46 protein-coding genes (1 of these 46 running past the window's edge) are annotated in these 57,671 nt (G+C 47.8%); 14 read left to right on the plus strand and 32 right to left on the minus strand.

What is annotated here, in order from left to right:
- The first annotated feature begins 610 nt into the window (after positions 1-610).
- A complete protein-coding gene (locus HG547_RS16280) occupies positions 611-1,075 on the plus strand; it encodes an RNA-binding protein (protein ID WP_037430549.1) in 465 nt (154 codons plus the stop codon).
- An 11-nt stretch (positions 1,076-1,086) separates the two neighbouring features.
- Here the strand turns inward: HG547_RS16280 and murI are convergent, their stop codons facing one another.
- Complete coding sequence (gene murI / locus HG547_RS16285; protein ID WP_169548413.1) at positions 1,087-1,902, minus strand: glutamate racemase; 816 nt, start codon at positions 1,900-1,902, stop codon at positions 1,087-1,089.
- A gap of 144 nt (positions 1,903-2,046) precedes the next feature.
- Here murI and trmA point away from each other — a divergent pair, with 144 nt between their 5' ends.
- Complete coding sequence (gene trmA, locus HG547_RS16290; RefSeq protein WP_169548414.1) at positions 2,047-3,144, plus strand: tRNA (uridine(54)-C5)-methyltransferase TrmA; 1,098 nt, start codon at positions 2,047-2,049, stop codon at positions 3,142-3,144.
- Between the two features lie 66 nt (positions 3,145-3,210).
- On the opposite strand, the gene fabR is transcribed toward trmA, so the two are convergent.
- The gene (fabR, locus tag HG547_RS16295; RefSeq protein WP_011070594.1) at positions 3,211-3,825 is read right to left on the minus strand and encodes an HTH-type transcriptional repressor FabR; all 615 of its coding nucleotides are present in this window, start codon (positions 3,823-3,825) and stop codon (positions 3,211-3,213) included.
- 143 nt (positions 3,826-3,968) lie between these two features.
- On the opposite strand from fabR, the gene HG547_RS16300 reads away from it, so the two are divergent.
- From HG547_RS16300 to mnmH, 3 genes are all read left to right on the plus strand, one after another.
- Complete coding sequence (locus HG547_RS16300) at positions 3,969-5,075, plus strand: fatty acid desaturase (RefSeq protein ID WP_037416479.1); 1,107 nt, start codon at positions 3,969-3,971, stop codon at positions 5,073-5,075.
- 96 nt (positions 5,076-5,171) lie between these two features.
- Entirely contained in the window at positions 5,172-6,230 is a 1,059-nt protein-coding gene (selD, locus tag HG547_RS16305; protein ID WP_037416476.1) for a selenide, water dikinase SelD, read from the plus strand.
- On the plus strand, positions 6,230-7,345 hold the full coding sequence (gene mnmH, locus HG547_RS16310; RefSeq protein ID WP_169548415.1) for a tRNA 2-selenouridine(34) synthase MnmH: 1,116 nt from the start codon (positions 6,230-6,232) through the stop codon (positions 7,343-7,345). Before selD ends, mnmH begins: the two co-directional genes overlap by 1 nt.
- A gap of 76 nt (positions 7,346-7,421) precedes the next feature.
- Here mnmH and HG547_RS16315 read toward each other — a convergent pair whose 3' ends face one another.
- From HG547_RS16315 to HG547_RS16365, 11 genes are all read right to left on the minus strand, one after another.
- On the minus strand, positions 7,422-9,284 hold the full coding sequence (locus HG547_RS16315) for an MFS transporter (protein WP_169548416.1): 1,863 nt from the start codon (positions 9,282-9,284) through the stop codon (positions 7,422-7,424).
- Entirely contained in the window at positions 9,275-9,886 is a 612-nt protein-coding gene (locus HG547_RS16320) for a TetR/AcrR family transcriptional regulator (RefSeq protein ID WP_047535771.1), read from the minus strand. Before HG547_RS16320 ends, HG547_RS16315 begins: the two co-directional genes overlap by 10 nt.
- A 228-nt stretch (positions 9,887-10,114) precedes the next feature.
- The gene (locus HG547_RS16325) at positions 10,115-10,558 is read right to left on the minus strand and encodes an N-acetyltransferase (RefSeq protein WP_055647579.1); all 444 of its coding nucleotides are present in this window, start codon (positions 10,556-10,558) and stop codon (positions 10,115-10,117) included.
- A 6-nt stretch (positions 10,559-10,564) separates the two neighbouring features.
- Positions 10,565-11,377: a 3'(2'),5'-bisphosphate nucleotidase CysQ gene (gene cysQ / locus HG547_RS16330; protein WP_055647611.1), complete on the minus strand. Its 813-nt coding sequence runs from the start codon at positions 11,375-11,377 to the stop codon at positions 10,565-10,567.
- A gap of 70 nt (positions 11,378-11,447) precedes the next feature.
- On the minus strand, positions 11,448-11,999 hold the full coding sequence (nudE, locus tag HG547_RS16335) for an ADP compounds hydrolase NudE (RefSeq protein ID WP_037430523.1): 552 nt from the start codon (positions 11,997-11,999) through the stop codon (positions 11,448-11,450).
- A 238-nt stretch (positions 12,000-12,237) separates the two neighbouring features.
- The gene (locus tag HG547_RS16340) at positions 12,238-22,344 is read right to left on the minus strand and encodes a putative Ig domain-containing protein (protein WP_248278757.1); all 10,107 of its coding nucleotides are present in this window, start codon (positions 22,342-22,344) and stop codon (positions 12,238-12,240) included.
- Between the two features lie 144 nt (positions 22,345-22,488).
- Entirely contained in the window at positions 22,489-23,124 is a 636-nt protein-coding gene (locus HG547_RS16345) for a tail fiber protein (protein ID WP_169548417.1), read from the minus strand.
- Positions 23,125-23,357: 233 nt separating this feature from the next.
- Entirely contained in the window at positions 23,358-23,846 is a 489-nt protein-coding gene (locus HG547_RS16350) for an N-acetyltransferase (RefSeq protein ID WP_169548418.1), read from the minus strand.
- Positions 23,833-24,999, minus strand: coding sequence for a hypothetical protein (locus HG547_RS16355; protein WP_169548419.1), 1,167 nt, complete (start codon positions 24,997-24,999; stop codon positions 23,833-23,835). The genes HG547_RS16350 and HG547_RS16355 overlap by 14 nt, the downstream gene beginning before the upstream one ends.
- Positions 24,999-27,008, minus strand: coding sequence for a phytanoyl-CoA dioxygenase family protein (locus tag HG547_RS16360; RefSeq protein WP_169548420.1), 2,010 nt, complete (start codon positions 27,006-27,008; stop codon positions 24,999-25,001). The genes HG547_RS16355 and HG547_RS16360 overlap by 1 nt, the downstream gene beginning before the upstream one ends.
- Positions 26,986-27,585 (minus strand): aspartyl/asparaginyl beta-hydroxylase domain-containing protein, encoded by a 600-nt coding sequence (locus HG547_RS16365; protein ID WP_169548421.1) that lies wholly within the window; start codon positions 27,583-27,585, stop codon positions 26,986-26,988. The genes HG547_RS16360 and HG547_RS16365 overlap by 23 nt, the downstream gene beginning before the upstream one ends.
- Positions 27,586-27,705: 120 nt before the next feature.
- On the opposite strand from HG547_RS16365, the gene yrfG reads away from it, so the two are divergent.
- The gene (gene yrfG / locus HG547_RS16370; protein ID WP_037427521.1) at positions 27,706-28,368 is read left to right on the plus strand and encodes a GMP/IMP nucleotidase; all 663 of its coding nucleotides are present in this window, start codon (positions 27,706-27,708) and stop codon (positions 28,366-28,368) included.
- Positions 28,369-28,438: 70 nt separating this feature from the next.
- On the opposite strand, the gene HG547_RS16375 is transcribed toward yrfG, so the two are convergent.
- The 12 genes from HG547_RS16375 to gspC all read right to left on the minus strand — a co-directional run bounded on the left by HG547_RS16375 (position 28,439) and on the right by gspC (position 39,964).
- The gene (locus HG547_RS16375) at positions 28,439-29,200 is read right to left on the minus strand and encodes a type II secretion system protein N (RefSeq protein WP_169548422.1); all 762 of its coding nucleotides are present in this window, start codon (positions 29,198-29,200) and stop codon (positions 28,439-28,441) included.
- Between the two features lie 14 nt (positions 29,201-29,214).
- Positions 29,215-29,691: a type II secretion system protein M gene (locus tag HG547_RS16380; protein ID WP_037416438.1), complete on the minus strand. Its 477-nt coding sequence runs from the start codon at positions 29,689-29,691 to the stop codon at positions 29,215-29,217.
- A 1-nt stretch (position 29,692) separates the two neighbouring features.
- Entirely contained in the window at positions 29,693-30,880 is a 1,188-nt protein-coding gene (gene gspL, locus HG547_RS16385) for a type II secretion system protein GspL (RefSeq protein WP_169548423.1), read from the minus strand.
- 48 nt (positions 30,881-30,928) lie between these two features.
- On the minus strand, positions 30,929-31,927 hold the full coding sequence (gene gspK / locus HG547_RS16390; RefSeq protein ID WP_037416434.1) for a type II secretion system minor pseudopilin GspK: 999 nt from the start codon (positions 31,925-31,927) through the stop codon (positions 30,929-30,931).
- On the minus strand, positions 31,924-32,691 hold the full coding sequence (gene gspJ / locus HG547_RS16395; protein WP_037416432.1) for a type II secretion system minor pseudopilin GspJ: 768 nt from the start codon (positions 32,689-32,691) through the stop codon (positions 31,924-31,926). The genes gspK and gspJ overlap by 4 nt, the downstream gene beginning before the upstream one ends.
- Positions 32,672-33,040, minus strand: a complete 369-nt coding sequence (gene gspI / locus HG547_RS16400) for a type II secretion system minor pseudopilin GspI (RefSeq protein WP_037416429.1) — start codon at positions 33,038-33,040, stop codon at positions 32,672-32,674. Before gspI ends, gspJ begins: the two co-directional genes overlap by 20 nt.
- Entirely contained in the window at positions 33,027-33,599 is a 573-nt protein-coding gene (gene gspH, locus HG547_RS16405) for a type II secretion system minor pseudopilin GspH (RefSeq protein WP_169548489.1), read from the minus strand. The genes gspI and gspH overlap by 14 nt, the downstream gene beginning before the upstream one ends.
- Before the next feature lies 1 nt (position 33,600).
- Positions 33,601-34,035 (minus strand): type II secretion system major pseudopilin GspG, encoded by a 435-nt coding sequence (gene gspG, locus HG547_RS16410; protein WP_011715426.1) that lies wholly within the window; start codon positions 34,033-34,035, stop codon positions 33,601-33,603.
- Positions 34,036-34,109: 74 nt separating this feature from the next.
- Positions 34,110-35,333 carry a type II secretion system inner membrane protein GspF gene (gene gspF, locus HG547_RS16415; RefSeq protein ID WP_037427529.1) on the minus strand — a complete coding sequence of 408 codons (1,224 nt, stop codon included), beginning with the start codon at positions 35,331-35,333 and terminating at the stop codon, positions 34,110-34,112.
- A gap of 3 nt (positions 35,334-35,336) precedes the next feature.
- Positions 35,337-36,902: a type II secretion system ATPase GspE gene (gene gspE / locus HG547_RS16420; protein WP_099457139.1), complete on the minus strand. Its 1,566-nt coding sequence runs from the start codon at positions 36,900-36,902 to the stop codon at positions 35,337-35,339.
- The gene (gspD, locus tag HG547_RS16425) at positions 36,899-39,013 is read right to left on the minus strand and encodes a type II secretion system secretin GspD (RefSeq protein ID WP_037416417.1); all 2,115 of its coding nucleotides are present in this window, start codon (positions 39,011-39,013) and stop codon (positions 36,899-36,901) included. Before gspD ends, gspE begins: the two co-directional genes overlap by 4 nt.
- Before the next feature lie 24 nt (positions 39,014-39,037).
- A complete protein-coding gene (gene gspC / locus HG547_RS16430) occupies positions 39,038-39,964 on the minus strand; it encodes a type II secretion system protein GspC (protein ID WP_037427535.1) in 927 nt (308 codons plus the stop codon).
- A gap of 251 nt (positions 39,965-40,215) precedes the next feature.
- Between gspC and hslR the strand changes: the two genes are divergently transcribed.
- From hslR to HG547_RS16450, 4 genes are all read left to right on the plus strand, one after another.
- Positions 40,216-40,614, plus strand: coding sequence for a ribosome-associated heat shock protein Hsp15 (gene hslR / locus HG547_RS16435; RefSeq protein WP_037416410.1), 399 nt, complete (start codon positions 40,216-40,218; stop codon positions 40,612-40,614).
- Positions 40,615-40,650: 36 nt separating this feature from the next.
- Positions 40,651-41,511 carry an Hsp33 family molecular chaperone HslO gene (gene hslO, locus HG547_RS16440; protein ID WP_169548424.1) on the plus strand — a complete coding sequence of 287 codons (861 nt, stop codon included), beginning with the start codon at positions 40,651-40,653 and terminating at the stop codon, positions 41,509-41,511.
- Between the two features lie 199 nt (positions 41,512-41,710).
- Positions 41,711-43,252, plus strand: a complete 1,542-nt coding sequence (locus tag HG547_RS16445; RefSeq protein WP_037416403.1) for a phosphoenolpyruvate carboxykinase — start codon at positions 41,711-41,713, stop codon at positions 43,250-43,252.
- Between the two features lie 246 nt (positions 43,253-43,498).
- Entirely contained in the window at positions 43,499-45,058 is a 1,560-nt protein-coding gene (locus HG547_RS16450) for an AbgT family transporter (RefSeq protein WP_169548425.1), read from the plus strand.
- A 166-nt stretch (positions 45,059-45,224) separates the two neighbouring features.
- Here HG547_RS16450 and HG547_RS16455 read toward each other — a convergent pair whose 3' ends face one another.
- Positions 45,225-45,581 (minus strand): hypothetical protein, encoded by a 357-nt coding sequence (locus HG547_RS16455; protein ID WP_169548426.1) that lies wholly within the window; start codon positions 45,579-45,581, stop codon positions 45,225-45,227.
- A gap of 461 nt (positions 45,582-46,042) precedes the next feature.
- On the opposite strand from HG547_RS16455, the gene HG547_RS16460 reads away from it, so the two are divergent.
- From HG547_RS16460 to HG547_RS16470, 3 genes are all read left to right on the plus strand, one after another.
- On the plus strand, positions 46,043-47,272 hold the full coding sequence (locus tag HG547_RS16460) for a dicarboxylate/amino acid:cation symporter (protein ID WP_169548427.1): 1,230 nt from the start codon (positions 46,043-46,045) through the stop codon (positions 47,270-47,272).
- A gap of 263 nt (positions 47,273-47,535) precedes the next feature.
- Positions 47,536-48,654 carry an FUSC family protein gene (locus HG547_RS16465; protein WP_169548428.1) on the plus strand — a complete coding sequence of 373 codons (1,119 nt, stop codon included), beginning with the start codon at positions 47,536-47,538 and terminating at the stop codon, positions 48,652-48,654.
- 131 nt (positions 48,655-48,785) lie between these two features.
- A complete protein-coding gene (locus HG547_RS16470; protein WP_169548429.1) occupies positions 48,786-50,765 on the plus strand; it encodes a M14 family metallopeptidase in 1,980 nt (659 codons plus the stop codon).
- 25 nt (positions 50,766-50,790) lie between these two features.
- On the opposite strand, the gene HG547_RS16475 is transcribed toward HG547_RS16470, so the two are convergent.
- Entirely contained in the window at positions 50,791-51,558 is a 768-nt protein-coding gene (locus HG547_RS16475; RefSeq protein ID WP_169548430.1) for a class I SAM-dependent methyltransferase, read from the minus strand.
- Positions 51,559-51,826: 268 nt separating this feature from the next.
- Between HG547_RS16475 and HG547_RS16480 the strand changes: the two genes are divergently transcribed.
- Positions 51,827-52,603, plus strand: coding sequence for a hypothetical protein (locus tag HG547_RS16480; RefSeq protein WP_169548431.1), 777 nt, complete (start codon positions 51,827-51,829; stop codon positions 52,601-52,603).
- A gap of 490 nt (positions 52,604-53,093) precedes the next feature.
- Here HG547_RS16480 and ptuB read toward each other — a convergent pair whose 3' ends face one another.
- The 5 genes from ptuB to HG547_RS16510 form a co-directional block, all read right to left on the minus strand.
- Positions 53,094-53,867: a retron Ec78 anti-phage system effector HNH endonuclease PtuB gene (gene ptuB / locus HG547_RS16485; protein WP_169548432.1), complete on the minus strand. Its 774-nt coding sequence runs from the start codon at positions 53,865-53,867 to the stop codon at positions 53,094-53,096.
- Positions 53,851-55,476 carry a retron Ec78 anti-phage system effector ATPase PtuA gene (ptuA, locus tag HG547_RS16490; protein ID WP_169548433.1) on the minus strand — a complete coding sequence of 542 codons (1,626 nt, stop codon included), beginning with the start codon at positions 55,474-55,476 and terminating at the stop codon, positions 53,851-53,853. The genes ptuB and ptuA overlap by 17 nt, the downstream gene beginning before the upstream one ends.
- Complete coding sequence (locus tag HG547_RS16495; RefSeq protein WP_169548434.1) at positions 55,466-56,416, minus strand: retron St85 family RNA-directed DNA polymerase; 951 nt, start codon at positions 56,414-56,416, stop codon at positions 55,466-55,468. Before HG547_RS16495 ends, ptuA begins: the two co-directional genes overlap by 11 nt.
- 712 nt (positions 56,417-57,128) lie before the next feature.
- The gene (locus HG547_RS16505; RefSeq protein WP_348981367.1) at positions 57,129-57,560 is read right to left on the minus strand and encodes a GIY-YIG nuclease family protein; all 432 of its coding nucleotides are present in this window, start codon (positions 57,558-57,560) and stop codon (positions 57,129-57,131) included.
- A gap of 10 nt (positions 57,561-57,570) precedes the next feature.
- Positions 57,571-57,671: the 3' end of a S9 family peptidase gene (locus tag HG547_RS16510; protein ID WP_169548435.1), read on the minus strand. 2,035 nt of this gene lie beyond the right edge of the window; 101 of the gene's 2,136 nt are visible here — the last part of the coding sequence; its start codon lies off the right edge, out of view; it ends in the stop codon at positions 57,571-57,573.

Below are 57,671 nucleotides of genomic sequence, written 5' to 3' on the forward strand. Positions count from 1 at the left end.
CTCACTAAGAAGCATCGCGTTTCAATTCATACATTACTGTATGTACATATTGCTATGAACACTCATTCATTGATTTAATTCTTTGATTACTCGCCAAACAGCAGAGTAATTTCGATTAACTCAACACCCGTGAGTGTCCACACAGATTTGCTTGATAAATTGTTAAAGAGCGTTGACCATCGCATTATCACAAGTGATTTCAGCGGGTCAGGGCTGCGTATTCTACGCATTCCCGTTTTTGCGTCAAGTAGTTTTTTAAACTTTCTTTTCGCCCATCAAGGACTGAATCACTTGATGAACTGGCACTTGTAACTGCCAACTGCGTATCGCTGTCTGCCGTGTCAGTGGATGCGCATTATAGGCAGCGGAACTTTTTGTGCAAGCGCTTTTTTAGCCCCCAAAGACTGTACGCCGACATTTTAAGCATTATGTTTATTTTTTATCTATTTTGGCTTGGTTATTCAATTTTGATGTAAGTTTTTATCTGATAAATGATAATTCGCGCTCAATTTTTCGGCAGCAGTCTAGTGTAAAAGTAAATAATTCATTACCATATGACTTGCTGTTAACAGTTATTTATCATTTTCTATTTCATTCAGAGAGCATTTATATGCAAAAGTCATTTCTTATTGTTTTGGTTATTGCCATTCTTGGCGCAATTGCGCTATCTCAATTTGCAACAACATTACCCGCTTACATCGCCTTTGTTGCTGGCGTGATTATTACTACGCTTATCTTTAAATTTGTCCCTGATTTAGGTACCACTCAAGCAGCTGATGAACAATATGTCGGCCCGACAATGACACTCTATGTAGGCAACTTGCCTTATCGTGTGCATGAGGGAGAAGTGAAAGTATTGTTTGGTGAATTCGGCCCAGTCAATTCAGTCCGTTTAGTTCGAGATCGTAAAACAGGTCGCCGTAAAGGCTTCGGTTTTGTTGAAATGTCCGAAGCAGGTGCTCAAAAAGCAATGGTTAAGCTAAATGACTTTAACTTCCAAGAAAGAACCTTAAAAGTTAGAGAAGCTAAGACTCAAGATTCGGAAGCCGCTGATCGTACAGGTACTGATGAATAATCTGCGTTAGCTTATCCGTTCTGGTTGATTGTGGTGATTCGCTCTAGGGCCGAAAAGCCACAATCGACTAACATAGTCATCAATCCCTCACTGATTTCCGCTTTAGTATAAAACGCCTGCATAACCGAATCTTGGTGCGCGTCTTTTAGACCTTGCTGTTCGCTCTTAGTAGCTAACAGTGTTTTGACTCGTTTAGCTATTGCCTCACCTGAATCAAGCAGAGTCACACCTTGACCCAATACCTGCTGCAATTCATCACGCATCATTGGGAAATGAGTACATCCAAGTACCAATACATCTAACTCCGCCTCGACAATCGGCGACAATATCTGCGTTAATCGCACCATATTCAGCTGACCAGTGGCAATCTTCTGCTCGGCCATCAGCACTAATTCCGAACATCCGAACAGTTCTACATGGCAGTCATCGGCAAATTGGCTAATGAGTTCGTGAGTATAGTGGCGCTTTACCGTACCTGGGGTAGCAAGCAACCCTATACGTTTACTTTTAGATAACTGCGCCGCAGGTTTAATGGCGGGGACAACACCGACAACAGGAACAGTTAAAGTGGCACGCAGCGCGGGCAGCACAACCGTACTCGCGGTATTGCAGGCAACGACAACTATAGCTGCATGGGTACGCTCTACGACTTGGTCGATTAGCGCGACACAACCCGAGACAAGTTCCTGCTCTTCCAACTCGCCATAGGGCAATCTGGCATTATCGAATAAATAGCAGTAATCATGATGAGGAAGCAGTTTGCGAATTTCTGCTAATACGGATAGACCGCCGATGCCAGAATCGAATACTAATATTGGTTGCGACAAGCCCATCTCCAGTTAATTCTTCTTCGCCCCATGCGCGGGCGGATTTTCCCACAGCTTTGCTCAAACCGCAAAACCAAGATGCTGGACATTCGTGTAACCTAGTATAAAATTTGCGCCCCAATTTACAGCCACGGTGAATCAACAATGAATTTAGCAGCAATGGATCCCACGACCTATGATGCGCAACTGACTGCAAAGCGTATCAAGCTAGAGCAGGCCTTTGCCCAATTTGAGACGCCGAGTGTTGAAGTGTTTGCCTCTGAGCCTGCCAACTACCGTATGCGCGCTGAGTTTCGTGTATGGCATGAGGGCGACGATTTATACTATTACATGTTTGATAAAGTATTGAACGACAAAGTACGTTGTGATCAATACTTACCTGCGAGTGCGTTAATCAATCAAATGATGGCGGCACTGATCGCCGAGTTAAAACCTAACCACAGCCTACGCCACAAACTCTTCCAGGTTGATTTTTTATCAACGCTCAGTGGTGAGATTCTAGTATCACTGCTGTATCACAGACAGCTTGATGACCAATGGCGCAGCGAAGCCACCGCGCTCAAAGCCAGATTGAGCAGCCAATTTAAGGTCAATATAATTGGCCGTGCGCGCAAACAGAAAATCGATTTAGATAAAGACTTTGTAGTTGAGTCACTGCAAGTGAATGACAAAGTTTTCCATTACAAACAAATCGAAAACAGCTTTACCCAGCCAAATGCCAAGGTGGCAATCAAGATGCTGGAATGGGCTATCGACGTGACTCAACACAGCCAAGGCGATTTGCTGGAGCTTTACTGTGGTAATGGCAACTTCTCTATCGCGCTGGCACAAAACTTTAATCGCGTGCTCGCGACCGAGTTGGCCAAACCTTCAGTGGATGCAGCCCAATACAATATCGAAGTCAACAATATCGATAATCTGCAAATTATCCGCATGTCGGCGGAAGAGTTTAGCGATGCGATGGCCAAAAAACGCAGCTTCAGGCGCTTAGAAGGCATTGATCTGGATAGCTATGTGTGCAACACCATTTTTGTTGACCCACCACGAGCAGGTATTGACCCAGCTACGTTGGACTTAGTGCAAGGTTATGAGCGGATTTTGTATATCTCGTGCAATCCCGACACCTTAAAAGACAATTTGCAGCAATTAAATCAGACTCACAAGGTGACACGTTTTGCGCTATTCGATCAGTTCCCTTACACCGACCATATGGAAACAGGTGTGCTGTTAGAACGTCGTTAGGCGACTCTATATACCTAAAAACAAAGGAGCCTGTGGCTCCTTTGTTTTTAGTCAAACCGTACCCAACTAACGATGTTCTACTTTATGTTGTAATGCTTCAGCGCCCTTGGCGACCATGCGCAGCTGCATTACTAATTGATCGGCAAGCACTTTACGATCGGCGCGCTTCATATCCAGTGCCGACGCTCCGGCGTTAAACACTAAGGTCACTAGCGCTTCTGCCTGCGCTCTGGCTAGCATAGGTGTACGGCCCGCCGTCGCTTCGGTGTAATGGGCCAATTCAGAAATAAAATGTTCAATCTCGCGAGCCACCGCAGCGCGGAATGCCGCCGAGGTACCTGAACGCTCATGCAGTAAAATTCTGAAAACGTTTGGATTAGAATCAAGAACTTCCATAAAGGTATCCACTGATATACGGATCACGCTACCACCCGCTTCAGCACGTTGACGCCCCTTGCGCATCATTTGCCTTAGGGTAAGCCCGCCCTCGTCGACCATAGTCAACCCGAGTTCATTCATATCCTTAAAATGACGATAAAAGGATGTGGGCGCAATGTTGGCTTCCCTCGCCACTTCTCGCAAACTTAAGCTAGAGAAGCTCCGCTCAGCACTGAGCTGATTAAAGGCCGCATCGACTAGAGCCCGCCGAGTTTTCTCTTTTTGCTGTGCACGAATACCCATTCTTGAATCCGCTAACTGAATGTAATGACGCGATAATACCGCTTTTGCGATTGAAACACAGCCCTATCCACCTTGACCAAACAAGATTGCTGGGCTAAATTAGCTTACAGTTGTACGCTCAAATGCGGATATTGGAAACTATAATGAATAAACCCCCTATCATCTGGCTTAATGTCACCCTATTTAGCCTAACCTTTCTCAGTGCGGTAATCCTTGTTCCTTGGTATGGCCTAGCCCACGGTTACGGTGCCAGCGAATGGATTGCTTTTGTGGTTTTAGCCTTTGCCAGTGGCCTGTCGATCACTGCGGGTTACCATAGACTCTGGTCACATAAAGCCTACAAGGCACACCCTGTAATACGTTTCATATATGCACTTGGTGGTGCATTAGCATTACAAAACAGCGCGTTACATTGGGCATCCGATCATCGTGTGCACCATAAGCATGTCGATGACAATGACAAAGATCCTTACTCCGCCAACATGGGTTTCTGGTACAGCCATATCGGTTGGATGCTGCGCGAATACCAAGCCCAGCGTTACCATGACTACCAAAACGTGCGTGATTTACAGAACGACCGTATCGTGATGTGGCAACACAAGCACTATCTTGCACTTGTGCTACTTATGAATATTGGTCTGCCTGCTTTATTAGGCTGGTTCACTGGCAATATCGCGGGTATGTTACTGATGGCGGGACTTCTGCGCTTAGTGGTCGTGCATCACTGCACCTTCTTCATTAACTCCCTCGCCCACGTGTGGGGTAGCCAACCTTATACCGATAAAAATACGGCCCGCGATAACGGTTTTCTGGCTGTACTGACCTACGGTGAGGGTTACCATAATTTCCACCATATCTTCGAAAACGATTATCGTAACGGGATTAAATGGTGGCATTACGATCCGACTAAGTGGTTGATTAAGGCGTTATCTTGGGTGGGTTTAGCCAAAGACTTACGCACGAGTCCGCAGGAGCGAATCGAGAGTGCCCGCTTACAAATGCAACTGCTGCATGCTAAAAGCAAAGTGCTCAATTTGCCAAATGCCGATGAAATTATTGAAAAAATTCAACAAGAGTATGAGTTGATGAAACAACACTTACTCGAATATTATCAAGCCCAAAAGGCACTGTTAGAGGCCAAACGTAAGCAACTGGTCGATCAGCAATTATTGCAGCAAGTCGAAGAGCTAAAAACCCGACTCCTGAATCAGCAAAAAAGCTGGAAGAGCCTGACTGCAACTTATAGCTAGGCCACAATTATCGGTAAAAATCATACGGCCGCCTTGCATGGTGGCCGTATCCTATTATTATGATGCCTCATTCACTTTTTACAGGATGTTAGGCTCATGTCGAATTGTGCAGTATCTCCAACCGATAGCATTAAACTCACCGAATATAGTCATGGTGCCGGTTGCGGCTGTAAAATTTCCCCTAAAGTACTGACCACCATTCTTGCCTCGCAGCTGCCTGTATTTACCGATCCTAATCTGCTGGTCGGCAATCAGAGTCGCGATGATGCGGCCGTGTATAAGCTCAATGATGAGATTGGCATTATCAGTACCACTGATTTTTTTATGCCCATTGTTGATGACCCCTTTACCTTTGGCCGCATTGCTGCCACCAATGCGATTAGTGATATTTACGCCATGGGCGGCACGCCGATGATGGCGATTGCTATTTTAGGCTGGCCAATCAACAAATTGCCTGCCGAAATCGCGCAACAAGTGGTTGATGGCGGTCGTCAAGCCTGTATGGAAGCAGGCATTATGCTGGCTGGCGGTCATAGCATCGATGCACCTGAACCTATCTTTGGCCTTGCAGTAACAGGACAAATCGCCTTAACCGATTTAAAACAAAACGACACTGCTAAAACTGGCGATCGTTTGTATCTCACAAAACCTATTGGCATTGGCATCCTGACCACGGCACAAAAGCAGAAGAAGCTAAAAGACGAAGATAGCCACATTGCGGTGAATGCCATGTGCCAGCTCAATAGCGTAGGCGCTAAGATCGCTAAGATCAAAGGCGTAAACGCCCTGACAGATGTCACAGGCTTTGGCCTTGCAGGCCATCTGCTCGAAATGTGCCAAGGCGCTAAACTCACCGCCAAATTAACACTCGATGCAGTGCCGCTCTTACCTCGCGCCCTCGACTATCTTGCGCAGGGTTGTGTTCCCGGCGGAACCCACCGTAACTACGACAGTTATGGCGAGCACTTACCCACTCTAACCGATTATCAGAAAGCCATTTTGTGTGACCCACAAACCAGTGGCGGCTTGTTAGTGGCGGTATCGAATGAGGCCGAAGCAGAACTGGTGGCACTGCTTAATGCCCATCAAATTGAGCCTATCTGCATTGGTTCGTTAGAAACGCCCACCTCCACCGCCAATGTGGTGCTGTGTTAATGACAACAACGATTATCCAGGCCCAGCAATACCACGATATCTTTGTCGCTGGGCAGCCATTAATCGACTTAAGGGCGCCGATTGAATTTGATCGCGGCGCGTTTCCCTCCTCAGAAAATCTACCGTTAATGGTTGATAAAGAAAGGGAAAAGGTCGGAACTTGCTACAAAGAGCAAGGACAGCAAGCCGCGATTACCTTAGGCCATTCACTCGTACATGGCGCAGTAAAACAACAAAGAATTGATGCTTGGTTACACTTTTTATCGGCCCACCCCGAAGCTTATCTTTACTGCTTTCGCGGCGGGCTACGCTCACAGCTAACTCAGCAATGGCTAAAAGAAGCGGGCGTAGTCGTACCTTATGTACAGGGTGGCTACAAAGGCATGCGCCAATATTTAATTGGTGTGATTGATGCAGTCCCTAGCGAACAACGCTTGTTAAGCCTAAGTGGTATGACGGGCTGCGGTAAAACGGATTTTTTAAGACAGCGCAAAGAGGCAGTGGATCTTGAGGGTATCGCCAATCACAGAGGATCGAGTTTTGGCAAAAATATCGACCCACAACCGACGCAAATAAACTTTGAAAATCAGCTCGCGATTACACTACTCCGCCACCAACAGGGCAATCATTCCTGCTTGCTACTTGAGGATGAAAGCTTTCTGATTGGCCGCTCAGCACTGCCGCAAAACTTTTATAGCGCCATGCAGGCAGCCGATATTGTAGTACTCGAAGAAGATGACGACATTAGGCTAAGTCGCTTACTCGATGAATATGTTCATAAAATGCATCACGGTTTTGTTGAACGCTTAGGTATTGAGGCAGGCTTTGATGCCTTTAGCCAATATCTTTTGCAGAGCCTTACCAGTATTCGTAAACGTCTCGGTGGTAAACAATTTCAAGAATTACAAGACATCATGCAACTGGCTCTGATGCAGCAACTCAATCAAAACCAAACCTCACAGCATTTAACTTGGATAAGCCTGCTACTGCACAAGTATTACGACCCTATGTATGAATACCAATTAGCAAAAAAAGCACATAGAGTGCTTTTTAGGGGAAATCACCAAGACATGCATCAGTGGTTAGATAACTTATCGCAAGATAATCTTGGCTAAACAAGTACAGCTCAGCATGTTAAAAACAAGAAAACCGTGTGCTAACGCCACGGCTTTCTTTATCTATCTCGTCAAGTTAGGACTTATTGAGTAGATTCGCGACACTATCCCTGAGCGAGTGCCGATCAGCATTTTGTCCATCCACCACATCCGTTAAGCTCACCGATACCTTGGACCAAAAGCGTTTCGGCATTGTGGTCAATGCATGGCCATCTTTATGACTGAAGTAAGAGCCCCACAGACCATTGAGCGCCATAGGGATTACGGGTACGGGATCGCGGGCCAAGATTTTATCGATACCAGGGCGAAACTCGCCGAGTTCACCATCCTGCGTTAAACGACCTTCGGGGAAGATACACACCAACTCGCCATTCGCTAACGCTTCATGAATTGATTCAAAAGCTTGATTGTAAGTGACCTCACTCTGGCGCGGCGAACAAATCGGAATCACTCCTGCATGGCGGAACAGATATTTCAGCACAGGAATTTCACTGATCGATTTATCCATCACAAAACGAATCGGCCGGGTCGACGCGCCCATAATGATCAACGCATCCACATAGCTCACATGGTTACAGACTATGATACCCGCGCCTTCTTTGGGGATCTTTTCCCGCCCAGTCACAGTCACTCGATACATCACATGGCTGAGTAAGTAACTGATAAATCGTTGGGTAAACTCAGGCACTTGTGAATACACATAGAGAGCAACAACGAAATTCATCACGGCTAGCAGTAAGAACAACTGTGGAATACTCCAGCCAGCCACACCGAGTAACAGCATAGACAACAACGCTGACGCCACCATAAAGAGCGAGTTCATAATGTTATTCGCGGCAATCGCTTGCGCACATTCTCCCTTCGCAGAACGCGCTTGAATAAAGGCGTACAGAGGCACGATAAACAGACCACCGCTGACCCCAATCATAAAGAAGTCCAACATCACTCGATAATGCTTCTGCTCGGCAATAAAGCTTTGTAAGCCATAAACAAAACTAGCATCCGCAGGTGCAGGCGGAATCGCCCACAGCAAGTCCACACCAAACACGGTTAACCCGAGCACCCCAAAGGGCAACAAGCCTAACTCCACATGGCCAAAGGAAAAACGCTCACAGACAAAGGAGCCAACCGCAATCCCAATAGAGAACATTCCCAGTAGCAGCGACACCACTGTCGCGCCAGAGTGCAAATGCAGCTTGGCAAAGTTAGGGAATTGGGTCAGATATGTCGCCCCCAAAAACCAGAACCAGCTAATGGCGAGGATGGCCATCCAAATAGAAGGCGTTTGGCGTGCCTTCTTAATGGTGCGCCAAGTGCCAGATAATGGCCGAAATTGGATTTTCTGAACTGTGCCCTGTGGCGGTAAAGCAGGGATCGCACGGCTAGACAAATACCCCGCCAAGGCAAGGGCTGCGACCGTGATGGCCGACCACAAGGTGGCGTTGTTTTCAGACACTAAAATCCCGGCACTCAAGGTACCGATCAAGATAGACAAAAACGTCCCCATCTCAACCCAGGCATTGCCCGTCACTAACTCATCCTCTTTTAAGGCTTGAGGCAAGAGGGAATATTTGACCGGTCCAAAATAGGCTGACTGGCTACCGGTTAAAAACAGCAGTAATAACATCATCATATAATTCTCACTCACAATGGCGAGTGCGGCGCTGAACATAATGATGACTTCGAGCAGTTTTAAGCGACGGATAAGTTTGGCTTTATCCATATTGTCGGCCACGACGCCAGCATGGGCAGAGAACAGGAAAAACGGCAGGATAAAGACCCCTGCAGCCAAATTAACAAACATGTCGACGCTAATGGGTAACTCATTGACTTGACTGAAGGTGACGAGCAACAGCAACACATTTTTATAGATATTGTCGTTAAGTGCGCCCAGACATTGGGTTGCGAAATACGGTAAAAAACGTTTTGTTAGCAGCATGATGCTTCTCTCTGATAACCCATTCCCTGTAAATACCCAGTCACATGACTTTCTAGTAAAGCGGGTAAAGATGCCGTATCGGCAAACAATTTATTATCCAGTGACAATGCCGTGAGGCCGTGGATGCCGCCCCAGAGTACTCGACTCATTTGGAGTTGCTGCTCAGCAGTCTTATGGGGGAACAACAGGGCTAACTCACGTTCAATTAAACTGAATAAACTCGCGATAAGATGGCCTTGAGATTCGGGCAAAGGTTCGGAGTCGAGTAGCTGCAGTTCAAATACCAACTTAAAACATTGGCGCTGTGCATGGGCAAACTCAGCGTATTTTTGCGCCATGTTGATGATTTTATTGCGACTATTATCTGCATTTACCTCGGAGAGCTCATGCATCAGCGCCTGCAGCGTTGCCTCAGAAACGGCTAACAAAAGGTAGTTATAGCTACCAAAGATATTAATTAAGGTACTCGGCACATAGCCAATCTGGCTAGCAATCTTGCGTAAACTCAGTTCTTGTGTCCCTTGCTGTTGCAGCAGTGCCATTGCCGCTTCTACTGCCATAGTACGAATTTCATCATGACTATGTTCTTTGCGTCTCGCCATAGGTCTCACTCCCTGTTGAATGGTGTGAGATTAACAGCCTGAAAAATAAAAAACAACGTTCAAAATAAGTTTATTTTGCGTACAGCATGAAGTAAAAGGCATAAAAATGAGGGAAGAAAGTCTAACTCTGGGCAATCGCTCGATGCGAACCTTGGAGGGAATTTAACTTTTAACGCATAAAAAATGACGCCCTCAATTGAGGGCACCATTTCGAGATTGAACTTTTACCTAGCGGCAGTGATAACTCATCACGACTCTGTCGGCCCCAGCGCCAAAATAGTCCGCTTCGAAGGCAGTATCGACAAACCCTAAACGCTGATATAAACCATGGGCAGGATTATGGGGATCGACAGTTAAATCCACCCGCTTAACCAGAGGTGGTATTTGGCTTAAACATTGTTGTATTAATTGTTTACCAATGCCTCGTCCGCGGGCTTGCTCACTCACCGCCACGGACAGGATCCACATACAGGTAGGGTCGCCACTTTGAGCGCAGAGCACATAACCTAACAGCTTACCGCCATCATCTATGGCAACAAGAAAATGCTCAGGCCAACAATCAAACCCTTGGCGGAAGAAAAAATCGGGATAACAATGATCGCCAAAGATAGCCTGTTCAAGTTGAAAAACGTCGGCTAACTCTGACTTTAATACTGGACGAATCGACTGCATGTAAACCTATTCACCAATTAAAATTTTATCCCACTCTAAATTGGGCGCACCAACAACAATAAAGTTAGGATTTTCAAGCGTCTCACGCTCGTTATAAGTCAAAGGTTGCAGCTCGGTATCCATGAGCTGACCACCCGCTTCCTCAATAATGATCTGCGCGGCGCCGGTATCCCATTCACCTGTCGGCCCGACTCGCACATAACAATCGGCGCGTCCTTCAGCGACCAGACAACTCTTCAAGGCCGCACCGCCCATGACCACCAGTTCACAATGCTTAGGATGATTGAAGAGGGTCAACACGGATTGAGGATCCTGACGACGACTCACCGCTAACCTTAGGGAAACTTGCTCACGGTGCTGAATTTGCCGACTACTGATACGCACTTCTTGCTTATCGGTGCGTTTATAGGCACCTAATCCCGCGATGGCGTAGTAACACACCTGCGTCATCGGTACATAGACCACGCCCATTACTGGACGATTGTGCTCCACCAACGCAATGATCACCGAAAAATCACCACTACCGGCAATAAACTCTCCCGTGCCATCGAGAGGGTCGACTAACCAATAACGTTTCCAGCCTTCACGCTCACTCAGGGGAATATCGGCAGCCTCTTCGGACAAGATAGGAATCTCAGGCGTCAACGCGGCTAAGCGTTCACAGATGAGCTTATTCGCCGCTAAGTCCGCCGAGGTGACAGGGGTATTATCAGACTTAGTCTCTCGCTCAAAATTACCCTTAAGGTAAATCTCACGAATAGTGCGACCCGCATCCGTTGCTATCGCAATCACCTCGTCGATTAACTCTTCTGGCTTCATAACCACTCCAATCGCTAACATCGCGAATGATCCACAAGCACTCAATTGCTGAATGCTATAACAAAAAAGATTATTTAAGTTGTAAATGTTTCTGCGCTAAAAACAATGCGCTCACACTACGGGATTCCGAAAAATCGCTATTTTCGAGTAACGCTTCCCACTCGGCCAACGCCCAAGGCACCACATCTATGGGTTCTGGCTCATCGCCTTCGAGGCGGCTTTCATATAAATCTTCTGCTATGAAAATTTGCATCTTGCTAGAGAAATAACCCGGCGCAAGGCTAAGTTCTTTCAACAGGGTCAGCTTACGGGCCCCAAAACCGATTTCTTCCTGCAATTCTCGATTGGCCGCTTCGATAGCTTGCTCACCAGGGTCTATTAATCCCTTAGGAAAACCTAGCTCGTAATTGTCGGTGCCAGCGGCATATTCACGGGCTAACAGCATGTTACCTTGATGAATGGGCACCACCATCACAGCGCCACGGCTACCACCCTTCATCCGCTCATACTGGCGCTCGACACCGTTAGAGAATTTAAGATGGACCTGTTCAATTTGAAACAAACGGCTCTTAGCGACAACTTCAGTATGCAAGATTTCCGGCTTATGGTGCCGCTGTGACATAACTGCCCCTGGATAAAAATAGCAACAAACTAACTAGGATAAGTGACAATCTTACTATCCTGTCTTTAATCTACAACCTGAATTTAGTGCGGCTATTCCAAAGACCACCACTCAAGTAATGGGATTTAAGTCACGCACTAAGCAATAACAAAGGAGAAGCGGCTAAAACTTTCCCGCTTTTTATCGCGAAAATTCACCCACAAAAAAGGGGCTAAGCCCCTTTTGATGTCAATATCATCTAAAACTGATAACGCAGATTGAGTTGATAGCTCAATAGGTCATTCGGCTCTATAGCAAGGTATTGATAACCTAAACCCACAGACCACGCATCACTAAATTGGTAACTAAAACGCACTCCCGCATACCAATCTGTGCCATCTAAATCAGTCGTTATCGTGGTATTGCCCATGGTACTACTAATATCCGCTTGCCAATGCAACAAGCCTACAGGCACTTCAAAGCGCCAACCTTGATGCTGCAGCAAGGTAAATCTCAAGCCCAACATAACCCCATCGGCAAGCACTGGGGTGACAGTTTTCACCAACTCATGGTATTGCGCTGGCATTAACGTCGAGCCCTTAATCCTTGCACTTCCTTCACCAAAATCGGCATAGCCCAGTTCTAACGCTACGGTCGGCGTCCATTGATAACCTAGACTCACCCCAAATGCGGTATCCGAGTCATCGACGCTGAGGAGTTGTCCCTCTCCGACTTGGGCGTTTAACTCAGGCAGTGTTTTATCGGCCTGCGCTTGTCCGATAAAACCCTCAACATACCAGTCGGTTGCCTGTGCCTGTTGCGTTACACTGAGCAATAACAGGCAGCCTAAGGCCAATCGCTGTAATTCTCGGCGACGCAATATCGCGCATGCCAAGATAAATGCCAACGCCCATAAGGTCATACTGCCTCCTCCTGACTTATTATCGATAATGACCTCTTGATAGGCTTTCACTGTGATAAGCACCTGCCCCGTCGCTTCACCACCTTGGCCATCGCTAATCCTATAGGTCACGGTATCCACACCATCAAACCCTGTTTTAGGGATATAGCGCAGTTTATTGGCTTCGATAGTCACAGTGCCCTGTTGGGCCGTCGCACTTAACAAGGTCAACGTATTACCATCCACATCGGTGTCATTACTCAGCACATCGATAAGCAAGCTGGTACGGTCATCGGTAGCGGCGCTGTCATCGACAGTCACAGGTGCAGTGTTGCCATTTACCACGATCGTCAGCTCAGTACTTGCCGTACCACCTTTGCCATCGGTAATGCTATACACCAACACATCGGTGCCGATAAAGTCAGCCGCCGGCATGTAACTGATCCGTTGATCAGCTAACACTGTGACAGTGCCAAACTCACTAATCACTTGAGTGACGCTCAAACTATCCCCATCGCTATCCGTATCGTTGGCAAGCACGTTCACCTCGATACTTTGGTTCCAAGCAATTGCTGCCGAGTCGGGATTGGCGACAGGCAAGTGGTTACCATTGAGCATCACAGCAACGCCACTTGGGTCGACAATAGTACGGTTAGCCACACCATCATCATCGTTAGGGCCGCCATCTTCGATGGTCAACTGCACACACCAATGGCCTTCAGTTAATCCCGGCGTCCAACGGCTATCCCCAGGTGGCGGGCAGAAACCACGTTCACCCTCCGTACTGGCAACAGTGTTGTTTGCATCAATCACAAAGTCTCGCCAGCCCGCTTGAGCATTAAACTTGCGATAGACAGCATTCGCTGGAACGGGCGAGCGTTGTGGCAATACCAAGCTATAGCTTTGGCCCTGTTGTGGCAGACCCGTCGCGATAAAGTCGAAAATACCGCCCACATTTGCGGCTAAAGCATCTTCAGCCACAGCTTCAGGCTGTAGTTGCACGCCGCTCTGTCCAAGGCTTAGGGCAATATTTCCCAAACGTAAACAGACGCCCGCTTGCCCTTCGGCCAAGAAGTACACTGGCTGCAATTCCCCTTCAGGCATCACATTACAGTCATTGTTCGCATCCAAATAATCTGGGATGCCATCACTATCGCTATCGCTATAGCCTTCTTGAACATCAGGGATTAAATCGCCATCCGTATCAGCACTCGTCAATGCGGCTAAACTTGGACGCACTACGATGTACACCGTTTCGGTACTCGACAGCGCAGGCGAACCATCATCGGTCGCTGTTAAGCTCACGGGATAAATCCCCGGCGTTACCGCGGCTGGAGAGAACATCATCCCTGTCGCATCCGCTTGCAAGCTTAACGCACCGCTTGCCCACGTCAGCGTTAATGTATCTTGCTCATTGGCATCGGAGGCGGTAGCACGAATATGCACATCGCCGCCATTTTGCGCGACAATGACTTGTTGCTGGCCAGCTTGAGTCACCGCTAAACTAACCTGTGGTGCAATATTGGCTTCGGTAATCACCACTTGGGTCTGCTGCTTACTACCAAGATTCAGGCTTGGGTCAAGGCTGATTAGCACCTCTTCATTCCCTTCACTCACACCATCGTTCAAGGTAGTAAAGTGGATTTCTGCCATTTGTCCTGAGGCTATCTCCACTACGCCATCAACCAAATCATGGTCGCTGCTGTCTGCCGTTCCTGACACTGTGTAAGGAATACTCAGCGGATAGCTTGGTGCCTCTCCGTTGAGGTGAACACTCACGGTCACTTGATTCCCTTCTGCAATAACTTGATCTTTGCTCAGCGAAATCAATGGATTGACTTTGACTTTCTGCGCTTTAATCGCCTTGTTGCCCTCGCTGTCTACAGCCTGCCAATAGGCTAAGTAGTTGCCAGGAGCGAAGAACAAGCTCTTATTCACCAGCGACACGGGTAATGGATGGCCATTACGGTCAACCGCCTTAGCAAAACCGAGTTTCACCCGCGTAAACAGGCCTGTCGCATTCACTTCCACATCATCAGGGAGGGTGATCACGGGTTGATTCGCTGAGTCAGCGCCTTCAATCAGCAGATTCACTTTGGCGGTTGCTCGGCCTTTGTTGCCATCGCTAATGGTATAACGTAGTGCAACTGGCCCCACATAAGCCTCGGGCGCGGTAAAGCTGAGTCCATCAGCAGTGATTTGTACACTGCCAATATCCGCAGCAGCACCATCAATGCTTAAGGTGTCGCCATCGACATCCACATCGTTTGCCAACACAGCTAACGAATAGGTGTCATTTGCAGTACTGGTTAAGGTATAGCTGTCATCGATAGCTTGAGGATCGTCGTTCACTGGCGTAACCGTAACGGTGACTGTGGCAGGCTCTGAGCTCAGCTCTGCATCTTTAGCGATAAAGCCAATAGAGTCAGTACCATTAAAATCCTTCTCAGGCGTATAGAGCCAGACACTACCGTGCTGCTCTAAGGTACCGGAGGCAGGTTGGGCACTGATCTCATAGGTCAGAGGATCATTATCGGCATCCTCACCCGCAAGCGTGATCATCACCGAACTGTCTTCCTCTAGCGTCACTGTCTGATTGGTAGCGACAGGTGCATCATTAACGTTTGCCACCACAATGCTGAAGCTTTGCTCTGCGGTTAAGCCATCCACATCCGTAGCTCTTAGTACCACCGCATGACTGCCGACATTAGCATTAGTTGGGGTACCACTTAACACGCCAGTGGCTGCATTAAAGCTCAGCCAGCTTGGCAGTGTAACCGCGCTTAAGGTGACACTGTCGCCCACATCGCTATCCGTTGCTACCAAGGTGTAGCTATAGGCTGCATCTTGGGTGGCACTGGTTAACGCCGTTGAACTGATAGTCGGTGCATCATTAACGTTTGCCACCACAATGCTGAAGCTTTGCTCTGCGGTTAAGCCATCCACATCGGTGGCGCGTAGCACTACCGCATGGCTGCCGACATTGGCATTAGTTGGGGTACCACTCAGCACGCCCGTGGCTGCATTAAAGCTCAGCCAGCTTGGCAGTGTCGCGGCGCTTAAGGTGACACTGTCGCCCACGTCGCTGTCGGTCGCCACCACGGTGTAGCTATAGGCTGCATCTTGGGTGGCACTGGTTAACGCGGTTGAACTGATGGTCGGCGCATCGTTGACGTTTGCCACCACAATGCTGAAGCTCTGCTCTGCGGTTAAGCCATCGACATCGGTGGCGCGAAGCACCACGGCATGACTGCCGACATTAGCATTAGTTGGGGTACCACTTAACACGCCAGTGGCTGCATTAAAGCTCAGCCAGCTTGGCAATGTCACGGCGCTTAAGGTGACACTGTCACCCACATCGCTATCCGTTGCTATCAAGGTGTAGCTATAGGCTGCATCTTGGGTAGCGCTAGTCTGTGCACTAGAGGTGATGGTCGGTGCATCATTGACGTTTGCCACCACAATCGTAAAGCTCTGCTCTGCGGTTAAGCCATCCACATCGGTGGCGCGTAGCACCACGGCATGGCTGCCGACATTAGCATTAGTTGGGATACCACTTAACACGCCAGTCGCGGCATTAAAGCTCAGCCAGCTTGGCAGTGTCACCGCGCTTAAGGTGACACTGTCGCCCACATCGCTGTCGGTCGCCACCAAGGTGTAGCTATAGGCTGCATCTTGGGTAGCGCTAGTTAACGCCGTTGAACTGATGGTCGGTACATCGTTAACGTTCGCGACCACAATAGTAAAGCTCTGGTCAATCGTCAGACCATCCACATCGGTAGCGCGTAGTTCCACGGCATGACTGCCAACATTGGCGTTAGTTGGGGTACCGCTTAACACGCCAGTGGCTGCATTAAAGCTCAGCCAGCTTGGCAATGTCACCGCGCTTAAGGTGACACTGTCGCCGACATCGCTGTCGGTCGCCACCAAGGTGTAGCTATAGGCTGCATCTTGGGTAGCACTAGTCTGTGCACTAGAGATGATGGTTGGTGCATCGTTGACGTTTGCCACCACAATCGTAAAGCTCTGGTCAATCGTCAGACCATCCACATCCGTAGCGCGTAGCACCACGGCATGGCTGCCGACATTAGCATTAGTTGGGGTACCACTTAACACGCCAGTCGCGGCATTAAAGCTCAGCCAGCTTGGCAGTGTCACCGCGCTTAAGGTGACACTGTCGCCCACATCGCTGTCGGTCGCCACCAAGGTGTAGCTATAGGCTGCATCTTGGGTAGCGCTAGTTAACGCCGTTGAACTGATGGTCGGTACATCGTTAACGTTCGCGACCACAATAGTAAAGCTCTGGTCAATCGTCAGACCATCCACATCGGTAGCACGTAGTTCCACGGCATGACTGCCAACATTGGCGTTAGTTGGGGTACCGCTTAACACGCCAGTGGCTGCATTAAAGCTCAGCCAGCTTGGCAGTGTCACCGCGCTTAAGGTGACACTGTCGCCGACATCGCTGTCGGTCGCCACCAAGGTGTAGCTATAGGCTGCATCTTGGGTAGCACTAGTCTGTGCACTAGAGATAATGGTTGGTGCATCGTTGACGTTTGCCACCACAATCGTAAAGCTCTGGTCAATCGTCAGACCATCCACATCCGTAGCGCGTAGCACCACGGCATGACTGCCAACGTTAGCATTAGTTGGGGTACCGCTTAACACGCCAGTGGCTGCATTAAAGCTCAGCCAGCTTGGCAATGTCACGGCGCTTAAGGTGACACTGTCACCCACATCGCTATCCGTTGCTATCAAGGTGTAGCTATAGGCTGCATCTTGGGTAGCGCTAGTCTGTGCACTAGAGGTGATGGTCGGTGCATCATTGACGTTTGCCACCACAATCGTAAAGCTCTGCTCTGCGGTTAAGCCATCCACATCCGTGGCGCGTAGCACCACGGCATGGCTGCCGACATTAGCATTAGTTGGGGTACCACTTAACACGCCAGTCGCGGCATTAAAGCTCAGCCAGCTTGGCAGTGTCACGGTGCTTAAGGTGAGACTGTCGCCGACATCGCTATCCGTCGCTATCAAGGTGTAGCTATAGGCTGCATCTTGGGTAGCGCTAGTCTGTGCACTAGAGGTGATGGTCGGTGCATCATTGACGTTTGCCACCACAATCGTAAAGCTCTGCTCTGCGGTTAAGCCATCCACATCCGTGGCGCGTAGTTCCACGGCATGACTGCCAACATTGGCGTTAGTTGGGGTACCGCTTAACACGCCAGTGGCTGCATTAAAGCTCAGCCAACTTGGCAGTGTCACGGCACTTAAGGTGACACTGTCGCCGACATCGCTGTCGGTCGCCACCAAGGTGTAGCTATAGGCTGCATCTTGAGTGGCACTGGTTAACGCCGTTGAACTGATAGTCGGTGCATCATTAACGTTTGCGACCACAATGGTAAAGCTCTGGTCAATCGTCAGACCATCCACATCCGTAGCGCGTAGCACCACGGCATGACTGCCCACGTTAGCATTAGTTGGGGTACCACTCAGCACACCCGTCGCCGGATTAAAGCTCAGCCAACTTGGCAGTGTGACGGCGCTTAAGGTGACACTGTCGCCCACGTCGCTGTCGGTCGCCACCACGGTGTAGCTATAGGCTGCATCTTGGGTAGCACTAGTCTGTGCACTAGAGGTGATGGTTGGTGCATCGTTGACGTTTGCCACAACAATCGTAAAGCTCTGGTCAATCGTCAGACCATCCACATCGGTAGCGCGTAGCACCACGGCATGACTGCCGACATTAGCATTAGTTGGGGTACCACTCAGCACACCCGTGGCTGCATTAAAGCTCAGCCAGCTTGGCAGTGTCACGGCGCTTAAGGTGAGACTGTCGCCCACATCGCTGTCGGTCGCCACCAAGGTGTAGCTATAGGCTGCATCTTGGGTAGCACTCGTGAGTGCGGTTGAACTGATAACGGGGGCGCCATTAGGCTTCACTGCGTTACTCGCCGTGGAGGGGCTACCGGTTCCGGCTGAGTTTATAGCTGCAACCGTAAATGAATAGGAAGTCCCATTGGTTAATCCCATTATCGTGATGGGTGAAGAAGTGCCCGATGCCGTAATACCGCCTGGAGTCGATACTAAGGAATAGCCCGTAATGGCATCACCACCAGTGAATGCCGGAGCACTAAAACTCACCGTTGCTTGAGCATTCCCCGCAGTGGCAGTGCCGATTGTTGGCGCGCCGGGTACAACGGCATTGACACTGAATGAACGACTAACTTGGGTCGCCGCCAAATAACTCGCATTGCCCACCTGGTCTGCGTTGATGGTACAAGTGCCTACAGTGACAAAGCTCAATAAGCCCCCACTGGTGATGGTACAGACACTCGGAGTGGATGAGGTAAAGGTTGGCGCCAAACCTGAATCGGACGTTGCAGTCAAAGTCGGTGAAGTACCAAAATTCTGATCGCCCGGATTGAGGAAGGTAAGCGTTTGGATCGCTTTGGGCGTAATAGGGTTAGATGCACTGGAGGCAGGGCTGAAACCCACGGCATTCTCAGCTTCCACCGTAAAGGTATAGGTCACCCCATTAGTTAGACCACTCACCACAATCGGTGAGCCTGCTCCACTGACAGGTAAAACGTCATTTGGCGTCACCGATACAACATAGCCGAGGATATTCGAACCCCCGTTATTGGCAGGAGGTGCAAACGCCACGCTCGCCTGGGTATCGCCTGCCGTCGCAACAATAGTGGTGGGCGCGCCGGGAACAATCGCACTTACCGCAAACGAGCGGCTGACTTGGGGAGCGGCCAAGTAGGATGAGTCGCCCGCTTGATTCGCATTAATAGTACAGGTGCCAGCGGTCACGAATGTTAGCGTAGTGCCGCTCACCGTACAGACACCAGGGGTGGATGAGGTGAAAGTGACAACATAACCACCGCCTGCAGACGAACTGGCTGTCAGCGTTGGTGTAGTCCCAAAGGTCTGTGCTCCAGGGTTGTTAAAGGTGATGGTTTGTGGTGATGCCGGGGTAATGGAATTCGATGCTGCCGAAGCCGCCCCCGTGCCCGCCGAGTTAGTCGCTGTCACCGTGAAGGTGTAGGAAACACCATTGGTCAAGCCGGTCACTGTAACCGGCGAACCGGAGCCAGTACCAGTTGCACCACCTGGGCTAGCAGTGACGGTGTAACCACCAGCAAGGATCGATGCACCACCGGTACTGGCAGGTGCAGTAAATGTTACCGTTGCCTCGGCATCGCCTGCGGTTGCCGTACCGATGGTTGGCGCATCAGGAACTACCGCATTCACCGTAAAGCTTTGGGTTACTGTAGTCGCCGCATTGGTTGCGCTATTACCAGCCTGATCGGCATCAATCGTACAGGTACCTGCGCTTACAAAGGTCAGAGCAACGCCACTCACCGTACATACACCAGTGGTAGACGACGAGAAGGTGACTGTGAGACCGGAGTCCGAAGTTGCAGACAAGTTCGGTGTGGTACCAAAGTTATAGTTGCTCGGCTGGGCAAAGGTAATTGTCTGGTCGGCTTTGGGGGTTGCCGAGTTGGATGCGGCCGAGGCTGTGCCTGTACCTATCCCGTTGGTCGCCGTCACAGTAAAGGTATAGGCAGTGCCGTTGGTGAGACCGGTGATGAGAATCGGTGAACTGGCACCCGTATTTGTAAAACCTCCGGGGTTAGAGGTCACGGTATAACCAGTGATAGCAGAACCACCGTTGTTGCCGGGAGCGCTGAAAGCAACTGATACCTGGCCATCACCTGCGGTTGCAGTGCCTATGGTTGGCGCATCAGGCACTGTCGGAATGGCCACAGTATGGGCGGAACCACTCGTATAGGCGGCTGGACCTACGTTGCCAGCAGCATCGCTGATATTCGTTGCGCCATTCAGGTTCAGCTTGATAGTACCGTTGCCGGTGATACCACTGACGGTCACCGTCACACTTGAGCCAGAGGTCGCGGAGACACTGGCGACAGTGCCGGTCGCGCCACCGGTAGTACCAAGTGCAAAGTCATCGGTAGAAATGTTATTGACCGATTCACTGAAGTTGACCGTGAAATCGACACTGGTATCAGTCGAGACTGCGTCACCAACAGGAGCTGTGCTAGTTACAGACGGTGTAACGCCATCCACAACCAGCGCTTTGTTAGCGCCTAATGAATTAGCCGCTCCGGGTGAAGCCAGTGTAAGGGTCGCATTATTGGTGGCCGCATCGCGAATGGTACCGCCATTTAACGACAATGAATTGGTGGCGACATAATCCAAATCGCTGTTGTTGTCGCCCGCCTGAACCGTATAGCTGAAGGTCAAGCTACTGGTTCCACTGCCACTGGTATAATTAACGGCACGATCTGTTGTACCGGTCTCCAGAGTTAATTGCGGCGTACCAGTGACATTGACCACTTCGCTAAAGTTAACTTGAATACTGATGCTATCGCCCACTTTATAAGTGCCATTGGCTGTACTGGCTGTCACAGAAGAAACGGTGGGTGCTGTACTATCCACAAGAACACTGCTTGTGGAGCCGACAGAATTTAGCGTCAGCGTCATGTCATTATTGGCAGCATCTTTCAAGGTTCCGCCGTTCAAACCAAGCGCACCTACGGTAATACCATCAGAATCAACCAAACCACTCTCAACCGTGTAACTAAAAACCAGGGCCGAGCTTCCAGAGCCCGACGAGTAGGTTGCGTATTTGGTTGTGGCGCCAATGGTCAATGCGATACGGGGAGTTCCACCACCCGTGTTCACGATGACGTTTTCGCTCGTGTTAACAGTGAAGCTCAGTGATTGCCCGGTGATATAAGTTGTATTCGAAGGAACGCTTACGCTGGTGACTGTGGGTGGGGTAACATCTGGATTTACTCCATTAGCAAACACGATGTTATCTATCGCAATGTAGAGGTCAGCATTGCCCGGATCAGTAATTCTTACTTCATCAACATACTGAAACTTGGATGCCGTAAGCCCACTGGCCTGAGTAAATGTATCGTGAAAATCTCCAACATCCAGACTGAGTGTCTCACTGCCTGTCGATACACCATCTCTAAACCCTTCAAACTTTAACGAGCCATGCGCACCTAAATAATTGAAAACTTCTATCCCGGAAAACGAGAACTCTTCACCCCCTTGAGTCCTAATGACAATGGAGGGACCTCCATCACCAGATTCATCGGCGATACCATCATCGAAATCATCTGCACCATCTCCTATAAAGTCGGGAAGATATCGCCACGTGGCCCCCTCATTAGTATTAGTCCCTGAATTGGCGGTATAAATTTCTATTACAACACCACCAATGTCTGTTGAATTAGCCTCACCATCATTTACGGTGGTTCCGAGCGTTGTATCGCTGCCTGAAAAATTCAACGTACCGGAAAATGCCATTGCATTTTGGGTCGTAGCCAGCGCTAGCGAGACGAGTAACAGCCGCCATAAAATGACCTTGATCCTATCTATCTTGCTAGCAAAAATCTGCTGACCAACCTTATCCCAAAACATAGTGACGCCTCTTTTTAACAAGGATATTCCCGGAAAAACCATAATACTAACTTTAGTCACGCGCCTGACTTTCGATCCGAGCAACGAGTACACTCCCTGTACTCACTCTCGCTTCCGACTGGTGAAACTGTCGGAATTGCACAATTAATTACGCGATGGATATATGCCTTCAAGCGCGATAATAAAATTCATACCCAAGTAAGGATTGCGAATACCTACGGGCTGTCCTCCACCAACAGGATTGACGGTTACGGTGCCAGCAGGTGTAACACTACCATGCACTCCACCGAGGCTGCTCTTGGTAGAATCTGGCGCCGTACTGGTAAACAATCCATTAAATGCAACACTGGCAGGCCCCGCCTTAGCTGTCGTAGCAGAAAGGTAGGTAGTCGCGCCTGCTGCCGGAGGAACCATTGCAGTGGCCGTGGTGGTAGCAACATCAACCGTTGCTGTTACGCTACTTGCATTACCAATGAAAGTAGCTGTTGGTGCATGAATGGGTAGCTGATTGGTAGTGAGGTTAACGTTTTCAACACCGGCAACTTGTCCCAAAACAACATTACTTAACCCTGCACCAGTTCCGGTACCCACAGGAGTACGACTTTGCAAGTTAGGCAACCCAAAGGTTGTGGTGCCATTGCCACCATAGGTTGTACCCAGAAGAGAGAAAAGCGCGCTATTGGTGGAAATGGCCAATAACTGTCCATTGCAAAGCGCCCAGCCACGCGGAGCGAAAGTACCAGCGAACATGCGGATTTCTCCAATAAATGGATCTGACATTGTATTTCTCCTTAAATAACGATTTTGTCTATGTAACGTCTTGCAATGACTTAATTACTCACGACAATTAATCGACAGCGAGTTCCTTTTGCTGATGACAACATCATTCACATCACACAATCGAAGGTCTATTGTGAAACAGAATGAAAACAATTTAGCTACAACTAAACATATCTGAAAAATCGGCAAACACAATTACGCAGAAATAATTTTGTATAAATTATCAGCAAGGCTTAAGGCCACAGCATTGACTCATAGGTTTCGGAACGGCTTTGAAACTGAAATCCATGCCGTAAATAAAGTGATTTAGCTTGAGTATTTTCACTCTCTACTGATAAATGAACAGGCAACTGACGTTGCCTCGCCTCAAGCTTGACCGCCTCTAATACCGCAGAGCCTAAACCGCGACCTCGCATACTTGGCGCAATAATAAAATCAACAAGATGAACCCTATGCTCATTGGTATCGAGCATCAGTTTGCCGACCGCTTGTTGCTGATAAAACAAAATGTAGATGATGGCATGTGGATATTGCTCCCGATAGGAGACTTGTTGCAGCCGATATTGTTGCTCCAACATGTTCTGTACGACATCAAGGGGTAAACCAAGCTCATAGAAGAAGGTTTTAGTTGAATAAAAAAGTTCTGCCATAAATAGGTTATCGCTTGCATTGGCAGGCTTAATACTCAAGCCAGTGAATGGATTTAACTCAGCTAGCATCATGGTTTTTATCTCGAACTAAAGGTTGCAACAGTTGCTCATAAGCATTCAATAACAGCTGCCATGAGAGAGTTTGTGATTCATTTAATGGGGTAGATTGCGCGGGTACCATGGGTACAAACAATTGCCCTTGTCGCTTTACATCAAAGCGCCAGTGGCCTTGCCAATGCTCAATATCTGCTGCGGCTAACGGCCATTCTAAAATGGCCGAAAGTGCGCTGGGTTTAAGCGCATTTAATTGTTGATAATCCATTAAGATGCAACGACTTGATTGATAAAGTGCAGCAGTTTGCTGGGCAAAACCATGTAACACGCCCATTCGAAATGTATCTACACTAGGCTCACCATGTGTGTTTTCACTAAGCGGCAATGCATGGAGAAATACAGCCTTCACCCGCCCCGCCATATGCATCCCAGCCTCTCGTTGATGCGAAGCCAAAATATCTCTGGGATGGCGCATAAGACATAGCACTCGACTATTAGGGTAGAGTTCTAGCAACATGGGCCAACAAGCTAAATCCCACGCATTCCACTTGATCACTAGCTCACGCTCATCAGGCCTCAAGCGCCCTTGTAGCCTTAAACATAAATCCACCAGCAGTGGTGTTAAGGTCGAAGGCCAAGCATCATGGTGCATCACATCGCTGCAGAGCATAGATTCGGATAACACTCGGCAAGTTTTGAGTAGCGAAAAACTGCTTGAAACGAGTGTTGACCCACAACGAGACCAATGGAAAATCATCAAGTTAGGATTGATAGCGGGCAAACTTTCGCGTTGGGATAATAAGGGTTCGAGCAAGGTTTGAGGCTGGATAAAACTGGCCAGTAAGCCACGACGAGCATCGCTGATATCGTCCTCCAAAAAAGGTTTTGATAACCGCTTAAAAACCGGAACCCAACTGATTGTTTTAGTTTGAGCATGATAACGAGAAGGAAACCACACTTGGCTGAAGCGTACTAAATCTGGAATGAAGCTTTGTTGCTGTAAGGCAATAAATGCCAGCATCTGTTCTAAATTTAGCTCGGACCAATTGAGGAAGTCTGCCATCAGAGCAATAAAATGCTCAACATCCTGCGCTTGATGCAGTAAAAACAATGATTCAGGCTGATGCAGCAATTGCCAATAGTGTTGCTGCTGTTCATTAAAATCAATCATTAGCTGGCCATTGGATAGAAGTTAATATACTGCACCATGCGGGGTAACACGCCTCGATTGGGCGTCGGTCCATGGGGCAAGGCATGGTGCCAAATAATTAAATCCCCTGCGTTTGCGGCAATGGGTTTAATAGGCCACTCTTCCCAACGCTGTTGCTGCAACTCAATATCAGTCTTGTTTTGTTCCTGTAGCCAAGCTTCTATTTTGAGGTGAAAACCGGGAACACAGGAAAATGCCCCTTGCTCGGCAGGGGTATCCGTAAGATAAATCAATCCTTGAGTCCCAAATGGCACAGGTAGTTGCAGTGGCATATCCCAATGCATATTTGGGCCAGGAAACTGCCAAGTGGGCGTTTCAGGGGGATTAAAACTCACTCTATCAGTCGTCATCACTAAATCGGTTCGCTGCCATAATTGTTCAAAGGCTTGACGGATTAGAGGTGCTTGCCGATTGGCATCGAGGATAGGATGACGAAATAACTGCAGCATGATTTTCTGCATCAACTCATGGGACTGATACCAAGTTGATGGATCATTTTCATTCGCGCCAAGCTGTTGCCAAATCACGACTCGACTGGCCGCGCATTGGGCTTTTGACAACACTTGCGGGATGACTAAATAACCTTCCCGTTGCCAAAAGGCGAGTTGGGCATCGGTAAGCACTTGGGGTAAAGCGTTACCATAAGCTAACTCAGTATTGCCGCTTTCTGGCTCAGCTTGGGATAAGGCACGCAATCGCTGATTAATACCGATAATATCCGCGGTGGTCAGTTTAGTTTGTCTTTGAACGAAGGCGATAAAATCAGTTTTTTTATCACATTGATAGAGCGCCTTCATCCCAGGCTCTAATCCAATACCGCACAGATCCAGCAGCGCTTTATCTAGGCTCCATTCTCCCTCTGCCACCTCATTGGTTTGTCCACGCTTTTGCAACTCAATTTTTTGCCATAGTCGCTGCAAGTGATAAATGCCCAAACAACTCAAATCCTCACTGCCAACAAGCGCCAATTTCTGCTGCTGATATTGGAAGATAAAATCGGGATATGCTCCCAGCTCGTAACGGAAGTCCACTCTGCTAAGAGGTTTAAGCCACAGGGATTTTTTATATTGGGAGAGGGTTAATTGTGATTGGTTTTCAAGTAATTGATATTCGCCATAAACCCTGATTTTTGTCGTCAGTTTTAGGCTTATGGGTTGGGGTTCATAATCGGGTAACAATAAGCTCCCCACTAGCCCACTTCTGTCACCTTGAGCGAGCAAGCGGGCATGAGCTAAATCGAGACAGAATAAAGGACCCAAATAAATTGGCAGCCGATCTTTTAGCTCGAGCCATGCATCCAACTCAATCGACTCAGGGATCAAACATCCATCCTCTGCTAAAAAATGCTGTAGATGGCTAAAAATCTGTACCAGCGGTTCCTGTTGCAGTAGGTGTTTCATGGTTTCAGAAATTATCAGATCAAAGGTTTGTGTTGATGCTGGCCGCCAAAGCGTAGCGTCAGCACAAATAAGCGCATCGACACGATCCGCTACATCGAAATATGCCAGCAGCTTTTCAACACTCTCCAATGACGCTCGATGAATGTCGAGTAAGGTTACTCGCACTTGCTTCACCGTAAACAGCGGTAATAAGGCTAAGATTAACCAAGCAAAAGGCCCGGTTCCGGCATAGAGTATGTGCACAGGATGGTTCGAGTTAGCTTTAAGTTTGTCCTGTATCGCTTGATAAATTCCCTGAATAAACACTCTGCTACGTTCGGGATCTTCTGCACATTGCGCCGCAGTTGTTGGTGATAGTGCCTTGCCAAAAGGAGTCATACTGGCCTCTGTATCGAGAAACAACGCCGGGTGCAGCTCCAACCCAGTCAATTGGCATAACTGCGCCAGCATTGGATCGATAAGCCGCTTTGCCTCCCCCGCTGAATGGGATTGCAACAGCGCCTGAGCAAACAGCTTTAATCTTAGAAACGCCTCGCGCTGCCCTGCATTAGGCTTTGATCTTGGCATCATGGATAAGCTCCTTTAACCACGAGTTGACTTCACAATCGATCACCAAATTAATTCTGGCATCCACGCCTTTATTCGCGACCCAATGGGTTTGGTCAGCATTGATATACCAAAGCTCTCCGGCCCGCATAGGTACACGTTTCTCATCCACATAAAAATAAAGCTGATCATGGGTTTGTAGGGGCAAATGTAATCTAGCCTCACCCTGTTCAAGTGATAATCCTTGATCCCTATGGGGCTTGATTTCAGCACCAGCGTGTAAACGCATTAAGCGTACCGATTTAACTGGGCAAGCAAAGGATTGAATAAACTGCAGCAACGCGGGGCTCGATTCCAGTGAAGGCAAATTATCCCAATCTGTCGCGGCACTAATGGAAAAGGCTTGTAAAATGGGGTGTGCGACTCGATATTCCTCGGCGCAGCGTAGAGCCAACACATCCCAACCGCCCTGAGAGCCCGCGTGATAATCACGCTGGTTAATGTGTGGCAACCACTCATGCTGCAACAAAGTCGCGAGTTCTTGCTGTAAACTAGTGATATTCGGAGCTTGGGTGAGTAAGGCGAATGAGCAGATATCCATATCCAAGTGTCTCATTTTTAGACAAAAACGAATTAATCAAGCCTAGCACAAAGTGTCATGCTGGCAAGATAGGCTACTGTAAACCTCACGCTGAGCTGAGTTAACCACACAGGACATCCCATGTTTGACTGGAAGAAGATTGATACTGTACTGCTCGATATGGATGGCACCCTGCTCGATTTGCACTTTGATAACCATTTTTGGTTGAGTCTGGTGCCACAGGAGCTGAGCAAGCAGCGGGGATTAAGCCAGAGCCAGGCACAACAACTGGTGGAAGAAGCCTACGGCAGAGTCGCAGGCACGTTAGATTGGTATTGCCTCGATTATTGGCAGTCCGAGCTGCAGCTCGACATTATGGGGCTTCACCGCGACTTAGTTGACCGTATTCAACTGCGCCAAGACAGTATGCCTTTTCTCGATGCCCTCGCCGCCGCGGGCAAAAAACGCATCTTAGTCACCAATGCCCACCCTAAGAGTCTTGCTCTTAAGCTGGAGCATACTGAACTGGGGAGTGGTTTAGATGCGATGATCTCAAGCCATGAAACGGGTTATCCCAAGGAACACCCACAATTTTGGCAAACGCTATTCGAAAAATTCGCCCTAGTGCCTGAGCGCTGCCTGTTTATCGATGATAGTGAACCCATTTTAAATGCAGCGCGCTTAGCGGGCGTGGGGCATCAGCTCGGGATCAGCAATCCCGATAGCCAGAAACCTGCCAAAACCTTCAATGATTTTCCGGCCATTAGCGACTATCGTTTATTGCTTAACGATCTCGCGAGTTAACCCCTCGAAATAGAAAAGGCACCCAAGGTGCCTTTATCAAATCATGCATTAGGTTACATTACTGGCTAGATTAAAGCCCAGGAATACGCCCCTGATAAACAATAGGGAAGTAACCGTCATCTCCACGCTTGCCGAGGATATTAAGAGATTTACGCATATCTTCCGGCTGTTCGTTGGTCTCTTTGATCTTAGCGGCAACCTTGACCATATTCCCCTCGTCTAACTGTAAGGTACCGATAATTCCCAACTGGTTTTTGCTTTCGTCGGTAGCGAGCTGAGCTTTCCCCTCAACACAGCTAAGGCCCAACTCGATATTACCCAGTGGATAATCGCCAAATTGGTTTTTCACATTGGTTTGGTTTAAGAATAATTTACCCGATAATTGTTCGCACCAAGGTTTACCTTGTTCTAGGGTTTCAACCAGCAGGCTGACTTCACCATTAATTTCGGTTCTAAAGGGCAGCTTAATATTACCAATTAAGAAGCTATCGGGCGCTTCAAAGCGTAATCCCTGCGCACTAATGCCAGCCATTGACCAAGTGATTAACCCTTTAGCACTTACGGGTGTTGCTCGGCTACCTACTTGAAAATCCAGCTTCACTTTGCCTAAAAACAAAGACCAAGGGCTGAGTTCCCAACGCACTTGCTCCAATTGGCGCTGCTGAATATTCAAAGTTTCAATGCTACCCGCCCAAATACTGCCACTCACTCCAGAAATTCCCACATTCGCTGGGAGTGGTGCGAGGCGCACGGCCACACTGGCAGGAAACAACGCCACTAAAAACACGATATAAATTAGTACACCAATAATAATCTTTTTTATCAGACTCACAGCTACACCTTAACCTATTGCGCTAGTTGGATCCGTCTTACTTTGACATAGCCAGGCGCGTCAGCCTCCGCCAAATCAACACTCTCAAGGGATAAGCCCTTTTGCTGCACTAAATCATTCAAATAACTGAGTAACGCGTCGAATGGCACATCATCCATCCACACTTGGATTTTATCGCCCTGGGGCTGCATGCGAGTGATCACTAAGCCATAACTGCCCGCTGTTTGGTTGACGACTGAACTTAAACTGCCGCTCATCGTCGGCTTAGCGCCGCTTTGTTTTAAGCCAGCGATTTTATTCGCCGTCTGCTTTACATAGGTCAAGGTTTGCTGCTGCGCCGTTAAGTTGCGCAGTGCATTGGCCTCAGCATTGGCGATTGGTGTCCAAATCCCCCAGTAAAATAGACCGATCACTAAAAATACGGCGCCAAAACCTACGATCTGCTGCTCGCGCGACGCAAGCCCTTGCCACCAAGTCCGCAAATTATCCATCTTATTTGCTCCTCAAGGTTAAGGTGCTGGTGACCTGATCTTCACCGCTATTCATCGTGCCACCATCCATTTGGAAACGACGGCCGACAATCTCTTTAAACTTCTCAATTTGCGCGTAATTTTTAGCAGTGACTTGCATGCGGATTTCATTACGGGCACTTTCAAATCGTAAGCTATTGGGTTTTAGCTCAGGTACTTGTTTAAAGGCGTCTTGTAACCCCGCCAGCATAGCAAAAAACTCTGCACCACTGCCTTGGCCTTGGAGTGCGCGCAGTTGGCTCTCCATCTGCGAGCGTAAATTCACGATGCGTGAATTTCCTGGTATCACTTGTTGATAAATGGCTTCACTTTGCGCCTTCAAATCGGCGATTTGGCCATTTACCTGATGAATGGTTAAGCCTTTATTTACCAGAGACAACACAATAGCAATGGCTAGTACAATTGCCGCATTTTTCCATTGCAACAGATGCTTACTGTATTCGCGCTTAGGCGTATAGACACCCGTCAGTAAGTTAATCGGCGCATGTAAAATGCCGCGCGCCAGCACCAACATAGGTAAGTCGAGTGGCTGTGGCTTAAGCTCGACACCGTCCAACTCCATCTCGGTGTAACTGGCGACCGACACCACGTCTGTCTGAGCCGTCAGTTGCTTCATTGCCACTGGCAACCAAGATAAAGGCAGGCTATGGCCCGTTCCTAATCCTGTACGCAACAATAACTCGTTACCGAAACGCATGGCCGCCCATTGGCATTCCTGCAATGGCAAGGCCAAGCAATCAGGCACAATACGCTTCACTTTTAAGCCCGCTTCGGCCAAACAGCTGAGCCAAGTTTGCATTTGCTCATGGGCAACGGCCACCACGCTGAGGGCATCGCCATTGCGTGGACCAACGGTAAAGTGCATCGCATCCACATCCTCGGCGATGGATTCTTCCAACATAAAAGGCAGGGCCTTTAAGGCTTGGCGTTGGCCTTTTTCGGGCAGATTCACGCTGGTGAGCGTCATGGCGGAAGCTGGCACCAACACATCAATGGGGCGATTGCCCGCGCGCTCAGTTAAGGTTGATAAACCTTGGGCGTTGGCCAGTTCGCCTGAGGCGATAATTTCTTGTTCTTGTTCGGACCAAACCAGCCAAGAGCATGCCTGCTCTGCGGTTCTGCCTAAGCGAATAAATAGCCGTTCACTCACAGTTTTTCTCCACCAGCTTCAACCTTAAGGGATTGAGCTTGTTTGCTATTATTTTTGTCCACCAAACTGACGGGTGAGCACATCCATTTTGTTACCGCTGCCCTTTTTGAGCACACTCTCCATCCTAAAAATGGCGTTGTCGACCTTTGCGCCCGAGGCAAGGAGGAAATATTGACTGTCGATCACAAAAGTCGACTTCATCGCATCTTCCCATTTAATCGACCCCATTGAGGAGGATTCGTAAAAATCATCAATCTTGGCAAAACCATCGCCAGGGCGCTGGTTAATAATGCTTTCCGCCTCACCGACGGAAATCTGATTATCGAGCATGGCCGCCAGCAGCGCTGCTTGTTCGACATCAATGGTATTCACATTCAACAATTGCCTGTCATTCCCCGGGATGACACAAATATAGGGCAATAATTTCAAATAAATATCCTGTGTGTATCCCATCACTGCCCGCAGCTCACTCCGATGATTCATCAGAGTGTTGGCGGCACGGTATGGCACATGGCGAGCTTCATACTCGGCATCTTCAGCGCCATAGGGGCTGGTGATCGTGTCTTCGTCGATATAATCCTTTAGGGTTTGAGTGAGATGATCAGCGGTAAAATCATCCATACCTAAACTCACTAATAACGCCTTGTATTGCTTAGCCGCCAAGGGCAATTTAGGTTGACCGTTTTCCACATCTTTTGTGGTGACAGACAAGGCATTTAAGTTAAAACACGAACGCATATCGGTGATCTTGCCTGCAATCTCGCCATATTCTGCCGGAAACACCACATCGCTCATGGCCCAATATTGTTGCTTATGGACACGCCCCTCTGAATCGTCTAAGTCCTGCTTGAGGATCTTCTTCGCCAGCTCTTCGGCGGAAATAGCATACCAATAGGCCTGATCGTACTGAGCTAAGTTTAAGGTGCGGCGCATCGACAACTGATTACGACTGGTAATATTGGTGGCAATAATCACCACCATGGCCACGATCAGTAATACGACGATCAGCGCGACACCACGCTGTTTAGTAGGAGTTCGCCTTATCATGCGCCATCCTCATTTTCTGGCTCACCGGTGCCGGGATCTTCTTCCCCGTTACCGGAACCATCGCCGTTATTATCTTTGTCACCGTTGTCTTCTTTATTGTCTTCGGTGTTTTCGTCTTTATTGTCTTCATCACTAGACTTTTCTGGCGCCGCCGCGCCCAGAGGCAGCATAAACTTACGCTGAATCTTACCTAGACCTTCAATCTCAATTTCGATTGCAATGGCTTTGGGTAACTTAGTCGCCTCAACCTTGCGCTCCCACTTATCCTCCATAAAGAAGGAATACTCGACCGAGAGCACCTTATCGATAATCACCGTCTTGATTGGCTCGGCGCCAAATTCCGGCTCAGGGTAAGGAAAATACCAGCGTTCTAATTTTCCTTCTCGTACGACATAGGCGACTGACTGCAAACTGCCACGGGGCAATAAGCCATCTGGATTGAGCCAGCCCAAGCGGTAAAAGACTAAAGCCTCGGACTCCGAATCTAAAAGGTCATTCCCCGTCTGAAATACCGTTGTTCCGCGGCCACCTTCGAGGAGTCTAGGTGTGCGGGCAACCATCTGTCCCAAGTCGCGCTCAATCGCCCCAAAGCCCTGTTGCAACGCTTTTAAACGGGTTGAGAAATTCTTTGTCACTTCATCATTGGTCAGAACTGTGCTGAGTACCGCATTGGCCGCTAAGCCCAACATGGCAAAAATCGCAATCGCGATCAGCATTTCCAGCAGGGTAAACCCCCGATGAGCATTAGTTTGTTTTAAGGACATAACTGCTCACTTGTGCTGCAATACGCTGATAACGCTCATCTTCACTGACACTAATACGGATCATGCGAAAATTATCATCGGTGGTTTTCACCACTTCTTTTCGCCAGTACCAATCCTTACCCGCCAGTTCTACTTGGCCCTCTTTTTTACCGATTTCCGGAAATTGAGGCTCGAGTCTGGCATCGACCATTTGATTGTCGGCTACCCACTGAGCAAGGGTGCGCGACTCCAAAATCGGCATATTCGCCATTTGCTCACCCAAGCTTTTGGTGATTGAAACGGCGGCAATCGCAAACACCGCCAAGGCGACGATCACTTCGAGTAACGTCATGCCCTTAGCGTATTTCATCGGGGCGCCCTAGGGTTAAACGGCCAAGGGCATCGCCCACCACCAATACGTCGAGGGGGCCTTTATCTGTCTTGGTAATAAAACTCAACTCAAAGGCGCTCATTTCGCCGCTGGGTAATAGCAAAATCTGTGGTTCAGGGTGCTTTTTCTTATCTTCCGCAGAGGGCTCGATTAAAGGTTCTTTAAACCAAGAGTCTTCCTGTTCATCCTCTTGTGCGAGCGGTAAACCATCGAGCACCAAATTAATCACCACACCAGGTTCCATTTGTTTTTCAGACAGAATTCTGTCCTTTTCCAATGGATTCCATTTACCATCTTTATAAAAAACAAACTGATAACTGGTTTTTTCCACCACAATACCGATAAATTGGCCGCTTAATACGGTTTCATCCAGCACTAACTCTGTAGCGGCGATAAATTGCTGCGCGGTTTTTTCCAGTGCCTGTTGTGGCCCAGAATTGCCAATAGACATGGTCACCGCCGCGGCGGTGAGTCCCATTAACAAAATCACCAGCATCACCTCCATCAAGGTGAAGCCGGCGTGGCGCAGCGTTAACATCTTATTGGAAGTTCTGTAAGTTCCAGTTACCGATATCATCTTCGGTACCTGGTTGACCGTCTGGGCCTGCACTAAAGATATCTAACTTGCTGTTTTCGCCAGGGCTTAACAGTAAGTAGTTATTACGCCATGGGTCCTGTGGTAAACGCTTTACATAACCTTCTTCGCGGTAGTTACGAGGCTCAGGTGAAATCGTTGGTTTTTGCACTAAGGCTTCTAAACCTTGCTCAGTCGTTGGATAAACACCGTTATCTAACTTGTACATATCTAAAGCGTTTTCGAGCGCGACTATGTCAGATACCGCTTTTTGTTGGTCAGCTTTATCTTTGTTGCCCATCAGATTTGGCACCACCATAGACGCCAAAATACCGAGGATAACGATCACCACCATCACTTCAAGTAAGGTAAAACCCTTGTGCTTTTTATTCATTTGCATCGATTACATCTCCTAAAAAACCTGTGCCATTCTCAGCACTATGACTGAAAGGCAATATTCCATAATGTCAAAAACTAGCCACTAATCAAATTGTTCAGCGCCAATATCGGTTGCAGAATGGCCATCACGATAAAGAGTACAACCCCCGCCATACTCACCACTAACATGGGTTCGAATACGCCGAGGGCGAGCGTCACATTACTCTCAAACTCGCGATCTTGGTTATCCGCAGCACGCTCAAGCATGTCTTCGAGCTGACCACTCTTCTCCCCTGAGGCGATCATATATAACATCATCGCAGGGAATAGCTTAGTGTTAGTCAACGCGGTACTGAGGCTAGTACCTTCCCGTACGCGCGCCGTTGCATCATCCACCGCCGCCCGTACCCGCATATTTTGCAATACCTCGCTGGCAATGCGCATCCCGTCCAACAAAGGCACCGAACTGGCGGATAAAATACTCAAGGTACGCGCAAAACGCGCAGTATTGAGTCCTTTACTTACTCGGCCAATCACCGGCATTTTCAGCAAAAATGTATGGTATTTCATCTTGAAAATCGGTGACTTGAGTAGACGCTGGAACACTACCAACAGAATACCAATCGCTAAAACAACAAACAGACCATAGTGTTGGACAAAATCCGAGGCAGCAATTAAGAAACGGGTCGTCGCCGGTAACTCGGCGCCCATATGCTCAAACTGGCCAACGACCTTTGGTACCACAGCCGCAAGTAACACTGAGACCACCCCAATGGCGACAATCGTCAGCATGATGGGATAAATCATCGCCTGTTGCAGTTTAGATTTAAGCTGCTGGCGACGTTCGGTGTAATCGGCTAAGCGATTTAGCACCACTTCCAAGTGGCCGGATTTTTCCCCCGAGGCCACCATAGCGCGGTATAAGTCATCGAAAATATGCGGAAATTCAGCCAAGGAATCGGCCAGACTATAACCCTCAACGACCCGGGAGCGCACCGCCATGATCATACTGGCAAGCCGCGCCTTCTCACATTGCTGGCCTACCGCCTTAAGACATTCCTCGATCGGTAAGCCCGCCGCCACCAGTGTCGCGATTTGACGGGTGATCAGCGCTAATTCCGCCACTGAAATCCCGCGCTTAAAGGGCGAAAATCCCGCACCTTTCGCCTTGGCTTCTTTTTCGCTGACCGGCAGAATATCCAGCGGCATCAAGCGCTGGTCGCGCAATTGGCTACGTGCGTGTCTGGCGGTATCCGCTTCGATCACGCCCTTAAGCTGCTTCCCCTTGGCGTCCAGCGCCTTATATTCAAATGCAGGCATAGCTTACTCCTCGCGGGTCACCCTTAGGACTTCTTCCAGAGTGGTGATACCTGAGAGCACCTTGCTCATGCCATCGTGGCGAATGCTTGGTACCGACTGGCGGATATATTTCTCAATCGCCAGTTCGCCACGTCCACCGTGAATAAGCTCGCGCACATTATCGTCGACCAGCAACAGTTCGTGAATGCCCGTACGACCACGGTAGCCACTGTTACCACAGGCCTTACAGCCATTGGCACGATAAATATGGCGATGATCATCGGCAGTAATACCCAGCAGCTCACGTTCACGCTCATCGGGCACATGCTCTGTCTTACATTTTGGACAGAGGGTACGGATCAAGCGCTGAGCCAATACCCCGAGCAAACTTGATGAGACTAAGAAAGGCTCAACACCCATATCCTGCAAACGGGTAATCGCGCCCGAAGCGGTGTTGGTGTGGAGAGTCGAAATCACTAAGTGACCCGTCAAGGATGCCTGCACCGCAATTTGGGCGGTTTCAAGGTCACGGATTTCCCCAATCATCACTACATCGGGGTCTTGACGCAGAATCGCCCGTAGACCACGGGCAAAGGTCATGTCCGCCTTAGTGTTAACTTGAGTTTGGCCTATGCCTTCTAATTCGTATTCGATGGGGTCTTCAACGGTTAAGATATTGGTATCTTTAGAGTTAATCTCAGTAAGTCCAGCATACAGCGTGGTACTCTTACCCGAACCCGTAGGACCCGTTACCAAGATAATGCCGTGGGGACGACGAATAAGCTCATCGAACTTGGCTCGGATGCTGTCCGTCATACCCAGCTGTTTTAAATCCAGATTACCGGCATTCTTATCCAGCAAACGCAGCACCACACGCTCACCGTGGCTCGATGGCATGGTCGATACCCGCACGTCCACCGCGCGGCCTGCAATCCGCAGCGAAATACGGCCATCTTGTGGTACACGTTTCTCGGCGATATCGAGGCGCGCCATCACCTTAATCCGCGACACCAATAAAGATGACAGTTTACGGTTTGGCTTGAGCACTTCTTTGAGCACGCCGTCGATACGGAAACGCACGACCAATTGCTTCTCGTAGGTTTCGATATGGATATCCGAGGCTTCTTCTTTAATCGCTTCTGATAACAGGGCGTTAATGAGCTTAATGATCGGCGCATCATCATCGCCTTCGAGCAAATCTTCGGTTTGTGGCAACTCTTCTGCAAGAGTAAATAAATCCATTTCATTGCCAATGTCTTCCATCAGCTGCTGCGCTTCGGAGGAATTGGCTTGATAGGCCTGAGTCAGTTTGACCTCAAACTTACTCGGCTCGAGCTGTACCAAAGGTAAATCCACGCCCGAGTAGCGACGCGCTTCAAGCATCGCTGCTAACGGGGTTTTAGCGGTATAAAACAGGTTCAAGGCGCCATCATCGCCATAGGCTAAAATCACCTCATGGCGGTGGGCAAAGGCAAAGGGTAAACGCTCTTTGCTGCTGGAGCGAAATACCTCATCACCTTCGGCTTCAATACCTAGTTCATTGGAAACTAAGCTTAAATCCTCGACTTGGGATACTTGTATTTCACTCATTGTGTTTTATCTTTGTTTTTGTTTTCATCCAGCGACTTGAGAGTCGGGTCAGTTTTACGCATCTGAGTCTCTAGCCCTTTGCCTTCTTTATAACGATCTAAAATATCGTTCACTTCTGGCGGCACATACTCAGACTGGTTCCACTCATCTAATACCGGCACTTTAGTCTCAGGCATTAGATTGACACCACGCTCTTGCTGTTCAAGCTGCAATGCTCTGAAATAGTTGTATTTACGACCAGCGATACCTTCCATCGTCACACCATCACGGATAATGGTGGGTTTGATAAAGATCATCAGGTTCTTCTTGGTCTTCTTACTGGAAGAAGATTTGAATAGATGGCCAAGTACTGGAATATCGCCGAGGAATGGCACTTTCTGCACGCTTTCTTGGACTTCTTCGTTAATCAAACCACCGAGTACCACGATTTGGCCTGAATCAGCCATAACAGTAGTGGTTAAACGGCGAGTCGCGAAGGAAATATCCACACCCGTGTTACCGTTTACGCCGGAGACTTCTTGCTCAATCGCAAGCTTAACCGCGTTACCTTCGTTGATCTGAGGCACCACTTTTAACTTCACCCCAACCTCTTTACGTTCAACGGTTTGGAATGGGTTGCTGTTGTTTGAGCTGGCGGTAGAACCAGTCAGAATAGGCACTTCATCACCGACGATGAAAGAGGCTTCTTGGTTATCTAAGGTAGTAATAGAAGGTGTTGCCAGTACGTTTGAGTTGGTATCGGCCGACACAGCTTGTACTAGGGCGCCAAAGTCGCCCATGGCTACACCCCATGCCATACCATTCACTTTACCTAAGGCCTGCGCCAACAAGGTCACATCACCCTTAGTTTTTGGGTTCTGGCCAATCACCTCGCCCGTGCTTGGGTTAGTGATATAGGTTCCTTCTTTATCCTGCGCCTGCCATACACCCGCGCCAATCTCACCTATGGTTGGGCCTAAGTTATTGAACTGAGTGCCACCACCCGCTTTCGCGGCCCATTGCACCCCAAAGCCGACGTTATCGCCTTCGGCAACTTCCACGATAATGGCTTCGACTAATACTTGGGCGCGGCGAATATCGAGTTGGTTGATCACGCTTTCAATAGTGCGCATTTGATCTGGCTCAGCGCTGATCACTAATGCGTTAGTATCAGTGTGGGCCATAATATTGATTTCATTACGACGTTTGCCACCACCCGCTGCCTGAGCGCTAGGATCTTTTTCACCTTCCAACTTTTGGGCAAAACCAGTTAGCACTTCAACTAAGTCTTCGGCCTTGGCATACCGTAAATAACGTACTTTCGTATTGCCCGTGCTGGCTTGCTCGGCATCGAGACGGTGGATCAGCTCCACCACCCGTTGACGACTCTTTTCATCACCACTGACCACAACAGCGTTAATCCGCTCGTCGGCAACAACCTTAGGCGCTTGTCCGGGAAGCTGCGCTTGGTTAGCTGTCGCGCGGTACAGGGTATCGATAATTCGCACCATTTCGCCAGCAGAAGCATATTCAAGTGGCACGACTTGAACAGAGGTATCACCCTGTTTATCTACACGGCGAATGATTTCAACTAACTTATTAACCACCGCAGCGCGGCCAGAGAGCATCAGCACGTTTGATGGATCGTAGTTCACTACGTTACCACCACCAGCGTTATCGTTTAACTGACGTAATAATGGTGCTAATTGCTTGGCTTCGGTGTTATACAACGCCACGATGCGGGTAACCATTTCATCGCCTAGGCCAGGATCGTTGTCATTAGCAACACGAATCGCCGCGGTTTTCGCATCTTTGTCTTTGATCACTTTGATAACGTTATTTTCCATCTCGACGATGGCATAACCGTATACTTGCAGCACGTTGAGGAAGAACTGGTAATACTGCTCATCATTGAGCAGATCATAGCTGCGAACGTTGATCTTGCCGCGAATCGTCGGGTCAACAATGATGGTTTTGTTCAAGTTTTTACCAACAATATTGATAAACTCTTGAATATCAGTGCCTTTAAAGTTGGCCGCATATTGTTCAGACCAAACAAATTGCGAGGTCAGCATAGTGGCGCCCGCCACAACTCCAGCAATCAGTTTGCGTCGAATCCGTTTGTTATTCATTATTTTACTTTCCCCTAACGCGTGTTATTGCGGCAAACTAAACATGATTTCAACCAACTGTCCTTCCCGTTCAACCATAACAGAAACTTCAGTTAATTCAGACAATTGGCTCATCATTTCTAACGCCTGACTCATTACGGTCAGGTCGTATCCATTAATCGATTTAGCAAGGTCATTGGGTTTAAAGCCTGCTTGCTTAAATAGGTTCACATCTTTACCAGGATTGAGGCGATAACCAACAACGTTTTCTCCCTGTCTCACGGGCGAAATCGCAATATAGTCAGTAATTTTACTGGGATCGGCTAAGAGTTCACTGCGAGATTCGGCCAGTTCTTGAGAGATTTCAGCATTCTTGCGCTGATCCACTCGACTAACGACTTCAGCTTTTCCGCTCTTGGCCTTTTGTAATTGTTGATTCGCTGGGCTTTGACTGGTGTAAACCAAACCATCAAGCATCAAGGTTTCATAGCGACCCGCATTGGTAATGATAATCCGGTCTGCATAGACTTCTTTTAACGAAGCGGATGTACCCTTAATTTTATCACCCAAGCTGTAGGTTTCTTGGCTACCACTGGATTCAATAATCGCCAGACCTTTTTGGTCAGCGGTGGATGCCACCACCCCCGTCAGCTGAATAGAAAGGGAAGTCTTTGGCGCATCGGTTACGGTTTCGACCACTTCGACTTTAGGTTTATCCGCCTTGGCGTCGGCTTTGCCGAAAAGTGCGAGTTGCTGTAATCCTGCCAGATCAATTTGCCCAGCCCCTTTACCCGCCGTGGTCACCGCAGTGGGAGACCATGCTGTAGGAGAAGAGGTGGTAGGCACGAGTTTCCATGTAATTTGCGCGGCTAAGAGTAAACTCAGAATAAAACCAAGCCAGAAAACAACCTGACTCAACGGCTTATGCGGAATACCTGCAGCTTTTGCGATAACGTTATCTAATAAATCCATATTTATGTGGACCCTCAATACAGGTCTCTGTTCTGATTATAAAAATTATCATGTTCGCCACATGCTAACCTAGGCCGCATTTGGCAACAACCCCATAACAGTATTGCAATTGGCGAAAATTGGCCATTTATGCTAACTTTGCCCGCCTAAAAAGGGTGTGAAGCGCACCACTCTTTAACATAATAGCAATGCGACTTAGGCATTTTATTACTCAGCATGTGAACTCATCGATCTTTTATCTTGGAGACACTATGACACAAAGTTCAGGCGACAGTGGCAGCGTTCGACTCGATAAATGGTTATGGGCCGCACGTTTTTATAAAACTCGAGCCATAGCCAAAGAAATGATCAACGGCGGCAAAGTACATTACAACGGTGCGCGCACCAAATCTAGTAAGAATGCTGAGATAGGTGCCGTCCTTAAGATACGACAAGGTTATGACGATAAAGAGATCGTCATAAAAAAATTATCAGAATCACGCCAAAGTGCATCAATTGCACAGGAATTGTACGAAGAAACCGCCGCCAGCATCGCTAAACGCGCGTTAAATGCCGAAGCAAGACGATTGAATATTCTTAATAATCCTGCACCAGACCATAAACCGGATAAAAAGCAACGACGCCAACTTATCCGATTTAAAGAATGCTAAGAATTACGTAAAAGTTACCTAATAGTGAGATACAAAATGACCCAAGATATTTTACACCGCTACCTGTTCGATAATGCCGATGTGCGTGGTGAACTGGTGCAATTGCAAGACAGCTACCAGCAGGTAATAGGTTCACATGCCTATCCTCCTGTGCTGCAAACCCTGCTCGGCGAGTTGCTGGCGGCGACCTCTTTATTAACCGCCACCCTAAAATTTAGCGGTGATATTAGCGTGCAGTTGCAAGGGAATGGCCCAGTATCGCTGGCGGTGATCAATGGCAATAACCTGCAGCAATTACGCGGTATCGCCCGCTGGGATGGCGAGTTAGCAGACGATGCCAGCCTAGCCGATCTGTTTGGCCAAGGTTATATGGTTATCACCCTCACACCGGACGAAGGCGAACGCTATCAAGGCGTGGTCGCCCTTGATAAACCCACCTTAGCCGCCTGTGTCGAAGACTACTTTAACCAGTCAGAGCAATTACCCACAGCTATGTGGCTATTTGCCGACGGTAAACAAGCTGCTGGCATGTTCCTGCAAATATTACCAAGCCAAGAAGACCACAATGCCGACTTCGAGCATTTATGTCAGCTGACAGCGACCATCAAGGCGGAAGAGTTATCCACCCTAGAAGCGCAGGACGTATTACACCGCTTGTATCATCAAGAAGAAGTGCGTCTGTTCGATCCTATCGAAGTCAGCTTTAAATGCACTTGCTCACGCGAGCGCAGTGCGGCGGCGATTAAAACCATCGATCAAGCCGAAGTCGAAGCCATTCTGGCGGAAGACGGTAAGGTCGAAATGGGTTGTGAATACTGCAATGCGAAATACGTGTTCGATGCTATTGATGTTGCAGCAATCTATGCCAATGGCACCACTTCAAATACCCAGCAGTAAGTTTTTACTTACTGTCAAAAGGGCACCTTGGGTGCCCTTTTTTGTACCACCTCAATGATCCAGCTCACACTTTAGCTACGGATAGGATACAATCGGCACACTTTGTCCCCTAGCACGCCTCGGGCGATAAATAAAAGCAAAATCGGCAGACGATCGATAAAAAATAACCTTACAAATACAAGTCAATGGAGACCTCACTATGGCGGATGGATTAAACCGCGTTCATTACAACCCCTCAACAGCACAACTGGTCGAATTTGCCCTGCTCCGCGGCGAAGGTGAATTAACCGCCAATGGTGCGCTGGTTGCCAAAACTGGTACACGCACAGGTCGCTCTCCTGGCGATCGTTTTATTGTTAAAGAACCAAGTTCAGCGGCTGATATCGAATGGGGACCCGTCAACCAAGCATTTGAACCCGGTGCTTTTGAAGGATTATGGGCGCGTGTAGAAGCATTCCTCGCCGATAAAGAGTTGTTTGTATCTGACCTCGAAGTCGGTGCAGACCCAGAACATTACCAGCCAGTGCGCGTGACGACTCAATACGCTTGGCACCAACTGTTCGCCCGCAACCTTTTTATCATCCCAGAAGAATTTAACCGTCAAGACAAGCCTGTATGGCAAATCATCAACGCGCCAGACTTCGTCTGTGTTCCTGAGCGTGATGGCACCAATTCAGATGCGGCGGTGATCTTAAACTTTGCCGAGCGCAAAGTGTTGCTAGCGGGCCTGAAATACGCTGGCGAAATGAAGAAGTCGATGTTCTCTGTACAAAACTTCCTGCTGCCAGCCCAAGGCGTATTGCCAATGCACTGCTCGGCAAACGTAGGTAAAGACGGCGACACCACCCTATTCTTCGGTCTGTCGGGTACAGGTAAAACCACCCTGTCTGCGGATCCAAAACGCTTCCTGATCGGTGACGATGAGCACGGCTGGGCACCGGGCGGCGTATTCAATATCGAAGGCGGCTGCTACGCCAAATGTATCGACCTGAGCCAAAAGAACGAGCCTGTGATTTGGGATGCGATTCGTTTCGGTACTGTGCTGGAAAACGTGGTAATGGACGAGCACCGCGTACCTAACTACAAAGACAGCAGCCTGACGGAAAACACCCGTGCGGCTTACCCGCTCGAGCATATCGCCCAGCGTAAAGAAGACAACCGTGGCGCCGAGCCTCACGCAGTGGTGTTTTTAACCTGCGACGTGTCTGGCGTGTTGCCACCGGTTTCTATCCTGAGCAAAGAGCAAGCGGCTTACCACTTCCTCTCTGGTTACACCGCAAAAGTCGGTTCGACTGAAATCGGTTCAACCTCTGCGATTCAGTCAACCTTCTCAACTTGCTTCGGCGCACCGTTTTTCCCACGTCCTGCGGGCGTGTACGCAGAACTGTTGATGAAGCGCATTGAGTCCTTCGGTAGCCAAGTGTACTTAGTTAACACTGGCTGGACTGGCGGCCCGCACGGTATTGGTAAACGTTTTGACATCCCAACAACGCGCGCGATTGTCGATGCGATTGTCAGCGGTGAGTTGAAAAACGTAGAAACCGTTCATTTAGATACCTTAAACCTCGCGGTGCCTGTAGCGGTTAGCGGTGTCGACAGCAATCTACTCAACCCAGTGAACACGTGGAGCGATAAAGCACTGTACGCCGAATACGCCCAAAAACTGGCCGAAGCCTTCACTAAGAACTTCGCGAAGTATCAAGTGTCAGACGCCATCCGTAACGCGGGCCCAAAGGCATAAGCGTAGCGAATTCATTTAGATAATGTAATCAAACACATTGTTGAGTAAAAAAGCGCGGGTTCAGTGATGAACCCGCGCTTTTTATTTGTCTGTTGATTTTGTAACTAAACCCCACCCGCACTAACGTCACTGCGTTAGATTTTTTATGTGTTTTGTTTCTTATCGATTAGTTAAACCAAGCTTAAATTAATGCTGCGTTTTTATAATCACCAATAACAATCATCACTTTTAGGAAGCGGCACCCAAATGGAAAATCATAAACCTGCCACAGGATTCCAGCGATTTCTCAATACCGTCGAAACCGTAGGGAATAAACTCCCCGACCCCGCAGTATTATTTGCACTATTTCTAGGCTTGGTCTGGCTGATCTCTTGGGGGTTATCGGGCGTCAGTTTTGATGAAATCGACCCCCGAACGGGTAACCCCATTCAAGTCGTCAATATGCTCGAAGGCGGTGCATTAACCGCCTTTACCTCAAGACTCGTATCAACCTTTGTGAGTTTTCCACCGCTCGGTGTCGTGCTGGTTGCAATGCTTGGCTTAGGTGTTGCCGAACATACAGGCTTTATTAATGCGGGGCTGCGCTCAATTTTATCAGTGACTCCCAAGATGTTACTCACTCCGGTACTTATCGCAGTGGGTATCCTGAGCCATGTCGCGGTTGATGCGGGTTATGTTCTGGTTATCCCACTCGGTGCGGTGATCTTCTATGCCGCGGGTCGTCATCCACTAGCCGGTATTGCCGCTGCTTTTGCTGGGGTATCCGGTGGTTTTTCTGCAACCGTGGGCGTGCCATCGAGTCTTGATCCTATGTTAGCCGGCTTAACTCAGGCGGCGGCAAGATTATCGGCCGACCCAGCGGCTGCCACATTAACGATTAACCCACTGAATAATATATTCTTTACGTCGGCATCTGCCGTGTTAATTATCTTAGTTGGCTGGTTCTTAACGGATAAAGTGATTGAGCCGCGCCTAAAAAACACCGCAGTGAATGGTGATCCCAGCACGCTGCCAACGCTTGATGAGCTGGCGCCCCATGAGCGCCGTGGGCTTAAATTCGCCATGGGCGCCATGTTGTTATGTGCCTTAGGGCTAGTGTTTACCGCCTATGGTGACAACTCTGCCTGGCGTGGTACCGATGGCGCGCTAACCAGTTCCTCGGCTCCCTTAATGCGCTCCATTGTGGCAATTATTTTTGTGTTCTTCCTCGTGCCAGGCATAGTCTATGGCTATGTTGCGGGCACGGCGAATAACCACAGAGCCATTATCCAAGGCATGAGTAAGTCCATGAGCGGCATGGGTTATTACATCGTTATGGCCTTTTTCTGCGCCCTGTTTATTTACGCCTTCGGTCAATCCAATTTAGGCGCATTAATGGCGATTAAAGGCGCGATGGCGTTGAAAGAGTTAGCCCTTCCTATGGGCGTAACATTGGTGGGGATTGTGTTTCTCACCGCGTTCGTCAATCTATTAGTCGGCTCGGCCTCAGCCAAATGGGCCTTGATTGGTGCCATTATGGTACCCATGTTAATGGAGCTGGGCGTATCGCCCGATTTGACTCAAGCCGCTTACCGTGTAGGCGACTCGTCAACCAATATCATTACCCCGCTGATGCCTTACTTTCCGCTGATAGTGGTGTTTTGCCAAAAATACGTTAAGGAGTCAGGTATTGGCACCCTAGTGGCATTGATGTTGCCGTTTTCAATCAGTTTTCTCCTGCTTTGGAGCGCTTTCTTATTGGCATATTGGGCAATAGGCCTGCCATTGGGTATCGGTAGTTCATTCGCTTTCCCAGCAATGCCTTAGGGCAAAATGAAGTATCGAGTACTTGTAACATTGAATTTATAATAAACAGGCGCTCGATACCTCAATAACCACTAAACACTGCACCGCTTACCGTCTCGCCTTAAACGTCGATGCCGACATCAACCGTCGGCATTTTATCTGGTTAAAAACATATAAATACAAATAGTTAAATATCAATAAACGCATCTCGCTCATAGTAAAAGATAATGGCTTCAAGCAGTTCCTGTTCACTGGGCTGAGCTTTTTGCTGCTTAAGATTATCAATCACATCCTCGATTTGATCCGTGTTTAGCAGATAACCATAGTCACTGTGGCCTAAGCCATCCTCAAAGGCATCAATTTCATCATCCGAGAGATCCCTCATATTAGCCACTATCGGGAACAATAACGTGGTCAGCCGTAGGGATTCACCTTCATCAAGATCTTGATAAACCAGCCAATAACTTAATCCCGGTTGCTCGATGCATTTTCTTATCCAGCGCTGTAACGACTCGGGCTGACCGAAAAATGAGGTGATATTCATTATGTCCTCGAAATGGCGTTGTCATTGGGAAAACCGAGTGAGTCACTGAGCTGCATGGTCATAGAGGCTATTCACCACCCTCAAGATGCATACGAGTAAGAGATGGGAGCTCTCGCAACTCAACCCGCCCCAAGAATACGAGAGGATATCTGCGTCCATCAAAGCCAAAATCACAATTCATCAATTCGATGGACAAAACCCAAGCCACAATTGAGCAAACATCATTTTACGGCATGTATTTTTAAACATTATCCATTTAGACATGGTGTTATTTAGGTTTTGGTTATTTTCAAACCAAGGTTGGTGATGTTTCACAAAACCCGTTACGCCAACTGTGATACCTTAGGCGCCCAAAAAACGTGTCAGGGCTGAGCTTTTACGCCAAAAGCGAGGGCAGGCCTGTAAATAGATAACTAGTCTTAAGACACAAAATGCCGCGGTAATTGGGGAGTTTCGCAAGAATGAAGAGCAAGAGTTTATTAGGCAACATTGGTGTGCAAGTGGTTATTGCCATGATGATTGGCGCACTGGTCGGTTTTATGATGGGTGAAAGTGCGAGCATCTTCGCACCACTGGGCACCATCTTTATCCATTTAATCAAAATGCTAGTGATCCCACTGGTGCTGGTGTCTATCATCAGCGGCGCCGCCAGCCTAGGCGATAGCCCCTCGGCGGGTAAGATTGGTGTCGGCACCTTCGGTTTCTTTATTGTCACTTCGGGGATTGCCGTTGCCTTAGCGTTGGTCATGGGCAATATGTTTACCCCCGGCGCGGGCGTCGACTTTACCGCCCATAGCAGTAGCGGTCTGATGGAAGTAACTGCCGAACATGGCGCACTGCCTGGGGTAATGGACACCTTTATTGGCATGATCCCAACCAATGTGTTCGAATCGCTGACTGGCGGAAATATCCTTCAAATTCTGGTGTTTAGTATATTTTTCGGTATCGCGCTGACCAAGGTCAAAGGCGATGGCGCTAAGCCCATCATGGCGGCGTTAAATACCGTCGTCGACGCCTTTGTGTGGATGATCAACTGTGTGATGGTAATTGCGCCCATTGGGGTGTTTGGTTTGATGGCCGATTCCGTCGGCACCTTCGGTTTCGATGCCTTAGAAGTGGTGTTTAAGCTGTTTGCCGTGTTTGTGGCCGCGATTCTGATCTACGGTTTTGTGTTCTTCCCCTTAGTGGTGCAGCTGTTTTCTAGGGTATCGGCACGCCAATTTATTTCGGCGATGAAAAAACCTCAGGTGATGGCACTGTCGACGGCGTCATCCATGGCCACGCTGCCAGTGAATATGGAAACCTGTGAGGAAGATCTTAAGGTTTCTAAGGCCACCACCGCCTTTGTGCTGCCCTTAGGCGCCACCATCAATATGAGCGGCAACGCGATTTATTATGGTTTAGTCGCCATGTTTTTCGCGCAAATGTACAACGTCGATCTGTCGATGACGGCCTATGCCGCGATTATCTTTACCTCAACCTTAGGCGCCATTGGCCAAGCGGGTGTACCCGGTCCATCGTTTTTAGTGGTTGCTGTGCTACTGGCCGCCGGTATTCCGATTGACGGTTTACCATTGTTATTCGCCCTCGACCGGGTGTTTGACATGATCCGCACCGCGCTCAACATCACGGGTGACGCCGCCTGCGCCGTGATTATGGATAAATACACCGCAGAGCCAAGCTCGAACTAACGGTGTGAATACATTGATATACCAAGGCTTGAATAGGCTTGCTTATTCAAGCCTTTTTTATGGCTTAAACTTCGATATACCGCATCTTATCCCACTGATTTCTTATCACTTAATGCAGGTTAATGTGATCTTGGCGACGCCTTGGGCTAAGCTCAAACGGCGCCGCCTCGCAATTTGTATTTCTTTATCCGCCAAGCCACACGAGCACGATGCCTTTCTGCGATAATGGCTTGGCTACTATCAGTCCAAAGGAGTGTTGCATTATGTCCGTTTTTGCCCCTGCAAGCCCTTTTGCCGACTTTATCTATCGTCATTTCCGTGCCATTCACGCCCTTAAACTCGGCCTCGCCCTACTGATTGCCGTCACCATTAACGCCATTTGGTCGCCGCCGCATTTTATTTGGAGCATGGTGACCATAGTGATCATTATGATGAGTCTGCCGCAGGTGGGCGGCGCGATTGAAAAGTCCCTGCAACGTGCGGTAGGCACTTGTTTAGGTTCGGCTTATGGCGTGATGTTAGTGGCCACTATCGACAGTTATTGGCTGATTATGGGGCTACTGATCTTAGGAGTCACGCTGATCTGTTTTATCTCGGCGGGACGCTACAGCTATGCCTATCTGGTGGCGGGGTTCACCATTATTATCGTGGTGGGCGATGCGAACCACGACACCTCAGAGGCGCTCTGGCGCACGGCGAATATTCTGCTCGGCTGTGTTATCGCCATTCTGGTGTCGCTGTTTATCTTCCCGATTAAGGCCAAACAGGACTGGCGCAGCCAGCTCGCTAATGCCATCGACAATATGGCCAAGGTACTGACCCAACACTTACAGGCCCCCGCCAACCATGATTTAGATTTTCGCGCCGAACTAGAGGCGGCGATGAAGGCGGTATTAACCCAGAAGAAATTGTTTTTCTCCCTCGAGTGGGAAAGCCAAACCCTGAAAAAGCATAAAGTGCTGCTGGCAGAATTAGTTAATAAACAGGTTAGGTTGATCACCCTACTCGAGTTATTGCCTTTGAGTCGTTGGCAGGAGGCCGACAAAGAGGCATATCACCAAATCAACAAAGTCGCCGCCGAGCTTACGGCGTATCTTCACAGGCTGAGTGAATTTGTTGCAGGCAAAACAGCGACATTGCCCACACTACCAAATGCACTAGAGCAAGAGTTGCAGCACAGATTACAACTTAGCTTGGCCGTTCAGACGCCAAATTCGGCCCCTTTCGCCAATGAAGTCGCGCAGGGATTTGCCCTCACGGGATACGGCTGGCTTATCTATCAACTCGCCATCGCCGTCGAAGCCCTCTACGCCGATATTGAGATTATCGAAATCGCCTATAGCGGACAAACCGTGTTACATAAAACCGCCAAGCCTTCATAGGCTGTTACCACGGGGAATGGCAGCAAAAATCACTCAGTCAGATCAAGATAAACCCTTGGCAGCCCTTGCACTCGCAGGGGCTTAATGAAAAGATACCGCCCTAATAAAAATTCGATGTGTGGACTGTTTTCATGCGCTTGTTTTCCCCTTCCGTTATCGCCATTGCCTGCTTATCGGCGGGTTCACTATTCACCGCCCAGTTAGCCGTTGCCGCAAATGCCGAAGTCGCGCAACCCGAAGTGACGACTGGAGCTGCCAACGCTGAGGCCGCTAAAACCGACGCGGTTGACACCAGTGCCGACAGCAGCGCTTTGCCCGCAACAGAAGCTGCTCCCGAAGCCGCAGTGACAGCGACACCGACTCACGCCAATACCTTTGTGAATGACGCCATTCTACCGCCGAGCATCACGTGGCACGGTGCCAGTGAGTCGCTGTTACTCAGCGCCGATAACGAATGGGCGACGCCCTTCGAGCAAAGCAACGGCACCGAAAGCCCAAGCTATGACGACACCATCACTTGGCTCGACCGATTAGCGGCCGAAACCACCAAATTGCAGAAAGTCAGCCTAGGCAAGAGCCCTCAAGGGCGCGATATTTGGATGTATGTCGCCAGCAGTGAAGGCATTAACGAATCGGCACGACTAAAGCAAAACACTAAGCCGACGATTCTGGTACAGGCAGGGATCCACGCGGGCGAAATCGACGGTAAAGACGCCGGCATGATGCTGCTGCGGGATATAGTCAAAGGTGACAAGAGCGACCTGCTCGAAAAGGCCAACTTGCTGTTTGTGCCTATGTTTAGCGTCGATGCCCATGAGCGCAGCGGCGAATTTAACCGCGTAAATCAACGTGGTCCGGTCAATATGGGCTGGCGCACCAATGCCAATAACCTCAACCTTAACCGCGACTACGCCAAGGCCGACACCTTAGAAATGCAGCATATGCTGCGGGCAATCAATGTGTGGCAACCGGATCTGTATATCGATGTGCATGTCACCGATGGTATCGATTACCAGTACGACATCACCTTCGGCTACAATCTCGCCCAAGGTTTGAGTCCCGCCAGTTTCCGTTGGCTCGAAAATAGCTACCGCCCAGCGGTCGAAGCGGCATTAACCGCCCAAGGCCATGTCCCAGGTTCGCTGATTTTCGCCGTCGACAATACCGATATCACTAAAGGCATGTCACTGTGGAACCCTAGCCCACGCTTCTCTAATGGTTATGGTGATGCCCGTCATCTGCCCACTATTTTGATTGAGAACCACAGCTTAAAACCCTTTAAGCAGCGCGTACTTGGCACCTATGTGATGCTAGAGCAAACCCTAAAAACCGTTGGCGACCAAGCGACCAAGTTAAAGAGTGCGATTCAAGAGGATAAATACCGTGCCTCGCCACTGATCACATTAACGTGGAAATCGGCACCACTGGCTAAAGGCTGGGATTTTAAAGGCATAGATTACCAGCTTGAGCAGAGTCCGATTAGCGGCACCGAGGTTGTGCGTTGGACAGGCGAGCCTAAGTTGTACCCGAATTTACCTGTGATTGCCGAAACTGTGCCCGACATTAAAGTCACTCGCCCGAGTGCTTACTATATTCCCGCCCAGTGGACACAAGTGATCGACCGCTTAAATCTACACGGCATTCGGATGACGCGTTTAAGCAAGCCAACAGAGCTTAAATTGCAGCAATATAGCCTGAGCAATCCGGTGTTTAATACCAAGGCGTTCGAGGGTCGACTCACAGTGAAGGCCGACTCGACACTGGCGAAACTGACCACCACCTTGCCTGCGGGCACAGTGAAAATCAGCACAGATCAACCCTTAGGCGATCTGGCGATTTTACTGCTTGAGCCACAATCACCGGACTCGTTACTGCAATGGGGCTTCTTCAACCCTATCTTTACCCGTACCGAATATATTGAGGACTACGCCGTAGAGCCGCTGGCCGCCAAGATGCTGAAGGAAGATCCCAAGTTACAGGCGGAATTTAACAAAGCGCTGGAAAACCCAGAGTTTGCCGCCGATCCCGAGGCACGCTTACGCTGGTTCTATGAGCGCAGCCCTTACTACGATAATCAATATCTTAAATATCCAGTCTACCGTAGCCGTTAATCCTCACAGTTAAAAACAGCAAGGATTAAGCAGGCTTACGCGCGCTTATGCTATATACCAAGGGCACATGCTGCCCTTGGTGTGTGAGCACATAACGGCCATCGGCTTGCGCCTCTAGCCCTGCGAAACAGTTATAGGGGCTAAACGCAAATTCGTGGAAGAACGCTAACTCTAAACCCGCCTGCAACAAGGCATTTATCACTTCAGACAAGCTATGGGACCAGCACATTAAGGTCTGCTGCTCATCACCGGCATTCTCGGTATAGGTCCCTTCCTGCTCTATATCTGGCTCACCGCGATTAAAATAGCTATACCCATCGAATAGCTGCTGCGCCGGATGAAACTCGGCCATATAAAACTGTCCGCCGGGCTTTAAACACGCCGCAATGGTCTGCGCCCAGAGCGTTAAATCCGGCAGCCATACAATGGCGCCAAAGGAGGTAAAGACAATATCTTGCGGCTCAACCTTGCCCGCAACGCTGTAGACATCGCTACAGATAAACTCGGCGGACAATTGCGTCTGCAACGCCAGCTTGTGCGCCTCAGCAATCGCCACCTCGGATAAATCGACCCCAGTCACCTTTGCGCCCATTCGCGCCCACGACAGGGTGTCTAAACCAAAGTGACATTGCAGATGCAGTAGGCTCTTACCCGCCACCGCAAGCTCATTTAATTCGATTTCCGTTAAGGAGGTGTTGCCATTCAAAAAGCCTTCAACATCATAAAAATCAGAGGTTAAGTGCACCCGAGTGCGAGCATCCCAAGCGATTTTATTGGTCGTTAAGTAATCCATGTGAATCCTTTCTGGTTATGCTGTTAGCCACGCGGGCTGAATGGACACACGCTAACCGAATAAGTGAGTAATTTCACCACTCTTTGGGAAAAATCACTCATTCAGCGGACATGTCCGCCTACGACCAAGCGGACACATTTACAGTATTTAACTGATAATTAAGGAATTTAAAAGTTGGCATAGGATGTGCTATCTCTCGACATAGCACTTATCGCCATAGACTCCGCACTCTGCAGCTTATCGAGTGCCGATAACAAGGAAGAAGAAAATGTCACTACGCCCTTTTATATTCACCCTCGGATTTGTCGCCGCTTTTACCGTTGGTGTGTCACTCACTGGCTGCATTATCAATGTGAACGCCGCCGGCATGCCGGATTTAGATCACCAGCAACGTGAACTCAGCCTCGATGCTCAAGACCTACAAGAACTCGTCGCCGAAACCGGTGCAGGCAGTCTTGAAATAATCGGCGTCGAAGGCCTAACCCAAATTAAGTTAGTCGCTGATATCTATAGCAATGACGATAGTAAAGTCATTCTCACCCTTGAGAAAAAGGCCAACAAAGCCCAGCTTAAGGCCGACTTTGAATCCCATAGCAGCTTTAGCAATTACTCACCCTATATCGACCTTAAGTTACAAGTGCCCGCCGGATTAGCGCTGGATATTGACGATGGTTCGGGTGCGATTTTGATCAACAAGATGACCGCGGATATCAAGGTCAAGGATGGCTCGGGCGAACTGGTTATCCATGGCGGCAATAATGTCAGCATCGACGATGGTTCTGGCGCGATTGAAGTCAGCCAAGTCAACGGCAACCTAGCGATTGTCGATGGCTCTGGCGGCATCCAAGTCAATGATATTAAAGGCAGCATTACCATCGATGACGGCTCTGGCGAAATCAACGTCGCCAATGTGCAAAACACAGTCACCATCAACGATGGCTCAGGCGATATCAATGTGGTGAACACTAAGGGCTTAACCATTCTCTCGGCAGGTTCAGGGGATGTGAGCTTCGATAAAATCGATGGCCCAGTAAGCAAACACTGAGCCCGTTAGATTAACAGCGTTACCGCTCCACCAACTTCCCGGCGTAGAGACTGATGTTGCAGTACCCAACCAAATGTCAGTCTTCTACCCACCCCCTTTTGCGTTACTGTTCCATGGACATTCTTATGCACTTTATGCCACTACCCCCTTGTAGTGGCATCTTTTTGCGTCTGAGACTTTCTCAGGCTCAATTCAGGTAAGCCTTTGGTAACGTTTTACCTATTTGTTTTTCGGAGGAAAATGTAGCAATGAGTATATAAATAAGGCGTAATTTTGTTTGTTGATATATTTAAAAAGTCAAAGTCGTGGGGCTTCACCCCACACCCGACCAAGAAGGACTGCTCGTCCTATCATCCTTGGATGCTCCAAGACGCCCCTAGCGAAGTTACATGCATTAGTTACTAGCTTCGTGCTTATTCGAAAAGAGTTTTTCCAGCCCTATCATTCCTGTAAGGAAATTTAACAGTTAGTGACTCGATAAACCAAAGCTTCAATCAGCTAAAATTTGCTTATATTCTCTTAAAAGAATATCTCGAGTTGTTTGGAATGATAGAGGTTTATCCCTATTCCAGCTATTGACGAATCTTTTAAGCTGATTAAGATTATTAGTTTTCCTAGCGAGCTTAATTTGTTTTTGTAAAAAATAAAAAACTTGAAGCCTAGCCTTATTAAGCCTATCGCAATTCAGATTAAAAACACGGATAGTTTCGTTAACAAGTTCCTCTGTAGTTTCAAATTGATTTTCACTAAATTTATGCATAGAACAGTAATCAGGGTCAGGAAAAAGTTTACCGGTTGATTTTTCAAATTTAAAAAGAATATGATGCTCAGGAATTGTTAGCGGGGAAATTACTTTGCCATTCCAATTCTTATCTAAATTTTTTTGAGTAGATTCCAGATGTGCTTTATGGGCATCACAGCTTAAATTAAATGGCAATTCATATACTTTCATATTTTCATAATCACTGCCACCAACACAAACACCTAGTAGATTAAACCAGTCTAAATGGATATTCCTTCCGTCCTCAATGCCATCAGACTTTGATTGAAAATGCTCAACTCTCCTATTGTTTGCTAATGCCGCTGATAAATCAGACTCACAGTAAGCACATAACTCATATTGTTCATGAAAAATTTTTTTCTTTATAACTTTGTATACATTTCCGCTGTCAAAATCACGAAAATCATCCCAAGTGGCAAAAGGATGCATTGATGCATATATTGTTAAATCATTGTCATCACTGGACTTATATATCTTTCTCAAAGCTTTTCTCCCACTCTTGATTTTCGATATACAAATTTAATTCAACAAGTACGTCATAATCTGCACCAAAATGATTAATCAAAATCTCTTTTGCTTTAACAGCTTCATCAGATTCATATTCGTTATTATAAACCATTGTTTTATAAGAGTTTAGCAACTTTGTTATTGAGTCGTCTGGTGGACGAGCGTCAACCTCAAATAAGTTTTCTAATACCCATGATGAAAGGGAACCTCTTACACCTTTAGGAGCTTTGAATTTTTTACCTTCTTTTAATAGCCATATATTCTCGCTATCCACTGTGTGGCACACCTGTGGGCTATGCGTAGTTACTATGAACTGTATATTTTTAAAAGTTGACTCTAGCCTTTTAACTATCATTTGCTGCCAAGATGGATGTAGATGAAGATCTATTTCATCTATTACAACTAAACCAGTTCCATCTAGTTGATTAACTCCATGTGGATTAAGGAGGGTTAATCTCCTTGCAATATCAGCAACTAATGCTAAAAGACTTTTTTCACCTTGAGATAATTGAAGAACACTTAAAATTTGGTCGCCTTTTTTAATCGTCATATCCAAAGGATTTCTACGCAATTTTAGTTCAGAAAATCCAGGCAGAAATCTGTATATTGCATCACGAACACACTCTAGTGATTTATTATTAACATCAGATTGATTATTAAGCTCACGTTTTAACCCCTCAATTTCAGCGATATAACTATCAAATAGAGCTTTAGCTTTAGGTGTTACATTCGAGTCAGACATAAGAGCTTTAAGCAAAGGATTTTCAAGTTCACGCTGCTTACTTTCAATCTTTGCTTTCAAGTAGTTAAGATCTGTGTTGCTAGAGTTCTCTTCTTCTATTTGTTCCTTAAACCATCTAAAAAATAATTTAAAATCGGCTTTCCCTGTTAAGCTTTTACTATATGCCCTTGATTTATCCCACTCTTGAGAATTTAAAATCTCTTCAGAAATTTCAATATCTTTTGTAGTGACATCATTGGCCCTTTCTACCGTATAACTTGCGAGCAATGGCAAAGAAAAATTAGGAATCGCAGAATTACATTGTCGAAGCAGCAGCCCTATCTCATTCAGCTCAGAAAATTTGCTTTTCTTCTTTATCTCAACCAAAGGACGACTTTGAGATAACTCGAATTGAAAGCGATTTTTATTAATTGAAAAAGTTGGAATAATAGTTGAAAAATCTGCGTTATTATTAATTTCCATTTCATCAATTTGATCGCCATTATAAGAGCGTGTTGTAAGTCTCGAGCTGATATGTGTTAGAGTCTTTTGGATAGCATCAAGAATTGTAGACTTCCCACTACCATTATTTCCTACCAGTATCGTTGTGTTACTGGAGGAAAAGCTAATATCTAATTCTTGAAATCCCTTATAGTTTATCAGCTTTAATGATTGCAGCGAAAATTTGTAATCTAGTAATTGATTTGCGCACCTTTCTTTATAGTGAGCAGATTTAGATATATCTATATCAACACCTGCAATACCATCATTATAGATTTTAGCTAATTGATATGATGATATATAATCTCCAGCGTCAGATTTACTAACAAGTTTCTTAACTTCTCTTGGAATTTCAGCCATCATTAGATTCTCCACAAGAAAATTTATTTATCTCTAGAACCACTTCCGCACCATACTTTTCTGACATTTTTAGAATAAAGTCCCTTTCAATGTGCGACGCATGTGATAAAAGCCCTTTTAAGTGATAAATATCATCAATCAATAACTTACCTAGTTTAAATTTATGAATCAAAGCTGATATATATCGTTTTTTTTCCCGACCTAATGACAGCTTATTATTATTAGTTAAAACAATACCGGTGACATGCCGATTATGCGCTTTAGATGAGAAAACTGTCTTTGATTCATTTAGCATTAACTTAGAACTGAATTCTTTGGCAATCATTTTTCTCACAAATTGTAAGTGAGTAAAAAGAATCCCTTTGGATTTAGTTGAAAATGTTAAGTCGTCGGCATATCTTGTATAAACAATCGATTCCTTAGAGCAATATTCCTCCATTTTTTTATCAAAACTATACATAACTAGATTAGATATAAATGGAGAACTGGGAGCTCCAACGCTTAATACTAATTTCCCATTAATTTTTTTACTCATATTCCAAAATAAAAATTGCTCAATAACTTTCTCATCAATTTGGGATAAAACTATTTTTTGTTTTTTTAATGCTTTAAATAGCATTTTTGGAGTGACACTATTAAAAAAGTTCTCTAAGTCTACTTTAAGAATATATTCCGAGCACACATGTTTATTAGCGTTTTCTTTTATGCCTTTTCCTCGAACATACGCAGTCGCACAGTGATGTACTTTAGCGTTTTTTGAAATTATTGATACAATTTGCTTTTGAATACGTTTAACAGCTGGTGTCGGCTGAGCAATAGTTCTAAAGCCAAGGGTTCTCTTAGGAATTTTATATACTTTATAGTGTTTAGATGGCGAACGGAGAAACAGCTCATTAAAGCCAATATTTGTACTATTTAGCTGTTCATAAAGTTTTATGTCCATTCATTAAGTCTTTTCAATTGAGTGCGGTACAGAAGCATTTGCTTCTGTACCGCAAATTGCTCTTTACTTAAAGCCGCGGAACAACATTTTTGATCCGTAAGCGTCTGCGAAGGATGAGCAGCGGTTGCGGCTCAAAAATGTTGTTCCGCAACTGTAAATCTGCCCAATAAATTAGAGTTTGGCGCAACACCAAACTAGATTAAACATCATAGAGTTAATCCTAATAACACTAAAGAGCAAAGCCATTATAGTCATATAAGATCATAAAATCTATGATGATTAAAATATATACTCCTTGTTTTTCTAGTTACTCAACATTGGTAGATTGAACAGTTTATCGCGACTGCAACTGTTAAATGATGGAAAAGAAAACAGAAAGACAGGACATGCGTATTTGTTTAAGCAAATCACAGACAACTCCGAAGCAACAGAATACGCATCCCCTCGGAGTTGCCGCAGGGCATTTGCGGTCGTTGCGTGAGCGAGGCATGGATGCCGAGATAGCGTCAGTCGAATCAGGGACGAGCGTCTGACGCGATAGCATAAGAACGCTTATGCCCAAGGGGCTTTCAACTCCGTTAGGGGCGTATTGGAGCATCCAAGGAGGATAGGACGAGCAGTCCTCCTTGGTCGGGTGTGGGGTGAAGCCCCACGACTTTGATTTAGCTTTTGCTTGAAAACAATAAGATCTAAATGATGTCAGTGTTCAGTGTCATCTGATCACAGATTCAATCAACGCCAACTTCTGATCGCGGCTTAACTTTTTAACCGCGATTTCACGCTTGAGGGCATCGCTACGGGTGCCGACTTGTTCTTGATACATCAGGGTTAATGGCCCTTTGCCGCGCAGGTACTTTGCTGCTTTGGGGCTGCTTGATTGATGCTCATTAAATCGGCGTGCGACATCTGTGGTGATGCCGGTGTATAAGTGGCCATTGGCGCAGCGGATAAGATACAGATACCACGTTGATGCTTGTTCAATCTCTGATGTTGCGCCTTGCTCCGAAGTCACAGCTTGCTCAGTTACTTGCGCTTCAGGCTTGCTCGAAAGCTGAGCTTTGTTAACAGCTTGAGTTTGGCTAGCCCCTTTTGGGGGGCTAGCCGAGGGAGTTGAATTGGCGGCTTCTATCACTAAATCGGTCACCCGTTGGCGCCTACTTAGTCATGCCGAGCAGACTTAAGAAGAAGGCATATTCCTGCGCTGTGTCTTGGTACTGGCGATAACGACCACTCTTGCCACCGTGTCCTGCATCCA

Source organism: Shewanella sp. DNRA4 (genome assembly GCF_012843185.1).
GTDB classification, from domain to species: domain Bacteria; phylum Pseudomonadota; class Gammaproteobacteria; order Enterobacterales; family Shewanellaceae; genus Shewanella; species Shewanella xiamenensis.

What these genes read in the sequence shown, in the direction of transcription:
- nudE (WP_037430523.1), bottom strand. Translation starts at nt 11,999, where the DNA reads ATGTCACAGCGGCACCATAAGCCGGAAATCTTGCATACTGAAGTTGTC.
- fabR (WP_011070594.1), bottom strand. Translation starts at nt 3,825, where the DNA reads ATGGGTATTCGTGCACAGCAAAAAGAGAAAACTCGGCGGGCTCTAGTC.
- gspG (WP_011715426.1), bottom strand. Translation starts at nt 34,035, where the DNA reads ATGCAAATGAATAAAAAGCACAAGGGTTTTACCTTACTTGAAGTGATG.
- HG547_RS16470 (WP_169548429.1), top strand. Translation starts at nt 48,786, where the DNA reads ATGCGCTTGTTTTCCCCTTCCGTTATCGCCATTGCCTGCTTATCGGCG.
- HG547_RS16465 (WP_169548428.1), top strand. Translation starts at nt 47,536, where the DNA reads ATGTCCGTTTTTGCCCCTGCAAGCCCTTTTGCCGACTTTATCTATCGT.
- hslR (WP_037416410.1), top strand. Translation starts at nt 40,216, where the DNA reads ATGACACAAAGTTCAGGCGACAGTGGCAGCGTTCGACTCGATAAATGG.
- gspE (WP_099457139.1), bottom strand. Translation starts at nt 36,902, where the DNA reads ATGAGTGAAATACAAGTATCCCAAGTCGAGGATTTAAGCTTAGTTTCC.
- HG547_RS16450 (WP_169548425.1), top strand. Translation starts at nt 43,499, where the DNA reads ATGGAAAATCATAAACCTGCCACAGGATTCCAGCGATTTCTCAATACC.
- HG547_RS16365 (WP_169548421.1), bottom strand. Translation starts at nt 27,585, where the DNA reads ATGGATATCTGCTCATTCGCCTTACTCACCCAAGCTCCGAATATCACT.
- gspC (WP_037427535.1), bottom strand. Translation starts at nt 39,964, where the DNA reads ATGGATTTATTAGATAACGTTATCGCAAAAGCTGCAGGTATTCCGCAT.
- HG547_RS16315 (WP_169548416.1), bottom strand. Translation starts at nt 9,284, where the DNA reads ATGCTGCTAACAAAACGTTTTTTACCGTATTTCGCAACCCAATGTCTG.
- gspK (WP_037416434.1), bottom strand. Translation starts at nt 31,927, where the DNA reads ATGATAAGGCGAACTCCTACTAAACAGCGTGGTGTCGCGCTGATCGTC.
- HG547_RS16340 (WP_248278757.1), bottom strand. Translation starts at nt 22,344, where the DNA reads ATGTTTTGGGATAAGGTTGGTCAGCAGATTTTTGCTAGCAAGATAGAT.
- selD (WP_037416476.1), top strand. Translation starts at nt 5,172, where the DNA reads ATGTCGAATTGTGCAGTATCTCCAACCGATAGCATTAAACTCACCGAA.
- HG547_RS16320 (WP_047535771.1), bottom strand. Translation starts at nt 9,886, where the DNA reads ATGGCGAGACGCAAAGAACATAGTCATGATGAAATTCGTACTATGGCA.
- yrfG (WP_037427521.1), top strand. Translation starts at nt 27,706, where the DNA reads ATGTTTGACTGGAAGAAGATTGATACTGTACTGCTCGATATGGATGGC.
- HG547_RS16380 (WP_037416438.1), bottom strand. Translation starts at nt 29,691, where the DNA reads ATGGATAATTTGCGGACTTGGTGGCAAGGGCTTGCGTCGCGCGAGCAG.
- gspD (WP_037416417.1), bottom strand. Translation starts at nt 39,013, where the DNA reads ATGAATAACAAACGGATTCGACGCAAACTGATTGCTGGAGTTGTGGCG.
- HG547_RS16455 (WP_169548426.1), bottom strand. Translation starts at nt 45,581, where the DNA reads ATGAATATCACCTCATTTTTCGGTCAGCCCGAGTCGTTACAGCGCTGG.
- HG547_RS16460 (WP_169548427.1), top strand. Translation starts at nt 46,043, where the DNA reads ATGAAGAGCAAGAGTTTATTAGGCAACATTGGTGTGCAAGTGGTTATT.
- HG547_RS16445 (WP_037416403.1), top strand. Translation starts at nt 41,711, where the DNA reads ATGGCGGATGGATTAAACCGCGTTCATTACAACCCCTCAACAGCACAA.
- gspF (WP_037427529.1), bottom strand. Translation starts at nt 35,333, where the DNA reads ATGCCTGCATTTGAATATAAGGCGCTGGACGCCAAGGGGAAGCAGCTT.
- HG547_RS16325 (WP_055647579.1), bottom strand. Translation starts at nt 10,558, where the DNA reads ATGCAGTCGATTCGTCCAGTATTAAAGTCAGAGTTAGCCGACGTTTTT.
- gspH (WP_169548489.1), bottom strand. Translation starts at nt 33,599, where the DNA reads ATGTTAACGCTGCGCCACGCCGGCTTCACCTTGATGGAGGTGATGCTG.
- gspI (WP_037416429.1), bottom strand. Translation starts at nt 33,040, where the DNA reads ATGAAATACGCTAAGGGCATGACGTTACTCGAAGTGATCGTCGCCTTG.
- cysQ (WP_055647611.1), bottom strand. Translation starts at nt 11,377, where the DNA reads ATGAAGCCAGAAGAGTTAATCGACGAGGTGATTGCGATAGCAACGGAT.
- HG547_RS16495 (WP_169548434.1), bottom strand. Translation starts at nt 56,416, where the DNA reads ATGGACATAAAACTTTATGAACAGCTAAATAGTACAAATATTGGCTTT.
- mnmH (WP_169548415.1), top strand. Translation starts at nt 6,230, where the DNA reads ATGACAACAACGATTATCCAGGCCCAGCAATACCACGATATCTTTGTC.
- hslO (WP_169548424.1), top strand. Translation starts at nt 40,651, where the DNA reads ATGACCCAAGATATTTTACACCGCTACCTGTTCGATAATGCCGATGTG.
- HG547_RS16350 (WP_169548418.1), bottom strand. Translation starts at nt 23,846, where the DNA reads ATGATGCTAGCTGAGTTAAATCCATTCACTGGCTTGAGTATTAAGCCT.
- HG547_RS16300 (WP_037416479.1), top strand. Translation starts at nt 3,969, where the DNA reads ATGAATAAACCCCCTATCATCTGGCTTAATGTCACCCTATTTAGCCTA.
- ptuA (WP_169548433.1), bottom strand. Translation starts at nt 55,476, where the DNA reads ATGATGGCTGAAATTCCAAGAGAAGTTAAGAAACTTGTTAGTAAATCT.
- HG547_RS16280 (WP_037430549.1), top strand. Translation starts at nt 611, where the DNA reads ATGCAAAAGTCATTTCTTATTGTTTTGGTTATTGCCATTCTTGGCGCA.
- HG547_RS16355 (WP_169548419.1), bottom strand. Translation starts at nt 24,999, where the DNA reads ATGATTGATTTTAATGAACAGCAGCAACACTATTGGCAATTGCTGCAT.
- HG547_RS16345 (WP_169548417.1), bottom strand. Translation starts at nt 23,124, where the DNA reads ATGTCAGATCCATTTATTGGAGAAATCCGCATGTTCGCTGGTACTTTC.
- trmA (WP_169548414.1), top strand. Translation starts at nt 2,047, where the DNA reads ATGAATTTAGCAGCAATGGATCCCACGACCTATGATGCGCAACTGACT.
- HG547_RS16475 (WP_169548430.1), bottom strand. Translation starts at nt 51,558, where the DNA reads ATGGATTACTTAACGACCAATAAAATCGCTTGGGATGCTCGCACTCGG.
- HG547_RS16360 (WP_169548420.1), bottom strand. Translation starts at nt 27,008, where the DNA reads ATGATGCCAAGATCAAAGCCTAATGCAGGGCAGCGCGAGGCGTTTCTA.
- gspJ (WP_037416432.1), bottom strand. Translation starts at nt 32,691, where the DNA reads ATGTCCTTAAAACAAACTAATGCTCATCGGGGGTTTACCCTGCTGGAA.
- HG547_RS16480 (WP_169548431.1), top strand. Translation starts at nt 51,827, where the DNA reads ATGTCACTACGCCCTTTTATATTCACCCTCGGATTTGTCGCCGCTTTT.